Consider the following 57671-nt stretch of genomic DNA (forward strand, 5'->3'; position numbering starts at 1 on the left):
GGTCGCGCTTGATATGGAATTAGAGACAAATCGTTTGGTCATCCTCGATGTAGAGGGCTTTCCGATTATCCGACAATGGCGTCTTTTGCATTTGAAGGAAAAGAACCTTTCAGCGACAGCCAGAGCTTTTAAAGCCTTCATGCTGCAACAGACCGAATTGCCTGAGCAGCTCTTAGCTGATAAACAGGCGCTCGCTCCCGAACTGTGAGGATGGCATCAGGAACACTAGAAGGGGGAAACCCATGCAGGAGAATCCGCTTATGCCGACGGGTCAGATGGTGGTCGCTCGTGATTTTGTGGTACGACGTTCTGAACTGACTGTGCCCGGCCATAGCATGAAGATGATGACAAAGGCAGCGGCATCAAGCGCCGATCAGGTCATGTTTGATCTGGAAGATGCCTGTGCGGTCTCGCAGAAAGTGGAGGCGCGGAAAACGGTTATTGAGGCGCTCAAGACGCTTGATTTCAAGGGGAAGCTCCGCGCCTTTCGCCCGAACAACATTCGTACCCGGTTTTTCTATCGCGATCTGATCGATGTTGTTGAGGCGGCAGGACCTTTCATTGATGTTGTGGTCATTCCGAAATGTGAGGGGCCGGAAGATGTTCTCTTTGTGGATCGCCTGCTATCCCAGATCGAAGAGAACATGGGCTTTGAGATCGGACGCATTAAGCTAGAGGCGCTGATAGAGTCCGCGAATGCAGTACTCCATGCCGAGCAGATTGCCAAAGCAACGCCGCGTCTGGGCGGGCTGATTTTCGGGCTGGTCGATTTTGCAGGAGATATCGGGGCGCAGGAACTGGGAGCAGAGCAGTTCTTCTATTACAACTATGCAAAGGCCAAGTGTATTACCGCTGCACGAGCTGCTGGACTGACGGTGGTTGATGGCGTAACGCTCGCTGTACGCGATCTTGAGGCCTGTCGCCGTGATGCGCGGATGGCGGCCCGGATGGGCTTTGATGGTAAGTGGGCAATTCATCCAGCACAAGTGGATGTGATTCATGAGGCATTTACGCCCACAAAAGAGGAGGTGGTAAAGGCGCTGCATATCATCGAGGCCTATGAAAAAGCGGATGTGCAGGAGGGCCGAGGCGCGATCGTGATTGACGATCAGATGATTGATGCCGCTCAGTTGCGTGTTGAGTGGAAGCGCCTCGCGATTGCCCGTAAGACCGGGTTGCTTGCCGCTATTCGCAAGGAAAGTCAGGAAAAACATGAGTGAACAGTGGTTTAAGAACTATGTCACGCTGGCGTTTCAACTGGATGCCGCTATTCACAAGGTGACCGAGACCTCCTATGTGGACTCGTATTATGGGCCGCCTGAGTGGAAAGAGGAGGCATTGACAAAGTGCGACGTATCAGCAAGTGATATGGTGCGAGCAGCGATGGCACTGGCGAATGCGCTCCCGGTACAACAGTTTGAGCCCAGACACGCGCTGTATCTTCAGAAACAGATTGTATCGATGGAAACCATTGCGCGGCGGCTGAGCGGTGAACAGTTTACGCTGGAAGAAGAGGCCGAGCGCTGCCTGGATATTCACCCGGTCTGGATACCAGAGAGCGAATTTGAGCAGGCGCACGCGATCCTTGAGGAGTTGCTTCCGGGTCACGGCAGTCTCTATGAGCGGCGCCTGGCTTATCGTCATCGATACAATGTGCCACAGGAAAAGATGGAGCTGTTGCCGAGGTTGATGGACATGGTGAAAGCGGAGGTTCGGGCGCGTACCAGCACCTTTGTGGCCTTGCCAGAGGAAGAGAGCGTTGAAATTGAGCTGGTAAAGCAGAAACCGTTTGGAGCTCAATGCTGGTATCTCGGGCAGTATCGCTCGAAGATCGATGTTAACACGGATTTGCCGACCTCGGTCAAGCGCCTCCCCGATCTGTTGTGCCATGAGGTCTACCCCGGACACCATACCGAGGCAGTGCTGAAAGAGAAGATTCTGTATAACGAGCGGGGAGAGCTCGATCAGGCGATTGTGCTGTTGGTCAGTCCGCAGTGCGTGATCAGCGAGGGTATTGCGACAATGGCTGCCGAGATGATATTCGCTCCCGGTGAAATTGAGCAGTGGCTTGCCGAGAAGATCTATCCGTTGCTCGGGATGGAGCCTGATCCGGTCGATGTGCGGCGTCTGGAAGCGGCATATGAGACGCTTGAGGGGGTGCGCGGGAACGTGGCTTTTATGCTGCGTGAGGGATGCTCAAAAGAGGAGATGAAGCGCTATCTGGCTCGCTATGCGCTGTCCTCTGAGGCAAATGCTGAAAAGATGCTGGAATTCCTGAGTCAGCCCTATTTCGAGACCTATATTTTTACGTATTATTATGGTAAGCGGCTCCTCAAGCCACATCTTCAGGGTGCTGATCGTTGGGAAATCTTTCGCCGCGTTCTGGTTGAACAATGTCTGCCCTCGGATTTCATCGACTGAAAAAGAAGACGGCCCACGTGCTCTGTGGGCCGTTCAGCTTTATTCCTCAGGTGTCGCGAAGGCATCGTTCGCAAGCATCGTAATGGTCACGTCATCCATAGGTGGATGATGCAACCCGGCGCGAACGTCGCGATAGTAGCGCTGAAGTGGGAAGCTAAGGGAGAGGCTTGCCCCGCCGACGAGGCGCATCGCCAGATCAACGATCTCAACAGCATGGTTGGTGACCAGATATTTCGCGGCAGCGAACTGGCTTGCTGGCACACTGGTATCGTCGATGGTGAATTGCTCGGCGACGCCAAAGAAAACCGCCTTGCTTTGCAACAGAGCCAGCTCAATTTTCGCCATTTTCTCCTGAATATGAGGGAGGGTGGTGATTGGTTGCTTGAGCGAGTTCGGGCGGCGTTTTTGCGCGAATTTGACCGCCTCATTGCGTGCTGCCTCAGCAATGCCAAGATAGACAGCGGCGGTCGGGAAGGACCAGGCGCTCAGGCGATGTTTGGCGGCAGGGTTGGAAGGAAGCTGGTTCTCCATATAGGCCTCTGGCTCAAGGTGGACCTCTTCAAGAATCAGATCGTGGCTGCCACTTCCACGCATACCGACCGAGTTCCAGGTTTCCTTGATGCTCACGCCTTTCGCGCTGCGAGGAATCAGAAAGCTACCACGTTCGGCGTTGAGCGATGGCAGATCGGTTGTATCTTCGATGGCGCAACTGGTCAGGAAGAAGTAGAGTGCAGGGCTGCCAGTGGTGAAGGTTTTGCGCCCGGTAACGACCCATGAGCCATCGGGCTGACGGACGGCCTTTGTCGTGGGAAGACCTCCCCGGCTTGGGCTGCCAGTCGCAGGCTCGCTGAGGGCTGCATTGAGCAGTGCGCCTTCTTCGATCACGGCCTGACAGACACGGGCAAAGAATGCATTATGTCCGGTTCCGGCTGCGTTTTCTGCCATCTTCGCGATATTGGAGAGGTGCATGCTGGCTGCGAGGGCCGTTGATGCATCTCCCTGAGCAAGGCGCTGCTGCGCCAGTGAGACATCAAGCAAGCTGGCACCCATGCCGCCATACTCTTTCGGTACGGTCATGGTGAGGTAGCCAGAGGCTCGCAAATCGTCATAGTTCTCGTAGGGGAAAATACCGGCCCAATCTTTCTCGGCGGCTCGTTTGGCAAATGTATCGGCGAGTTCTCCTGCTAGAGCGAGTAACTTCTTTTGTTCCTCTGTCTTAGGATACGCGGGAAAGGTCATGTAGAAACTCCTTAACATGGACGAGTTTTTCTGTTGTGGGTGTATTGGCTCGATTGGCTTTATTGGCTTTATTGTATTATATTTTTGAGCAGTTTGCCTTGTTCACGGCAACTTCTACCGGGCAAGGCGTGGCCCTGGGAGGCTGGAGCGGGGAAACAAAAAAGTGGACACTCCATGTGTCCACCCTGTGGATGCTAGCCGATGATTTGCGTGTATAGATCATAAATAGTGGAAGTCGCTTCTTTCTCTCCTACCTGTCTGGCTAGCTGCTCATGATAGAGGTCGACACGCCTCATACGAGCCTGAATAAAGTCATGTTTTGCTGTGCCCCATGAGAAGCCTGACAGTCCAAGTTTCATGGCCTGATATTCGTCTTCAATCTGGCGACGAAGCCGAGCAACTTCACTTTGACCCATAGTTTTCCGTTCCTTGCTTTCTTCTTTTCTAGCTCAGTGGATGCAAATCTGCAAATGAGATCCTTCTTATTGCTTCCTTCCCTCTTGCAACCTCCCTGCCTATCTCAAATTCTTTAAACGAGAATGTACTATATTTTATCGGAGGTTGCATCCAAAAATTGAGCTTTGTTGATAAAAGTGGTGTGAGAGATGTGCAGGAGCATCGCGCCCCTGCCTGTTTAACAGTAGTTCATCTTGCACTTGCCTCTTTCATCTTGTTGTTAAGCATACAAGCTCAACCCTCTCTTCGTCAAGAGGAAAGTGCAGGTGAATACTGAGAAATGTTCTATCTCCCCTGAGAAAAGTTCTGCTTTGTTGAGCTAACGCAGGTGCTGCTTGAGAAATTGGACGGCGCGAGGCCAGGCATCGGCGGCTGCCTGCGCATTATAGGCGTCATGGCTCGGGTTGAGGAAGGCATGTCCTGCGTCATAGACTTTGACTGTCAAATCCTTCCCGGCATCATGGTAGAGCTTCTCGATTTTCTGTATCTGGCTCTGGGGAATGCCTTTATCCTGCTTCCCGTAGATGGCGAGAATCGGGCAGCGTACCCGCGCTACCTCTTCTGGAGTCGGGTCATAGTGTCCGGCATAGAAGGGGACAGCACAGCCCAGGTCAGGATAGCGTTCAGCGGTCAGGAACGTGAGCAGGCCGCCAAGACAAAAGCCAATGATCCCCGGTTTCTTTGGGGTAATGGCCGGCTGCTGTTTGACCATGTCCAGCGTCGCGGCGATTTCGCCGAGGGCGCGATCCAGGTTCTGGCGTACCAGCATCACCATTTTTGTCGCGTCGTCCGGCTCGGTTGCTACACGTCCATGATACAGGTCGGGGACCGCCACAAGAAAACCCTCGCTGGCAAGCTTTTGCCCCAGATCGATGATATGCGCCTCAATGCCCCACCATTCCTGAATCAGCACAATGCCGGGATGCTGCTGATCGTCATCGGGCTGAAAGAGGAATGCATAGGCCCCCTGGTCATTGGTTTCGACTTTCGACATGCGGACAACTGCCATAAGAAAAGCTCCTTTTCTGGAAAGAATAACAGAGGAGAGCCTGGTATAGGCTCTTGCTTCTATACCCGTAGCAATAGATGGGTTGTTTCTATTGTAGCTATACTGTGAAGAGAACGCTGCTTGCGTGCTCTTTGCTTGCTTGACATTTGACGCAGAGAGCGCTAGACTGGTGAGAAAGGAAAAAGGCTCTTGTTTTTGTTCAACTGGAGAAGAAGACCGGTGACATTGAACGTGGTTTCCATGTCTATGATGATGCGCTCTATGGGTCAGATGCCGATGATGATGGCATCTGATGAGGTGTCGCCGTCCTTCTCTATGGGAAGAAGACAGAAACGCTAAGCGTCTATTAGCAAAAGACATGAGGAGTTCGGGCGACACGTCCTGAGCTCCTTTTTTGTTTGCGCATTTGAAAAAGGAGGGGTCATTTTATGGCAGCTCAACAGAAGGACGAGGGCTGTAGTACATACTATATTACGACAGCCATTGATTACTCGAATGGGAAGCCCCATATCGGTCATGCATTAGAGAAACTGGCGGCGGATGTGCTGGCCCGCTATCATCGCTTGCGTGGTGATGATACATTGTTCAGTGGTGGCGTTGACGAGAATAGCCTGCATGTGCTTCGTGCTGCTCAGAAAGCGCAGGTAGAGCCGCATCAGTGGATCGATGAGATTAACCGGGCATTTCGCCTGGCGTGGTCAAAGCTGGACATCTCTTATGACCGCTGGATACGTACTACGGAAGAGGTGCATGTCCATGCATCAGTGGAGATGTTTCGCCGAGCTCGGGCCAATGGAGACATCTACAAGTCCACGTATTCTGGCTGGTATTGCCCGAACTGTAACACCTTCTACACGGCTGAAGAATTGACTGATGGGCACTGTCCGTTGCATCCCTCGATCATGCCTGAATGGCTCGATGAAGAGAACTACTTTTTTGCCCTCTCCAGATACAGCGATGCGTTGCGCGAACATATCGAAACTCATCCCGAGTTTATTGTCCCGGCCTCACGACGAGCTGAAGTGCTTGGGATGCTGAAACAGGGCCTGCGTGATTTCTCTATATCACGGCAGGTGCGTCCCGGCTTTGAGAACTGGGGTATTCCGGTTCCCGATGATCCGGGGCAGGTGCTCTATGTCTGGTTTGATGCGCTGACCAACTATCTGACCGTGATTGGCTTCCCGGACGATCAGCAGCAGTTCACGCACTACTGGCCTGCTAATGCCCACGTTATTGGCAAAGATATCACGCGGTTTCACTGTCTGTACTGGCCCGCAATGCTGCTCTCGGCACAACTGCCCTTGCCGCGTCAGGTGGCTGTGCATGGATTCCTCAATCCCGAGGGGGGTGAGGCGTTCTCAAAGACCGCTGGTAACGTGGTCGATCCGGTTGAACTGGTTGACACAGTAGGTGTTGATGCGGTGCGCTACTACCTGTTGCGGAATCTCTCCTTCGCTTCTGATAGCATCTTCTCGCGTGCCGGGCTGTTGCAGGCATATAATAGCGAGCTGGCGAACGATCTCGGTAACCTGCTCAATCGTGTGGTCTCGATGATTCAGCGCTACCGCAACGGTGCTATTCCCAATCCTGGGATGGAGGGGCCGCTTGAGCAGGAGATACAGGCGCAGGCGCAGGCCGTGCGGCAGAAGGCCGAACAGGAGCTTGAGGTCTGGGAGATCGGGCGTGCGCTTCAGGCCGCCTGGGGTTTTGTGCGGCGCATCAACCAGTATATCGAGCAGAACGAACCGTGGAAGCTGGCGCGTCAAGTCGATCAGACAACGCGGCTCGATACCGTCCTGTTTACCGCTGCCGAGTCTCTGCGATTGCTCTCAGTGTTCCTGAGTCCCTACATTCCTACTGCCTGCCAGCGTATTCGAGAGCAACTGGGACTGCCCGCGCTTGAGCGGGGAGCCTGGGAGACAGAGGGTACATGGAGTGCTCGAAGCCTGACACAGGTCCAGCCGGGAGCGGTCATCTTCCCGCGCCTGGAAGAGGAGAGAGGATAGGAAAGGCTTTCTCCTCTCTCCCTATCGCTTCAGGCTTGAGGCACAATGGGCAGGACAATATAGGAGGGATGGTCGGCGTCGTGTAAAATTGTTTGGTGTGCGACCGCCATTTCGCTATCTGTGCCGATATCGTGGCCCGTATTCAGGTTGCGATCCCAACGCGGAAAGCAACTGCTTGTGATATCCAGGCGGATGCGATGCCCTTTCTTGAAGAGATTACTGGTGGCCCAGAGATCTATATCATACTCATATGCCTTGCCAGGCTCAAGCAGTGAAGGTGTTCCTCCGTGTGTTGCATGGCGATAGCGTGCGCGGATGATGCCATCGGTCAGATTCTGCGCGTAGCCGTCAGGGTGAACGTCGATCAGCCGGGCTATAAAGTCGGTATCGGGAGCGCTGGAAATTGCCCAGAGATGCACGGTAATCGGGCCAGTGACTTCAACATCCTGTTCCAGCACAGGCGTACTGTACACCAGAACATCTTCACGACTCTCGATCGGGCGCTGATCCCACGGCCCCGGACGGAACTCGGGAGGCATCAGGAGTGCGCCGCCGCGAGTGGGCACAGGGTTTGCCGGGTCATAGTCATAGTGATCGGGCTGTTCATCTGCCGGGGTCTCTGTCGTCAGGAGTCCATCACCCTTGAGCGTGTTGGCATGTCCGTCGCTATGCAAATAGTAGCGTGTCTCGACGGCCCGAGCGAGCGGCCATTCCTGTTCGTCGCGCCAGACATTCGCTCCCATCACAAAGAGCTTGACCGGGGCCTCGCTGGCAACGCCGTTATCGATGCCTTTGAGATAGTAGTCAAACCAGCGTTGCTGGATAGTTGCCAGATCATATTGCATATTGATGAGCATGGCTGAAGCGGCTGTGCCGTAATTGATCTCGCCGATAGGGTTGAAGTAGCCGCCATGCGTCCAGGGACCAATCAAGAGCTTGCTCTGCCGGGCCTCGGGAGTGCTGCCCTCGGTATGGAGAATGCGGAAGTTCTCAATTGTATCTTGAAGGAAGATATCATACCAGCCAGCGATATTGAGTGTGGGGACTGTGACCTGCCCATGTTTGCCACGAATCGTCGCTGACTCCGTGAAGGAACGGTCCATATAGTGCTCGTAGAGCTCAAAGAACATGGGGGCGATAGCGTTGCGTTTGAAGGGGGTGAACTCTTTGAGGGGGAGCGACCAGTAGCCCTGTGGTCCAAGCGCGTCGAGATCGGTAATGTATTGATGGAGCGCCGCCGCGAACTTGCGCGGATCGGGTTCATTCTGGTATTGGCGCATCAGTACATCGGTGCCAAGACCCATGTACCAGTAACCGATCAATCCCAGTTCTTGAGCGCCGCCACGAAACATCACGCCATTGAAGGGATCGTTCCATGTCATTTCAGGGATGGCGGCCTTGACGGTGGTTGGCTTCTGGGTCAGGGCAGCCCATTGCGTAAAGCCGAGATAGGAGCCGCCAAAGAGGCCGATCTGTCCGTTGCTATAGTGCAGGTTGGCGGCCCAGGCAATGGTATCATAGCCGTCGGTGTCTTCATGGCGCATAGGTTCCCATTCGCCGCCAGAGGTAAAGCGCCCGCGTGTATCCTGCACAATCACAACATAGCCCCGGCGGGCTGTCTGTAAGGGGTCCAGTGATGTTATGCTGCGAGAGAGATCTTTTCCATATGGCAGGCGGGTAAGCAGAACCGGCCATTTGCCCTCTCCGACCGGGCGATAGACGTTGGCGCGCAGGATTGTGCCATCACGCATCTTTGCGGGAACGTCAAAATCAACAGTGACTTGATGAGCTATCTGTTGGGTCATATGTGCTCCTTTGAGGGTACTGAACGTTTGTGCGTTTTTCCCTGTGATTAACTTTATCTTACAACATCTCAAAATGGTCCGACCAGAAATGAAGGGTTTTTCAGTGATACGGCATGTATTACCTCTTCCATTGTATGTTGTAACTTGGACGGTGAGTATAATGTAATTGGAAGTCCAACAGACCCGGTGTTGTCCCTTTTACCGTTTCTTGCTATTTCAAAGCCTCTCCGACCACTTTGGTGAAACTTGACACTCTTCGATGCAATTCGTTATACTCAATCCACGAGTGCGATATTCTGCTGTTGTCGTCGCAGAATGGCGAAACTAATAGAGATTTGAGTGGGGCGTTATGGATCAGGATAATGCATCGGTTGCCTACCTTGTCATACAGCATGGATCGCTGTCAGGCAAACGCGTTGAGCTCTGGAAAGAGTGCACGACAATCGGGCGAAGTCGAAATTGTGACATCTTCCTTGAGGATTTAACTGTTCATCGAAAGCAAGCAAGCATTCTGCGCACGCCGAATGGAAGCTATATCTTACGTGATGATAATGGAAGTGGCGATAGTCTGGTGAACGGCAATTCAGTTCGGGAGCAGATGCTACAGCATGGTGATCGGCTTTCGTTTGGCAATACCGATATGACTTTTTATACCAATGAGGGGACGCGCCCCTTTAAGCTGCCTATCTCACGGGGTCGAGAGTCTCGTGCAAATAAACAGGCGCTTCAGGTCGCGGCCCGCTTGCAACTGTCAAATGGGCGCGCCAGTGGAGCCTTGAACAGCGTTGAGGTGCTGCCCGAAATGACGATCGGGCGGAGCCGCGAGTGCCACATTTTTCTGGAGGATCTGGCGGTGAGCCGCCATCATGCGACCCTTCATGAATTGCCAGGCGGTGAGTATGAGCTGATCGACAATCAGTCGGCGACCGGCACCTTCGTCAATGGAAGGCCGATTGACCGTCATGTCTTGCGTGATGGCGATGTGGTCCAGATTGGCGGAAGCAACTTTGTGTTCCGCCTGTTTCAGGCCTGAGTAAACCTACAGGCGCTGCTGAAGCTCCCGCTGAAGCAGACGTATCCGTTGAGCATAGGAATCAAGCTCGGTGCCATCGCGTAAGCGCAGTGGAGGGGCATACACCCGGGTAGTGGCGATAAAATGGCGGACCTCCTGGGGCACATGCTGAAGTGCCTCCCTGTCTCCCTGGCGGATCTGCGTTGATGAAATATCGCGATAGCGAGAGCTTAAAGGCAACGCGTGAATGTAACGAGCGAAGGGCTCGTTTTCCGGCTTATGGATGAGTTGCGAAAGATCATTGCTGTTGGCCTCACCACGCGGAGCCACAACCAGTTCTGCGAGCCGAAAGAGATCCCGTAAGGCGGCATCTCGATCATGATAATAGCGCGGGTCGAAGATCTGTACGATTTTGTCAAAGCCCATAAGGAAAAAGAGCCGTCTGACCTTGTGGAAATGTTGGCGTACAGCTTCGGCCTGTTCCACATAAAGCCCCCGGTTAAAGAGCAACATACCTGCATGTGGCAAACGCCGTCGTAACACTGTTCGAAGTAGCATTAAGCGATCCAGCAAGATCGGGCGGTCAACCGTTTCCTTGTCAGTTGTTTGTTTGTTCATGGCTGCATAGATGTGTAGCGGGCGCTTGCTCGATAGCAGCCGGGCCTGCTTCAGCATAGCGATGTGGGCCTGAGTGGGCGGATTAAATGAGCCCGAAAAGATAATGATATCGCCTTCTGGTTCCGGGGAACCGGGAAGCGACACGACGGCGGGCGGTCCTGCCGGGTCAAGGCGATCAATCAGGCGTTGCATGCGTCGGAGCTGCTGAAGCGTGTGCTGTGAAAAATGATGTGTTCTTTTGCTCATGCCTCTATTGTACCATAGCTTTACAGGCCGAGCGATAGAAAAAAAGAACCCGCCAGCGCGACGGGTTCCAGGTTGTACAGCGAGAGCGAGCAGCTACAGAGTAGACTGAATACGTAGCTTGCCATCTATAAAGACACGCTGAACGCGGGGGACGCCATAGGGAGAGTGTCGCACCTGGATGAGGTCGGCAATGTTCCCCTGTTCAAGCGTGCCCAGACGAGTCTGGCCGATAGCTCGGGCCGGGTTGCGTGTTACCATGTTTACGGCCTCGGGAAGCGAGAGTATCTCTTTCTGGGCCAGCGTAAAGACCGAGCCAAGCATTGAAGCGGGATGATAGTCGGCGCACAGGGCATCAACATAGCCTTTCCGGGTTGCCTCGGTCGCGCTGAGATTGCCGCCGCTTGACTTGCCACGCACTACATTTGGTGCTCCCATACAGACCGTCAATCCCAGTTCATGCGCCCGGCGAGCTGCCTCCTCGGTGGTAGGGAACTCGCTGATGCTGACACCGAGGGCAGGCCATGCCTCAACCCGAGTGGCCGTATCGTCATCGTGGGTTGCCAGGCTCACTTTAGCATGACGTGCAAGCGCAGTGATCTGCTCAATGCGTTGCGGAATGAGCTTTGCCTGTTCACGTTTATGGGCGATCAGCTCATCAATCTCCGTGGGTGAGCGATGCGAGGTACGTGCAATATAGAAGCGGAACTCTTCCTCTGTCCGATATTGGCCCTGTCCCGGGCTGTGATCCATCAGCGAGACAAGATCAACAAGTTGATCGTTCAGCATCTGCTCGACAATAGTGCTTGCCTGGGCGCTGCTCAGCTCAATGCGTGCGTGGAGCTTATGGCGAATCAGTGTATGCTCACGGGTCTCTTGCAGGATACGCGCGAAATCTCGGGCAAAGCTGTCAGAGCGCACACCGAATTCCTGATCGTCCAGCGAAATAGCATGAAACTCGGTAGTGATGCCGCTGCACGCAAGGCGGTAGTCTGCCTCATGCAATGCGGTTGGGATATCAAAGAGTACACGTGGGCGTGGCTCCACTAGCTTCTCGATTGCGTCACAATGCAGGTCGATCAGTCCCGGCATGACCAGATCTCCCTGGACGTCGATATACTGATAGCCATTCTGTCCGATAGGGGGCTGTCCTGTCCCCAGATCGGCGATAATGGTATCTTCCAGCAAAAGCCAGCCGTCATGAAGGACCCGATCGGGAAGTACCAGTGTGGCGTTATAAAGGATCGTTTGCTGCATACCTTATGACTCCTGTACGGCAGCCAGAGATGCATGTTCTGGCACGTTGAAAATGGTGTCAGCAAGGGGGCGCAGAGCCGCCATATCGTGCGAGACGGCGACGATAGTCACCCCGGCGGCGCGAGCCTCGCTGATCATATCCAGAACGATGGATTTGGAATAGGCGTCAAGACTGGCGGTTGGCTCGTCGAGCAATAGCAGGCGCGGCGCGGCAATAAAGGCTCGCGCGATATTGATGCGCTGCTGCTCTCCGCCACTGAAGGTGATCGGACTTGCCTGCCAGCGGCTTTCCTCGATACCCAGGCGCTTGAGCCAGCGGCTTGCTTCTGTCAGGGCTTCGGCGCGAGACCAACCGCATTTCAATAGTGGTTCAGCGGTTACATCCAGTGCCGGTACGCGTGGCAACACTTTGAGAAACTGAGAGCAAAAGCCAATTTCGCGTTCACGCAGTTGGAGGATCTCCTCTTCGCTGGCTGTGGCAAGGTCGATGCGCCCGAACTTCTGTGAGTCGTACCAGATCTCGCCAGCAGTGGTTAAATAGGTGCGATAAATACAGCGGAGAATTGTGGTTTTGCCCGCGCCACTTCTGCCTGCAAGCATGCACAGTGAGCCTTCGGGCACCGAGAACGAGAGCCCTGCAAAAGGAGTAATGGTGCGTCCATCGACGAGATGCAGATGAAATTCTTTAGTCAGGTTACGAACCTCAAGTAATGGGTGTGTTGCGTCCATAGCTTCTCTTTCCTGTAGACATTAGAGCGCTGAAGAAACCAGCAACTGGGTGTATGGGTGTTGAGGATCTTCCAGAATTTGATCTGTCAGGCCGCTCTCAACGATGGTGCCGTTCTTCATAACCATTGTTTTACTTGCAAGTTGCTTGATAACCCCTAGATCGTGCGAAACAAGTAACATGGTCATCTTCAGTTCCCACTGAATTTGGCGGATCAAGTCCAGCACGCGGGCCTGCACCGAGAGATCCAAACCGGTCGTCACCTCATCGAGAAGCAGGATTGCGGGGTTGCTGGAGAGCGCTTTTGAGATCTGCACTCGTTGCAGCATACCACCGCTGAACTTGCGTGGCTCGTCATCGATGCGCTCAGGTGGGAGCTCGGTCAGATGCATCAATTCAGTTGTGCGCTCGCGGATCGTCCCGACGTTGCGCCAGCCCGCAAGCAGCAGCTTTTCGGCGACGTTGCCGCCTACCGTGAAGTGCATGTTCAGGCCAAGCTCGGGGCGTTGATGCACGATGCCAAGCCGTTCATTGCGGAAGGTGCGGCGGGCGTGCTTGTCCAGTGTTAGCAGGTTGAGACCTTCACCGATGGGATTCCCTTTGGAGTCCACCTCGCGGTACAGCAGTTCTCCGCTATCGGGGACAAGGCTCAGGTTGACCATCTGGAGCAGCGTGCTTTTGCCGCTTCCACTCTCGCCCACAATGCCCAGAACTTCGCCCTGTTCCAGCACGAAACTGGCATTGGCGCAGGCAACGACTGTGCCGCAGACCGGACAGCGGTTACTCTGGCGCTCTGCTCCTGTCAGATCTTTGCAGAAGGCGCAGCCGGGACCGAAGCGTTTTGTCAGGTTGTTTGCTTTAAAGATCCAGTTTTTCATTTCTCTATGCCTCCCGGGCCTGTACGCGCTTCTGACAGAAGCTGGTATCAGAGCAGTAGTAGAGCCAGCGTCCCTGCTCGGCATCAAATTGGCTGGTCAGAAAGGTATCGTTTGAGCCACAAAGTGCACAGTGCTGTGACGGGTCATGCTCGGTCGTGAAGGGGTAGTCCTCGAACTGAAGTGGGACGACCTTTGTAAAAGGTGGAATCGCATAGACACGCTTCTCACGGCCTGCTCCGAAGAGGTAGAGGGTTTCAGCCATATGCATGCGGGGCACGTCATAGCGCGGAATGGGTGAGGTATCCATGATATAGCGATCCTCGACGAGCACGGGATACTGAGTCGCAATGTTGACATCGCCCTGACGTACTATGCTTTCATACATGTAGACCCACATATGGCCATAGTCGGCTTCTGCATGCATCTCCATTGAGCGCTCAAGCACCGGCTCGACCCAACGCAGAGGGTCGGCCATCGGCACCTGAAGGACAAGGATCTGATCGTCACGAAGCGGCTCTTCGGGCACCCGGTGACGCGTCTGAATAATCGATGCCTGAAGCGTATCAGTGGTAAACTCGATGCCAGTTGTTTTCTGGATCAGGCGGCGCAGATTGACCGCGTTCACGCTATCATCATCGCCCTGATCGATAACCTTGACGGTATCGGTTGGCTTCACCAGTGCGAGCGTGATTTGCAGGCCACCTGTCCCCCAACCCCGAGCGATTGGCAGGTCACGGCTGGCGAATGGGATCAGGTGGCCGGGCGTAGCAACCGCTTTCAGGAGCTTGCGGCGCACCTCACGCTTGGAATCTTCATCAATAAAGCCGAAGTTGTAAAGGGTCTCGCGTTCAGCAGGTCGTGGCATGATGTCGATAGATGTTTGTTGCATTCGTTTGGCCCTGTTTCTATGCTTGTGATTCGTTCTGTGCACGCAACGTCTCGGTCGCTTGCGTTCGTTGTGCCTGTGTCTCGGCATATTTTGCCGCCTGAAAATCCTGTGCCCGCTCAAGCACCTTGAGGTCTGATTGGAAGGTGACGTAGTGCGGAAGCTTGAAGTGCGCGGTAAAGCCGCTGGCCTCGATGCCATCTGAGTGCAGCAGGACAAATTCTTCGTTCGCGGCAGGGGCGAGCTGGCCCTGAGCTTTCTGTTCCTTGCCTACAGTGATTGCGCGGTCAAGCATCGCCATACTCATAGCCTTGACCTCACACTGACCGAAGACAAAGCCATAGCCAAGCCCGAAGTGCGGTTTCCCGGCCTCGATAACGTCGGGCTGCTGCTCATTTTCATCTTCGCTCTCCAGTACGTACGAAACCATTTCACACTCGGTCGCCAGAATCTCACCGATCTCGACCGGTTCGCCTGTGAGCGGGTGCGCGACCTCAACCGGGAGGTAGCCACTGCGCAGTTCGCCCAGCACCGGGTGAATATCGCCATAGCCGCGAACGCTGCTATAAGCCAGAGTCAGCAGGCTTCCCATATCGCTACGGGCCAGGCCTTGCAGGCGTGCGCTTCGCGGGATCGGGAAAATCAGCGATTTGCGGGTGATATCATAGGGCTCGGCGGTAGCCTCGTCCAGTTCGGTCTGTGGTGGCTCGGCCAGAATACCGCGGGCACGCATATCATCAATCACGCGTGGAAAGATTCCCTCATTCTCGGGCAGTTCATCTTCGTTGATCTCAGCCTCAATCTCTTCCAGCAGGCGCCGAATGGACTCGCGGGTTTCGGTGCGCAGGAGTGTATTCAGCAGGCGCAGGTTATAATCGCGAGTGGGGCCGAGAATCTGGCCGCCGGGAATGTCCTTGAACGAGGCCGAAACACGGCGAATAACGCGCATTCGTACCCCTTCTACCGGCAGACTGTAATCAATACGGGGAACGGTTGAGCAGAACGCGCGGAGCAGAAAGCTGGCTTCCAGCGAGTCACCCTCGCTCTGCTTGAGGGCCAGCGCGGCCAGCTCAGGAGCGTAGATAGCGCCTTCTCCCATTGCTCGATCTACGGCCATGCGCAACTGATCCTGAATTTGCTGTGTGGTGATGGGCTCGCTTTCACCGCGACAGCGGAAATATTCCACAAGCTTTTCTGCATTCAGAACGGCTTCGGTTCCGCCTTTAACTGCAACATAACTCATCGTGTGTGCTCCTTCTGCCGGGCGCTCTCTAGCAGACGAAGACGTGTCGTGCGGGGTAGGCCGAGGCAGCGTCCGTTTTCATCAATCAGGTAGATATCGACTCCCAGAGGGTAGCGCTGGCGTGTCGCAACTATGTGCGCGATTTCCAGCCGATCTAAGCCAGTGATAGAGACCGTGTGTGTGGTTTCAATGCCCGGTCCCGAAAGCTCAAGCATAATCGGGCCGGGAATCTCTGTGTCAAGTGCGGTCACGCAATAGATCGCTGTGGCGCTTTCTTCTGGCTCCAGCAGTGTTCCCTCATTCAGTTGGAGAAGCTGACTATCGCTGCTTCCATCGCAAAACAGAACAAAGTGTGCGTCTGAAGGTTCTGCAAGGCTGGCTCCGCTGCGTAGGGCAAGCCATTGGACGATCTCTGTATCGCGGGATTGCCAGACACCGTGCTCAGCCACGGCAAAGCTGACCTCCCGATCGAGGAGCGTCAGCAGCGCGCCCAGAGCATAGAAATTGGCTATTGTACTGCTCGGTGTACGTGGCGGTTCCCCGAGATGATGGGGATAGGGAAGTTGTGTCAGTTTGCCCGGACGGGCCAGGCTATCAAGGATATGGCGGAAGACCGAGGCACTGTAGTGTACATGCTCATCCTGCCGGGTGCCAATCATGCTGTTACATCCTCTCAAAGTTGACTTTTGTCTTTGCCACCAGGGCTTGCAGGCGGCGGCGTTCATGATGCAATTGCTGGTCGAGCTCTGTGATCTGCTGTTTGAGCTGCTCAGCCAGGGCACCACCTTTACGTATAGCGGCATCGATCAGCGCGATACCCATCGCTTTACGAGCGCTCTCACCAAGTACCATCCCGAAGCCGAACTGCTTGTCCAGTTCCAGCCGAACCTCAGTAACAAGCAACTCTCCGGCGTTAAAGCGGCTATTGGCGACGGTTTCGCGCACGCGGAGCATCACCAGCCCCTGACGGGGGCCGCTTAGAAGCTTGATATGGCTCTGCGGATAGGTTTTCAGTACGTGCTCTGCCAGTTGATTGACCTTTTCTTCCGGACTATTTGCCAGAATTGCGTAATAGTTCATATCTTCCTCGTAGGCGAGGGGGGAGCAGGACAATGCTCCCCCCTCTCGGGACTATTTCAGTTTCGAGACGTCGAGATGAAGTTCTTTGGCGATGCTGCGCAGCAGATCGAACTTACTGTCTGTTGCAGTTGTGAAGCCTTTGGTCGCAATCGCATCCAGAGCTTTTGTGTCCTTCACGTTCAGGAAGGCCTGCTGAATGAGCTGCTTGTCGCTCTGACTGAGCTCTTTGCGATAGGCAACAGGGCTTCCGGGAATGGGATCGCTTTTGGCGACAATAACCACCTCATCTTCGGTGAACTTGCCCGCTTTGAGCAGCTTGGCATAGACATCACTGGCAACCGCGCCTGCATCGGCTTTGCCGCCGAGCACCGCGAGCAGCGAGGCATCATGACCGCCTGCGAAGGTGCCTTTGACATCTTTATCGGGATCGAGCCCGTTCTTCTTCATCGTATAGCGCGGTACCAGATTGCCACTGGTCGAGGCGGGATCAACATAGGTGAAGGAATGCCCCTTAAGATCAGCGATTGTCTTGATACCGGTCTTCTTGGTGGTGACAATGTAGCTATAGTAGTGATCGTCGCCGTTGGGCTGAAGCTGCTGTACAAACGCTTCAGCATTGTATTTGTCGGCAGCAAGTGTGTAGCTGAAGGGACCAAACCAGGCCACATCTAGCTGTCCGGCGCTCATTGCCGTAATGGTTGCGGTATAGTTCGGAGCAACGCTGAGCTTGACCGGAACCCCCAGTTGCTTTTCAAGCTCTTTCGCGAACGGGGTGGTGTCCTGAAGCATTTTAGTTGCGTTCTCGGAAGGGATCAGACCCAGGCGAAGCTCTTTCAGGCTGAGCTTCGGTTTGCCCGAATTATCCTGATTGCTTGCGGTTGCCTCGCCTCCGCAGGCTGCGAAAAGCGTGAGCAGCACAAGGAGCAGTGAAAAGAGACCGAGCCGTGAAAGGAGCGGCTTATGCGAGCTATAAGACATATTGCTTACATCTCCTGAAATAGAAGGAATTAAATAATTTTCGAGCGAACAAAATCGCTCAATCTATCAAGCAGCATCACGGTGATTACCAGGACGATGATAATAACCGAGACATTTGCATACTCAAACAGGCTGAGATTTGCCTGTAACAGAAAGCCAAGTCCGCCGCCGCCGACAAAGGCAACAACGGTTGAGTCGCGCCCGTTGGATTCCCAGGCATAGATGGTATAGCTGGCAAGCAGAGGAAAGGCCTGAGGCAACACCCCCCAGCGGAAGCGCTTGAAGCCGTTCGCGCCCACAGAGGTCAACGCCTCAATTGGTTGGGGTTTTACGGCCTCGATTGCCTCTGCATACAGCTTGGTCAGACTGGAAATCGTATGGATGCCCAGGCCCATGATGCCCGCTCCCGGTCCCAATCCCAGGAAGGGGACAAACAGCAGCGCCATCACAAGCGATGGAATGGCACGGGTGGCGTTCATCAGCAGACGAATGGTGTTGTAAATAATCGGGTGCGGACTGGTATTGCGGGCCGCCAGAATGCTGAGTGGAAGCGCCCCAATCACACCCAGGATGGTCGCGACAATGGCGGTCTGTATGGTGATAGCCAGCGCATCAAGGATATTACCGAAATAGGTCCAGTCGGGTGGGAGCAGCTCTTTGACCAGTTTCGCACCGGCTGAGCTACTGAAGAGCCCCTGAAGCGCGTTCAGCCAGTCAAAGTCCTTAATGTTGAAGCCCCACCAGATAAAGAGCCCGAAGAGAATGCCGCTGGCGAATTTGCTCCCACGGAAGGCCAGAAACACCAGACCACAGGCCAGGAGGAGACTCACAAGGAAATTGCTATCCAGCGTTTGGAGTGTGTAGGTGAAGGTGCCAACATTCAGAACTCGTGCGAAGAAGAAGCCCGCCAGCGCAAGCAACACCACAAGGGAGATAATCGATTGTGTGCTGCGGAGCTCCTTCAGGTTGTGGCGCGCCTTGAGGGCCATACTGACTGCGCCAGTAACCAGAATCAGAATCGCGACGGCGCTGTTCAGATCGAACGCGATGGTCCAGTTCACCGTATATGTTCCCAGAGAGATGAGATGTTGCGCCAGCAGAACGATTCCCAGGGCGCAGAGAAGCGCCGGAAGTGTCAGGGACCACTTCGGTATCTGTAAGGGATGAATCAGGGTCCGATCCGGGCTGTGCTGGAACCGCTGGAAAAAATCGTATCGCTTTTGCAGGCGTGGATCGGTTGCCTGCCCACTCTTGAGATTGCGTTCTATTGCCACTGTTTCTTATCCTCCGAGCACCCCGGATGTTGCGGGAAGGAGTGACTCGCTGTTTGTTGTTGTGTAGCGGACGGGCGCGCTATCGCTCTGGTAGATCTCCTGTAAGATGCCTGAAGTCAGACCGGTGGGAGCGCCATCATACACAATACGCCCGCGTGCGATACCGATGATGCGATCGGCGCATTGTTTAGCTGTTTCGAGATCATGGATATTCACCAGAATGGGCACGTTCTCTTCTCGGGCGACGGCACGAAGGTCTTCCATAATGCCCCAGGTCAACTCAATATCCAGGTTTGCCACCGGCTCATCTGCCAGCAGGATCAGGGGCTCCTGAGCCAGGGCCCGGGCGATTGCGACACGTTGTTTCTCTCCACCTGAGAGCCGATCCGCGCGGTATCTGGCCCGCTGAACCATATTAACGCGTTGCAGACACCAGAGCGCCTTTTCACGATGGGAGCGGTTGAAATAGCCGATCGCCGCGCAGAAATCATTGATGTAGCCAAGTCGTCCTGTCAAAACGTTGTGCAGAACGCTGACGCGTTCGATCAGGTTGAATTCCTGGAAAATAAAGCCGATCCGACGGCGTAAGAGCAGCTTTTCGTTCTCGTTTAACGCGGAAATATCGGTTCCGTCTATACGGATACTTCCGCCAGAAATTGGGATGAGCCCGTTAATACAGCGTAGCAGCGTCGATTTGCCTGCTCCACTGCGCCCGATAATGCAAATAAACTCGCCTCCTCGAACGGAGAAGCTGATGTCGTTGAGAGCCTCATACCCGTTTGGATAGACTTTTGAGAGGCCTTTCACTTCAAGAAGCGCACTTGTTCTCAAGGTAAAACCGCCTGTTTTTCACTATAGCTCTGATGCTTCAATCGTTTTCTGTTCTGTATCATACTACTGTAGTATTAAAGGAAAGTAGACATAGCTTTAAGGATCGTTTAAATTTTTCCTGTAGTCTAATGGGATAGGAGAGGGTAGGGAAGGACAGGAAATAGAGGCCTTTCTGCTTTCAGTAAAGAAATAGAGTCACTGTGTCAGAGGGATAGGAGAAGTGCGGGTAATTGGTACTGTAGAAAAGGTAAAACCGGACTGTTAACCTATCTTTAACAGATGGTCAGCCAATCCGGTTTCACTGCCTGTTTGTTATCAGGATGTTAAGTGACTATGCCTCCTGCATCAGGCGGCGCAGAACAGTAAGCAGGATGCCACCATTCTTATAGTACGTCACATCGATTGGGCTATCGAGGCGTGCGATAGTTGTGAACTCGAAGGACGTGCCATCCTCGCGGGTTGCTCTGACGGTCACCTCCTGGCGAGGCTTCAGTCCCTCCTCGATGCCCATAATGTCGAAAGTTTCGTGTCCGGTCAGGCCGAGCGATTCTTTGCTGTCACCCGGGCGGAATTGAAGGGGAAGGATGCCCATACCGACCAGATTGCTGCGGTGAATGCGCTCAAAGCTCTCTGCGATCACGGCATGAATACCGAGCAGCAAGGGACCTTTCGCGGCCCAGTCACGGGAGCTACCGGAACCGTATTCCTTGCCTGCCACAACGATCAGCGGCGTACCCTCTTGCTGATAGCGCATCGAGGCGTCGTAGATCGTGGTCTCTTCGCCAGACGGCAGATGGACGGTGTAGTAGCCCTCTTTGCCCGGGACCAGACGGTTGCGCAGACGAATATTGCCGAAGGTGCCGCGCACCATCACTTCATGGTTACCACGGCGTGCACCGTAGGTGTTGAAGTCGCGGCGCTGGACGCCATGCTCGATCAGATATTGACCAGCCGGGCTGTTGGCAGCAAAGCTACCCGCAGGTGAGATATGGTCGGTCGTGATCGAATCGTCGAGCATCGCCAGAACACGAGCCCCCCTGATATTTTTGACCGGAGCGGGCTCGTTTGCCATCCCCTGGAAGAAAGGCGGTTCGCGCACATAGGTGGATTCGGGGTCCCACTCGAAGAGCGTGCCGGTTGAATTACTGAGCGCCTGCCAGTGTTCGTCACCCTCAAAGACGTGTGCATAGTTCTCTGCAAAGACTTCCGGTGTCACCGTTTTTGTGACGATACTCTGAATCTCCTGCTGTGTTGGCCAGATATCGCGCAGGTAGACCTCTTCGCCTTTGTCGTTGACTCCCAGTGGCTCTTTTGTCAGGTCGATATCGACAGTTCCAGCCAGGGCATAGGCAACGACCAGGGGGGGCGATGCAAGGAAGCTGGCTCGGACCTGCGGATGAATGCGGCCCTCAAAGTTGCGGTTCCCGCTGAGCACCGAGGCGACGACGAGGTCATTGTCCTGAATGGCCTGTGCAACGGGCTCAGGCAGTGGGCCACTATTACCGATACAGGTTGTGCAGCCATAGCCCACAAGATTAAAGCGGAGCTGTTCCAGATAGGGCAGCAGGTTTGCATTCTTCAGGTAGTCAATCACGGCGCGAGAGCCCGGTGCGAGGCTGGTCTTGACCGCGGGATTGACTTTGAGCCCTTTTTCCACTGCCTTTTTTGCCACCAGGCCCGCGGCAACCATGACAGAGGGGTTCGAGGTGTTGGTACAGCTTGTAATGGCCGCAATAGCCACGGAGCCATGTTGCAGGGTGACTTTCTGACCGTCTACCTCAATCTCAACGCTTTCGGGCCTGTTCTCTTCCTTTACCAGAACGGCGGCTCCCTTCTGCGCGGTTGCCGTTGCGGTCTGGCCTTGTGCTGTCTCAGTAGATGGGGTGGAACCCGAGAAGCGATCGGCATAGGCGGTACGGAAGGTCTTACCCAGTTCGCTCATCAGCACGCGATCCTGCGGACGCCGCGGACCAGCCAGACTGGGGACAATCGTGCTGAGATCGAGTTCAAGCAGATCATCAAACTCTGGCTCGACCATATCGTCGGTGCGGAAGAGACCCTGTTCCTTTGTGTAGCGCTCGATCAGCTCTACCAGTTCGGGGGAGCGACCAGTTGCACGCAGATAGCGCAGGGTTTCGGCATCGACCGGGAAGAGGGTTGCGGTTGCACCAAACTCTGGCGACATATTGGAGATGGTTGCACGGTCTGCAAGGGCTAGCTGGCTGAGGCCCGGGCCTGTGAACTCCACGAATTTACCGACCACACCGCGCTTGCGAAGCATCTGGGTAACGGTCAGCACAAGGTCGGTCGCGGTCGTGCCTTCGGGCAAGGAGCCGGTGAGGCGCATACCGATAACCTCAGGGGTGAGGAGATAGAGCGGCTGACCAAGCAGAACCGCCTCGGCCTCGATGCCACCAACGCCCCAACCAAGAACACCCAGACCATTGACCATCGTCGTGTGCGAGTCAGTTCCAACCAGCGTATCAGGGAAGGCGACTTTCTCTCCGTTCTCTTCTTTGGTCATGACAACAGAGGCCAGATATTCCAGGTTGACCTGATGGACGATACCGGTTCCAGGAGGGACGACACGGAAATTGCTGAACGCCTGCTGAGCCCAGCGAAGCAGTGCATAGCGCTCTTTGTTACGCTCGTATTCGCGTTCAACGTTAAATTGAAATGCATTGGTAGTTCCAAAGACATCGACTTGCACTGAATGGTCAATGACCAGATCTGCGGGAACCAGCGGGTTGATCTTTTTGGGATCTCCTCCCATGCGAGCAACAGCAGAACGCATGGCGGCCAGATCGGCTACTGCCGGGACGCCGGTAAAGTCCTGCATCAGAACACGTCCGGGCAGGAAGGGATATTCTGCATTGCTGCTTGCGGCTTGCCCCGGTCGCCAGCGGGCAAGGGAGAGGATATCATCTTCGCGGATCAGCTCGCCATCTGCATTGCGAAGCAGATTTTCCAGTATGATGCGCACAGTAAAGGGGAGTCGTTCAAGTGTATCGACACCCCGTTTTAAAACGCTATCCAGCCGGTAGTAATGCACAGTTCCGAATGCACCATCCAACCGGGTGCGTGCGCCAAATACGTCATTGTATGCAGTCATAAGACCTATCCTTTGATGGAGTGTATTTGGGGAAGGGTGACCGTCTATGGCTCAATGCAATAAGACGTGGTTTCATAAAAGTCAACCCTTATACTCATTGTCGTTTCTCAGGTTTATTATACTACAGCGCCGGGAAATGAAGACAACCGTAGTAGCGTTCGTTTTACTATCTGACTGTCCTGCCATTTACTGCACTTTAGTTTCGGGAGGGAAAAACAGCACGATCGAGAGCCGCTGATGTCGCCTGACGTGGGTGGTCATGAAGATGGGAGCGTCCCGGTTTTCTGTTTGATGAGCATGATAATTTCATCCACAGAAAACGGTTTTTCGAGCAGGGAGACGTTCAGGTTCTGTAGCTCTTCGGTATCGGTGAATGTTGCCGCTGTTGTCAAAATAATCGGGAGGGATTGCAGGTGTGGACAGCTTCTGATCCGGCGGATCACTTCGATACCAGACATAGACCCATTCAAGCGCCAGTCAATGATCATAACATCCACAGGAGAGACTTGCGGCTGTGGCGTGGTGACACCCAACGCCTCCAGACATTGCTCAGCCTCGGCGAAAACGGTGACAGTGTAACCTTCGTCCTGCAAAACAAGCATGACCATCTCTTGTATTGCAAGATCATCCTCCAGCAACCCTACGTGCATAGCGCTCCCCTTCTTTTGCTCTTTTTTCTTGTGTTGTTTGTTCTGTTGAAGCAGTTCCGGCTGTAAAGGAAAGGAATCTTTCCTGTAATCCGTTTTGCTCCTTACCGAAATAGGTGGATATCAATGCTAGAAAATATGCTCTGTCGACACTATAACAAACTGTGCCTTATTTCGCAAGTAGTTGAGGATGGCAGGTCGTTTTGTCTTGCCGTCGGGGCGATTGGAAGCTGTAGGGTGACGTTAGTTCCCTTCCCTTCGACACTCTGAAGCACAAGTTGTCCCTGCATGGCTTCGGCAAGCTTGCGTGAGAGGTAGAGCCCGAGGCCAAGCCCGCTCACCTGGCTGGTCGCGGGATGGTGGAGCCGGGAGAAGGGTTGAAAGAGCGTTCGTTGCTGGCGAGGCGTAATGCCGATCCCATGATCGCGCACAGTGATATTGATGCGCGGTGGCTGCTTTGGGATTGCCTGCTGTTGAAGCAACATCTCAATGAGCCCACCTTGTGGCGAATATTTAATCGCGTTATCCAGAATATTGGCGAGAATCTGGCGCACGCGATGCGGGTCAGCCCAGATGGGCGGTAGAGGCGTCTCGACATGCAGACGGAGTGTATAGCAGCCGGGACGTGCCTCCTCGATTCTCTCCTGCTCCTGCTCAATCAGTTCGGTGCATAGGGATACAAGATCGATCCATTGGCAGTGCAGTGTGAACCGCCCACTTGTGAGACAGGAGATATCGAACAGATCATTCATGGCGGCTTCGAGATGCTGAATCGCGGTGAGAATAGCCTGAAGGTAGCGCTGACGCCGGGCGCTTTCGATCGCTTCATCACAGCTCTGTAACAGTCCTGTATAGCCCTTGATCGTAGTCAATGGGCGTCGCAACTCATGGCAGACAAGCGAAAGAAACTCATACTGATCCTGTATCGAGGATTGTTCAGATAGGAAAAGCGACGAGCTGAGTTCCTCAAGGCTTCGTTCCACATCTTGACTGAACCGGGGAAGCGTCTGCTGTAGCAGCCGAAAATCTCCGGGTGTGAAAGGCTCTTTTCGAGAGCAGAGCAGGACTCCGAGGAGCCCTTGTGGGCGCTCAAGCGGAGCGGCAAGCATTGCGTCTCTCTGAGTGTGCCTGTAGTACCAGATATGCCCAGTCTGTAGGGCAATATCGCATAGAGACTGAATACGGCTATCATGCAGCAGGTATTCGGTATGCGTTACACTGAAAAAAGAGAGCTCCTGATGGAGATAGAAAGGAAGCCGTTGTAAGAGAGGATGACGCAGCGTGGCATCGTGACATGCCAGTATCAAGCTGGTATCTGAGCAATTCAGCAAAGCCTGCACCGAATAGACGATGCCCGCGAAACGACGATGATTGAGCATCGTTCAACACCTCCTGACTGCCACAGATAGAAACTTCCATACCAGTCAGTATAGGAAGAAGTCCAACAAGCGGGCGGTATTGTTCGGCTGGGCTGCGTCCCCCGATTGAAGCTTTAGTTGAATGAAACCTGAATGCGGGTACCTCTCTTACTTCACGTCTTCGCGCTCTTCTCCTCTCTTAGTTGAATGAGGCAGAGCGAGGAGATGGGTATGCCTGATTCCAGCTTGTTGAAGGAGGGAACGGATCAGCTCGCTTCGCAGCCGGCTTCAATCCTGAAACAGTATGGGCTTGCCCTGCCCGTTGCTCGCCGTTTTCCTGTGTAGCCGCATATGGGCATCAATTAAATATCTCAATGTCTCAAACATCGATTCATCTATTCTATATATATGGTGTTGTAAATTTTTGCGTTATATGTAGCACCTTTTTCTCAGTTTTTCGAGATCATCTTAAGGCGAATGTATACTGTGTGTAGAAAAAGTTCTGAAGAGAGTATGCAGAACATGCTCTTCTATTTTTGTCTTGAGGGAAGTTGCGGATGAATATGCTGGTGGGGAAAAATCTTGGCGGATACCGGTTGATACGTCTCGTCGAGAGTGGCGGTATGGGAGATATCTATCTGGCGCAACATGCACGGATTGGTAGGAAAGTCGCGATCAAGGTTGTGTGTGGAGACCTACGCGCGGTTCCCAATACTCCCGAAGGAAAACAGGCGGCTGTGCGCTTTGAGCGTGAAGCCCGCGCCGTTGCCGAGCTTGATCATGAGAATATTTTACCCCTCTATCATTTCGGGGATGAAGTGCTTGAGCCGGACGGCCCGACTATTACCTATCTGGTGATGCCGTATCTATCGGATGGCTCACTGTGGAGCTGGCTCCAGCGGCGCACGCAGCAGTATGGCTTTAGCTGGCCTATCTCGGCTGAAGAGGCGGGATATTATCTGGTGCAGGCGGCTACGGCCCTTCAATATGCTCATGATCACGGGATTATTCATCGCGATATCAAGCCCACAAATTTTCTGATTCGTGTCGAAAAGAATGTGCCCAAAAATGACGAATATGCCCATCTGGCACATATCTTTCCGCATGGCAGACCAAAACTGCTATTAGCGGATTTTGGCCTTGCGGCATTCTATCGACACGGGCGGTCGATGCATCGTTCGGTGGGGACACCGCTGTATATGGCTCCGGAGCAGTTTGATGATCCATCACTGGCAACCTCGGTGCATGTGGGCCCATCGGCGGATCAGTATGCGCTGGCAGTTATGATCTATCAGTTGATGACAGGGAGGGCGGTATTTGAGGGGACGGCCTCTCAGCTTCTGCATCACCATCATCATACGCCGCCGACACCCCCAAGTGTTTACAATCCTTCACTCCCCCAGGAACTCGATGCAGTCTTTCTGCGGGCACTGGCGAAAAAGCCTGAGCAACGTTACCCTAACATTATGGCATTTGCACAAGCCTATGACGAGGTATTACGGGAAAATCGCAAGAAAAAAAACGCGGAGAAAAAAGAGTTTCGTGGTCAGGCGAAGTCGCGCGAAGGGGGGAAGCGTTTCCTCCAGCGGGAGGATACCACATTGCCGGTATCACCGATAGAAAAGGTAGTGGGAACTGCAAAGCAAGGTGGCTCCCTGCCTTCCCTTGCGGCGGCAACGGTCCATCCTGCCCTGGAAGAACCGAGCGAGGAGAAGACGCAGCCGCGCAAAAAGATCCAGATGCAAAGTCGCACCTCGTTCTCGACGCTGGTGGCTGCGAGTATGCAGTTTAAAACGATTCCTCTTTATCTGCTACAGCAATCAACGATTTTTGGCGCGATCGTGATCGGTCTGGTTTTCTTGCTCCTCCTGACGATTGGTATGTTGCTGACGATGCTTCTGCTCGGGCATGCCCGCTAGAGGGAGAGAGGCCGAAGAAGAAATCCACGCTTTATGGTAAAGGCACAGTTGAAAGGGCGCTTCTGGTCTCTCTCCCCTTTGGCTACTTATGGGTTAAGAGCACCTCTTCAAATTCTGCTACTGTCTGGAAACCGAGTCGCTGATAACAGCGGATTGCGCTTGCGTTATTGGCTTTGACATTGAGGCCAATATGCCGGATATGTTGCTGTAGCGAACGGCAGAGCCGCGCACAGGTTCGGGTTGCCAGACCTTTTCCTCTCCATTCCGGGTGCGTCACAACATTGCCAAGCGAGGCCACCTGATAGTATTCCGAATAGACATGGACGCTTGCCGCGCAGATCAGTTTTCCCGGGTGGGTCGGATGGTAGATCCCGTAGCACTGCCCGGTTTCGAGGATGCGCGGATCAAAGGCGTTATCGGGATAGCCCTGAGTATACAGCGCCTCCAGTGCGGGGAGATCGCTTTGTGAGAGATGGGCGACATCTGTGGTATCGATCGTGTTGCAGGCTGAAGGATTGGTCCAGGCCATCTTATAGTGTGTACCGTAGGATGTTGCAGTATAGGTCTCTTCCAGGGTTTCGCGCAGACCGAGGCTCAGATGAGCGAAAATCTGGTTCGGTAACTGAGATGAGCGAAGCAATGCCTGCATACCGGTGATATCATCGGTCAGGGCCAGCATAACAGGGGGATCAAAGGCTGTATAGAGCATGATAACCTGCTTAATCGTCTGGTCTTCTTCCAGGGTATACCAGCGGGTATAGGGCCAGAAAAAATCATCCATGTCGCCGAGTTCGTAGAGATGAAGATAAATGTTTTTGCGCAAAAAAGCCTCGATTTGCTCTTTGTCGGGTAGAGAAAGGGTCACCATTTGAGCGTATGTTCCTTTTAGAAAGAATAAAATGGGCAGCAGGAATCGCAGCCATAAGTGGGCGATCAAGCAAAATGGATCTTTTGTTGAGCGTTTATGGCTTGAGATTCCAGGGACGTGCCCGTTTGCGGGATTTCTGGGCCTCGTGCACATTACCCAGGGCTTCATATACGTTGGCTTTGAGCTCCCAGGCGCGAGTATAGCCCTTGTCCATTTCGGTTGCCTCGTTGAGGGCATCCAGTGCCGCTTTATTATGGCCGAGCCTGAGCAGCGCTTCTGCTTTGTTACACCAGGCAACAGCGCTGCGAGAGTTAATCAGAAGCGCCTGTGTATATGCATCGACAGCTCCACTGTAATCAAACAGACAGGCACGGGCATTTCCCAGCCCGTTCCAGGCCTGAAAACTGCGAGCATCACAGTGCAGCGCCTGCTCATAGGATGCAACAGCTTCTTCAGGCATATTCATATCAAGCTGTGCATCCGCTTTGCCGTTCCAGGCTGCCACATAGCAGGGATCAATTGCCAGAGCGCGTTCAAAGTGAACCAGCGCCTGTTGATAGCGCTGTAATCGCAGGAGTGCCAGACCCGCGCTGACCCAGACGACCACATTATCAGGTTCGATTTCGGTGGCCTGAAGGTAAGCGTCAAGCGCTTTGCGGTAGTTTCCCTGATTATAATGGGCGGTACCTTTGCCGTTCCATGCGTGAAAGTTGCGGGGGTCCATTTCCAGAGCTTCCTCATAGGCATGGAGCGCCTGCGAATACTGGTGCTGCTTCAGATAATGATCACCCTCGCGACACTTATCACGTGCAGCTCCGGTGCTCCTGATTTTGACCCGCGATGTTTGGACATCCTGCACAATGCCCTGCTTGCCGGTGGAGGAAGACACCGAAGGGAGAGACGGGTTTGTCGAGTTTGTGCTTCTGGGCATGATTGGATACGAGTCCGAGGAGAGCGGTGGTGTGGTCACGGGCGTATGATTGCCAGGCTGACATGCCTGGTCGAAAGCCTGAATAAATTCGACCATATCGGCATAGCGGTGCTCGGGATTCGTCGCCAATGCACGCATAATGACGTGATCCAAAGCTGACGGGAGCTCTGGATTGAGCGAAGAAGCAGGAGGCACAGAGCCGCTGACTGGATCGAGCGGGTGATAGCCTGTCAACATCTCATAAAGCACGATGGCGCATCCATATTGATCGCTGCGTGGGTCGACCACGCCGCTTGTTTGTTCGGGTGCCATATAGCCAACCGTGCCTCGTACGGTAACGGTTTTGCCGAAGCGGGCTCCTGGTTCCAGCAGGCGAGCGATCCCGAAATCGGTGATAACCAGGCGATGATCATCCTGATGGACCAGGATATTCTCAGGCTTGATATCGCGATGGATGACGGGACGTGGCCGTGTATGTGCGTAATGTAAAGCGCTGGCAAGCTGATGAAAGTTGCTCACCGCTTCCTGAAATGGCAGGGGGCCATTGGCCTGAGCCAGCCGGGTACGCAGGGAGCCAGCCGTATAGAGTGGCATAACCAGAAAAACACTGGGACCATCGCGGCCATAATCAAGGACAGGAGCAATATTCGGGTGATCCAGAGTCGCAGCGATACGTGCTTCACGCAAAAAATGCTCGTGCTCGGTATGCGTTGTCTTGCTGGGTAGCAGAACCTTAATTCCGATGTAGCGGGAGAGGTGGCGATCTACACCACGAAAGACCGCCGCGTAACCGCCTTTGCTGATTAAGGCATCCACGCGGTAGCGTCCCGCCAGCATCGTATGAATTAAAGGCAGTGCGCAGGCACGACAAAATAAGTCGCTGTCCCGATTATCATAACCGCAGTCTACCTGATCTGCGCAGCGTCGCATTCCCTCCTCCAGGTGAAAAAATACACGGGGGGAACTCACGAAGCCTCGCTGCCACGGGATCGCGCCTCAATGGTGCGAGCCCATTCCTGGCAGGAAAGGGCCTCTTGCGTTCTTCCCAGTTTTTGTAATACAACAGCCTTGTTATACCAGGCGTCAGGCTCTTCTGGCGCAAACGAGGTCGCTTGATCCAGTGCTGCTAGCGCTTCCTCCAATCGTCCCAGGGCAAAGAGCGAAAGCCCCTTATTGTTCCAGGCTGCGATATAGTGGACATCGCCTGCTAGAGCTCGATCAAACGCAGCAAGAGCCTCATCGTAGCGCTGCAATTCATGAAGCAGGCTTCCTTTATTGTACCAAGCAGAAGTTAATCCGTCATCGTACTGAAGTGCCCGGTCATAGGAAGCAAGTGCCTCTTCGTACAGATGTAGTGCAGCAAGCACGTTGCCTCGATTATACCATGCTCCTGCCAGTGATGGATCAAGGGAAAGAGCGTGATCGTATGCAACAAGGGCTTCATCGAAGCGTTTGAGGTCGCGCAGATCGTTCCCTTTATCAAACCAGAGAGTCGCACTCTGGGGATCGAGGGTCAGCGCCTGCTCGTGTGCCTGAAGCGCCTCTTCTGGCTCACCCTTACGACGCAGGATATTGCCCTTGATATCCCAGGTTGAAGCCTGACTGTTATCAATCGAAAGCGCCCGCTCAATCGCGATGAGCGCTTCCTTATAGCGACGCAGGTTGTAGAGTGTATTGCTCATTGCCTGCCAGACAACGCGCTGTTCGGGTTTAAGGACCAGCGCCTTATCAAAAGCCATAATCGCCTCTTCCGGGCGATTTAGCTCCGCAAGGGCCATGCCTTTGGCGCTCCACGCATAGGCATAGTTCTCATCATAGCTGAGTGCCTGTTCATAGCTGTAAAGCTCTTCGTCCAGACGGCGAAGCTCGCGGAGAACGGTACCGCGCGCGGTCCAGAGGTCTGGATCTTCTGGACGCATGGTCAGTGCATAGTCATAGGTCTGTAGGGCCTCTTCAAGCCGTCCCAGACATAGCAGGGTCGCGGCCTTACCACTCCATGCATCGACCTGGGTCGCGTTCTGCGCGATTGCCTTGTCATAGGCGCTTAATGCAAGCTCGTAATTTCCCTGTTCATAGGCAACATTCGCCTCGGTCAGAGGATCTGCGGCTCGTGGTTTCTTGAACGGAACCTCGATACGCAGCAGCGTTTCCTCATCTATATCACATTCCGGTTCCACCGTCTGTCGCACCTGCCGTGCGTTTCGCGGGGACTGTGCGGAATTGCTGAACTCTCCCGTGGCTATCTCGGATTTAACTAAAAAGGTAACCGGACCATCCTGACCATAGTCAATTACACGGATACTTCCCGGATCGTGAACACGGGCAGAAAGTGAGGCTGCATACTCGGCTTCCTGAAGAAATTCTTCGCGTTCACGGCTCTTTGCCTGACGGGGATGGAGTGCACGAACAGTAAGCCGTTCTCCATTGCGTCGATCAATGGCCCGAAACGTGACCGTTTTGCGCTCTTTGCCCGTAAGGCTGACGATCTCATAGCGCCCTTTCAGGGATGTACCGCGTAGTGGGATACCACAACGAGAACAGAAACGCGCTTTCTCTCTATTTTCAAAACCACAGCCCTCTAAATCCAAACACATCCCCATGGACAAGTCGTCCCTCCCTAGCCTGCACAGAAGTTCTTTACCAGACAGAAAACCAGTGTCTCTACTGTATCGAAAGTGTGACTCTTTTGTCAATACAGCATATAAAACCTTGTGCAGAGTGTAATCAATTACAGCATTTCAACATCAGTTTTTATTAAAATAGCGATATTTGCAAGCATTACTGACTTGCTGAATGCAGCGCATATAGCGCGATGCATCTCGATCTGAAGGTCAGTAGAGAAGCGGCTGGCGGTGCTTATGTTGCTGATTGCTCATCATTGCGTCCCCTCTGGATAATAAACGGTACGACGGCTATTGTTTTGGTGCCGCATGTTCGCTTTTCTCTGCGGGGAGCCGTCAAGAAGAGCAACTCTCTGACATTCATTCTATTCCTCACCCTTAACACTGAAACGGATAGTATGCGCTCAGGGATACAGCTTTTCTCTGGAAATAGGAGAATCACCTTGTCGCCGCCTCCGTGAGGGAAAACTGTATGCATAGGAAGAAGTTTTTCGGGAGCAAGTCGTTTGAAAATGCACTATTTCTCGGACAAAAGATCTATTTTTGATATGGCGTCGCTTCGATCCCGGCGCTAGAGAAGTCGGGCAGCATCCGGAGCATAGGACTTTTGTGCCGTGCCAAGCTGATAGTTTCCTTAGAAAAATCTATGTGAAAGAGTGTTTGCATTACAGAAAGAAACGCGTAGAAGATGTAATAAGAGTTGAGCTTTGTTCTATAAACCGAACTATTGCTTAGAAATGGATGAGTCTACCTTAGAGAATGCTGAAACTTTTCTGGCATATCTTGTCCATCTCTGATCTATGCTGTTATTCTGTTAGAAGAGTGAGCACACTCTTTTATCCAGATGATGGATTCTGTACTTGAAAAAGAAAAGCATGTTTGTTTGCTAGCAGGGCTGGAAGATGGCAATACTTCTTGCGTATCTGCTATCAGGTATATCTTGAACCTGAGTCTTGCTTTGCACTCCTACAGCATTTTTTTCGAGAAGAAATGAAATGCAGGGGTGAATGGATAAACAGTATGAGATTGTAGGGAAGCATCTCTACTGTATCCGATTTTGAATATAGGCCGTGATACCTATATACGAGATACACAACCGTTTGTCTCTTCCCCCTATCTTGATATGCAGGAAGAGATCATCTGGAGAAGGGTCGGAGTGGAATATACTTTTCGACTCTAACAACTGAAGTGCTCTCGTTAGGTCAGAAGTCGCTAGAATCGAAGAGGAGAAGGATCAATGCAGACACCTCAGAAAGGTCGCGGTCGCGGTTTTGCTTCAATGAGTCCTGAAAAGAAACGCGAGATTGCCAGCAAGGGCGGCAGGGCAGCCCATGCACTGGGAACTGCTCATAAATGGACGAGTGAAGAGGCACAGGCGGCAGGGCGTAAGGGTGGATCAATCAGTCGTCGCCGCTCAAAGTATAGTAACACTCAGGCACAAGCATAAGCGTAACAACATGCAAAAAACGAGAAGAGGTCGTGCCAGTACGCGCGGCCTCTTCTCTTGTTGTCAGAACTGACTGATGTAGGGTAAAGGATCCTGCCAGGTATTGTTGAGCACCACCATAAAATGCAGATGGGGCCCGGTCGAATCTCCGGTACTTCCCTCATAACCGATCACCTCTCCTTGCTGCACGTTCTGTCCTGCCTGGACAATCACCCGCTCCATATGACCATAGACAGTTGCAACATAATTACCGTGATCTATTTTGACGGCCCAACCAAGCCCCGACCAATCCCAGCCACTCCAAAGCACCTGACCACTATCAGCCGCCAGCACGGGTGTATGCGGGGGGGCTGCGAGGTCAAGGCCTGTGTGGGGGCTGATACAGTAACACCAATGCTGGAATTCCGGGAGCCCATAGAGCTGCGTGATCCGGGAACCCGGGAGCGGGTTGATAAGGGTACCGGTGCCCTTCACGCCTCCAGCCGGAACTTGTGTCGCACAGACACCCCATAGACCAAGTACAGGCATATTGCAGGCTCCCTGTTTTGTGACCATAGCAGGCGTGATCGTGGGTTTTAGATAGACGGTTGCGGGATGCTGCGTGGTATGGGAAATATTGATAGATGTTGATGGAGCAACTGAGGTCCCGTTCTGCTCTGATGCGAGCTGGAACGGAAAGACCAGCGACAGGAGCAGAATGAACAGGAGACAGAAAAGTGGAAGCAGTCTCATAGAACGCTGGCTGGTGCTTCTCTGCGGATGTGTTTGCTCCGGGGGGATCGTGATCTGCTGCTCTCTCCGCTGGAGCCTGAGATACCGGAAGGGTAGAGGTACCGATTTCGCTGGCAGGGCGATTCGCGGGCTGAATGGGTGTGACTCTATCCTTCGTGAGAAATCATCATCTGAAGATGAGAGCATACGAATGCCTCCACACTACCATAATTTCCACTCTTTCCTTTCAGTATACGAAAAATGTCAGTCTTTCTCGGTTCAATAGCTCGAATAAGGAATTTTGGGTGAGGGAGTGGCGGAAAAGAAGGACCGCCCGGGATGGGAGAAAATGAGGATGGCAAATGAGTCAGATTGATTGACAGTGCCTTTTCGATATACTAAACTGATACAACATAACCACAGCAATTGAATAGTTGGATGGATTGTACATAAATCGCAAGAGAGTTGAAGGGGTGTGAGTGGAGTGTCTTGCAATCTGTATCGCCCTTGCTCTCTTTACAATACGGCTGTCTGTGCTGATTCTATGACTGGAAAAATGTTCTTCTTCTCTAAAAAACAGGCTTCTGAAAATTTTCAAATGCTGAAGTAGGCGTATTTGTTTCTCTTACCTGAGGAGATCATGACTATCAAGCATACGCAATCATCAAAGGAAGTTGAATGCCAGGATGGAAGCGCGAACGCTCAACCTGCTCCTTCTCCTGATCAACCTGAACGCAAGGTGTGGCAGCCGAAGATCTGGGGTGGTCGTATCTTCCGCTTTAATCTACATAAATTTCGGTTTTCTGAAGGATTTTCTATTCGGCGTTTCAGTATTCTTGAAGCCTCTGTGCTGCTGATCCTCGCTATCATTGCCTCAAAAGGGTTAGGGGTGGTGCGCCAGAGCATTTTTAATGCCTTTTTCGGCACAGGACCCGAGGCCAATGCATTTTATGCCGCCAACCGTTTGCCTGAAACACTGTTCAACCTGATTTCCGGGGGAGCGTTAGTGCATGCTTTTATTCCGGTCTTTCTGGCATATGATCGGGAGAAAGGCGCACAGGAGGCCTGGAGACTCTCCAGTCTGGTCTTTAATGTGATGCTGGTTGCCCTCACAGTAGTTGTGATTGTGGCAGAGTTTCTGACACCCGCGTTTGTTGATCATATCTTAATTCCGGGATATGCCGCGTCGGAGCGTGAACTGACAACCTCATTGACGCGCATTATGCTGTTTCAGCCGTTAATTCTGGCACTGGGCACTATTGTGACCGCCGTCTTAAATAGCAAGAGGCAATTCCTTTTGCCCGCGCTCTCTATTGCTATCTATAACATAGGTATTATTGGTGGATTGCTAGCTACAAAGGTGGTGCCGGAGCTGGGTATTTATGGGCCGACCTATGGCGTTCTGGTGGCCTCGGCACTTCAGGTAATTGTCCAGATTCCCGCGCTGCTCAAGCAGGGAGGACGCTATACCTTTGCCTGGAATCTGCGTCACCCGGGGCTCTGGCAGGTCATTCGATTGCTTGGGCCCAATTCGCTCTCAATCGGTGTCGTCTATATCGCTCTGATTGTCGAGACACGTTTTACATCGCTCTATTTGCCAGATGCCGCCAGTCTCTCGGCAATTCACAATGCTGATATGTTGCAAGCGGTGCCTTTTGCCCTGATCTCGCAGACAATCGGGCAGGCGTTGTTGCCCCATCTGACGGTTCATGCGACGGCAGGCCGCTTTGTCCGGATGCGGCAGATGGCGGCGAAGGTCATGGGGATCTCAATTCTGCTGACAGTTCCGGCTGCGATTGGGCTTGGCGTGATCGGGCTTCCATTGATTCGGCTTCTCTTTCAGCATGGTGAATTTACGGTGCACTCAAGCCACCTGACTTATCTCGCTTTGCTTGGCTATCTGGTTGGTATTCCAGGGACGACGGCGGGTGATATGCTTTCGCGTGGTTTTTTTGCCTTGAAGGATGCACACACGCCGCTGTTGACAAACACCATTAACCTGATTGCACGTATTTCTATGATGATTCTACTATTGCGTTTCCTGCCAGAAGAGTATGTTATTATATCAATACCGCTTGCCTACGCGCTTTCGTCGACTATTGAAGCAATTGTGCTGTTCTTGCTCCTCTGGTTCCGTTTGAAGCGCTATGTCAAACAAGATAAAGGGATGGTGCGTCTGTTGCGGCGGCGAGCCTCTCTGGCGGGAAAAGTATGAGCGGTAGAGGTAGAGTAGGCTCAGGACCTTTGGCCCTGGACTTCCCGGTAGCAAATCAGGGACAATTTGCACTGTAAGTGGTATGACTCTGCTCGTATACTGTTTAAAAGATCAGGGGTATCAGAGAACAACGTATATGGATGCGAAGGGGAAAGCAGTTGACTTGTGAGATCTGGGAGTACTGGAAGTGGATATGATTGAGGTGCTACCCCTGATCGCTTTTGCCAGTAAGGGTTAGCTCTCATCTTAAATAGAAAGGAACTGACAGGTTTGTGCTGGTATCACCTGTCAGAAGAAAAGCAAGACGTATGGAACCGAACGTACTGCGCAACCAACAGGAGAATCAGCCTGAAAGAGGCTATTCGACGTCGAGGAGGAAAGAGCCGTTCAGCTCGAAAGGTGAGCGAATTGCAGCCGTTGAGATGCGTTTGCGTACGCAAAGGGATGAGCAGCAGCGTCTGGAACGTGTAGCTGAGATAAAGGCGCAGGTTGAAGCGGGAACCTATCAAATAGATAGCCGTGCTATAGCACTTTCCATCTTTCGTTCTTCCACTGATTGGAAGCTGCTCGGATTGGACAAAGCCGTTGCGCTAGAGTGAGAGAGATGAGAGTGTGACTCCTCCCATAGAGGGATGAGCGGGGTATGCGCCGGGGAAGAGCTGAGACATGTTCTTCCCCGGTTTTTTTGTGGCGTTGAAAAAGCACCGCCTGTTTGTTGTGAGCCTGCCTGCTATCCCGCCTCTTCCCTTGCTTTCTTTTTGGAGATAGGCTATACTGAAAATATAGGAGCAAACGCGAGAAGTTTCGCTTAAAGAAACGGTGTGTTATGCGCAAGAAAGATTTTTCCTCTAAACGAAAAGGTCGCTACATAGCAAAATTCCACGATTTCTGCGGCTTCCATCTGTCCACCTGTTATCCCTGACCTCTTTGTGGGTTTCCGTGCTCACGGAATGCCTCTTCTCTTTATCGTTTCTATGCATCCTGAAGAACGGGAAGGCGCCTGTACGCTGTTTCCGCCATCTTCAAATATCATCTTTTTAGATGCATGGGCGACTATTTCGGCAGTAGAATCTGTTGATCTCTATGCCGAACATCATGCCATATCCACAAGTGGCCTTTTTTTGAACATGGGTGCATCCAGCACGATGTGATGCCATGTGCGGTCATTGTACCGGTGGTGCGGGACGGGGTGGAATGGCTTGCGGATACTCGCACGAACAGAAAGGATTTTTATGCGTGGTGATGGTTTACCACAGGCCCTTCACGATTCGCAGCGGTACCTGGATGTTGTCTTAAAACCGCAATTGAGCCCGACTGAGGCCCAATGGCTGATTGAAAAGACGGTTGATAACTTTACGAACTACTTTAACAGTGGCTTTATCGACTATCGTAAATCGGTAACTGAGGCGGGCGATTATGCTGCTGTGGAGTGGACCGGACGCGGTGCTACTTTTAAAGACGCGCTCGGACGTACCTTTATCGATTGTCTTGGTGGCTATGGGCTCTTCAATCTGGGTTGGGCTCATCCTGAAGTCGTAAGGGCCGTTCAAACACAGGCGGCGAAGAGTCCGCTCCCCTCGCAGGAATTGCTCGACCCACTTCGCGGCATGCTGGCCCATTTGCTGGCCGAGATTACCCCGGGGGATATTCAGTATAGCTTCTTTGTAAGCAGTGGGACGGAGGCTGTGGAGGGCGCAATGAAGCTTGCCAAGCTCTATACTGGAAAGAGCGGCTTTATTGCGGCAGTTCGGGGCTTTCATGGGAAAACAACTGGTTCACTGGCGCTGACTGGAAAGGCGTTATATCGCCGACCGCCGCTTCCGCTTCATCCTGACATCTATCATGTGCCGTATGGAGATGCCGAGGCTGTTGAGATGCAATTGCGCATTGCCCGGGAAGTTGGGAATGACATTGCGGCGGTAGTGATGGAGCCGATTCAAGGCGAGGCGGGCGCGATTGTGCCACCGGATGACTTCTGGCCCCGCTTGCGTCAGATCTGTGATGCCTATCAGGTCTTGCTGATCGCTGATGAGGTACAGACCGGCATGGGGCGTACCGGGAAGATGTGGGGGGTAGAACACTGGAACGTGGTTCCTGATATCATGACCTCTGCGAAGGCTCTGGGTGGCGGTGTCATGCCTGTAGGTGCCTTTATGGCAAAGCCGGAAATCTGGCAGGTGCTCAACGAGAATCCGTTTATTCATACCACTACAACCGGAGGAAATCCGCTGGCCTGTGCGGCCGCTATTGCCGCTATCCATGTTTCGCTGCGAGAACGGGTTGCGGAACAGGCTGCGACAAAAGGCGAATACCTGCTCGCACAGCTCCGTAAGCTCGCCACACAATACAGTGATTTCTTTGAAGATATTACTGGCAAGGGGCTGCTTCTGGGCATGCATTTTAAGGATGATGAGATTGGCTACGCCATTTCAGCGGGCCTCTTTAAGCGTGGCGTCCTCATTTCCGGCACGATGAATAACGCGCGGGTAATTCGTGTTGAGCCTCCGCTGGTGATTACCCGTGATGAGATTGATACGGTGCTTGATAGGCTTGATGATACCCTGCGTTCATTGCGTGTAGCACGCGCCGGTGAGCGAAACACTGATGCGCTTGTCGCGGTAAAAGATGTGGCTGTGGCGGGCTAAACAATTTGATCGTATACCAGAAAAAAAGTGGCACCGGAATATCTGCTTCCGGTGCCTGCTTGCTTTTGTGGTCGCAGTGGATCAATGCTGAAGGGAATCAACCTGGGAGCGTGCGAATTGTAGCCAGCGCTCTGGCGTGTCATCGGGAACAGAGCATCCGTTTGCAAGGATCAGGCGTCGCCCTTTGGTTTGAGTGATCGCGGCCATGATCTCGTTTGTGATCTCAGTTTCGCCTCCTTGCGTGATCGGTCCGCGCTCAAAGAGCCCACCCATCAGACATTTATCGGTCAGTGTCAGCGCCTCGCTCAGGCTTGGTCCGGTTAGACGATCGCTCCAACTCAGGGCCTGTACTGGATAGCGGTCAAAGAACTCAAAGTAGATTTGATCGCTGCTTTGTTGGGGATCGGCGTGTATATGGGCAATGTTCAGCCAGCCTTTCTCTGCTCCTCGCAGAGCTTGCAGGTCATAGCGCCAGCCGAGCTCTTTATACTCGTCGAGTGTAAAGTCAGCAGTGGTTGCGCCCATGCAGGAATAGAAAATGCCATCTGCCCCCGCATCAATAGCGGCCTCCATCAGCTTACGGAGATTTGCCGCCAGCGTGCCAAGACCTTCCTCAAAGACCTGTGGATCACTGCGTGCAATGTTGATCGTACGGGCATGGGGTGGGCCGAAGAAGAACATCAGATAGGTAAGCGGACTGAAAAGGGTCAGGATGATGGGGGAGTCCGGGCCGACCTCGGCCCGGATCTTCCGGATGCAGAGAAGCTGCTGCTGAAACTCGGGTGTTGTGTCGACGTCGAGCCGCGGCAAGAAGCGTATTTGCCGCGCTTCTAGAAATGGCTGCTCCGGTCCTGGATAGGGAATATCGGGCATAATTTTGATGATATCCAGGTGAAAGGTGTCGCGAAAGAAATGCAGTGTCTGCTCGGCGAGCCGTTCGCCCGACCCTTCAGGGTTGAAATGATGCCAGAAGCAGAGAGGCACCCGATCGACAGGTTCTCCCTTCAACGCTGCACTGACCCGTTCACGAGGTGTCATGTGTTCTCCCATGACGGTTCCCTCCCTGTTGTTATTGTGATTGATCGTTTTCAGTTGGTTGGGTGGGCTCCAGTGGGGCAAGCCCGAGTTCATAGCTTTGAGGTTGATACTCAACGCTCTTTTCAACCTGGGTGGTCAGAAAATGATCGAACCAGCGGGCAAGAAATGCCCCCAGTGCGGCACTTCCCAGTAATGCCGCAACTTTGAGCGCCGCTGTTGCTGAGTTACTCATGAAGAGATCCTTTCTATAGAGCGCAATGAGAGCGCTAATCCCTTTCGGGTGTCTTCTGCTGTTGCCTCCCTCTTTTACCGGTGAGGAGAAATGTTATCCTCCCTCTCTATCAATAATACGTAAAGGCGAAGGGCTCGGTTGGGTTTTCGTGCTGGTAAAAGGGAAGATCCGGCGTGTAAGCTGAAGCAGGATATTTTCTGTTTCAGGAGAGTGCAGAGGATTTATGCGTTTCCGTGCGTAAAGCGCTTTCTGTCAAGGTTGATTTGCCAGGGGTACCAAGAAGGGTGATTATATTGATGAGAATTATATATACTCTGACATATGTGCTACAATCTGCTAAAAGCTTTCATCATAGGAAATCTGGTGTAATTATGAGAGGGAGAGAATGAGGAGCGCGATGGATGATATGTTAGGGCGACGCATTCGGATCGCACGGGGTGAGCTTCCCGCGGACGTTGTCTTGCGCAATGCAAATGTGGTAAACGTGTGTAGCGGGGAGATATACCTTGCCGATGTAGCGCTTGCTGATGGGTATGTTGTAGGGGTAGGCCAGCCGGGCTCCGGTTATCAGGGAAATGTGGTGCGGGATCTTGAGGGACGCTGGTTAGTTCCCGGGCTCATGGACGGGCATATGCATATTGAAAGTACCATGCTGACCCTGCCGGAGTTTGCACGGATAGTGGTCCCGCGTGGGGTGACAACGGTCATGCTTGATCCACACGAATACGCGAACGTGCTTGGTATTGAGGGGATTCGCTATGTCCTGACTTCCGGGCGTGATCTGCCTCTGAGCTGCTATGTGCTGCTTTCATCGTGTGTTCCTGCATCTGCTTTTGAGAGTCCTTATCATCCGTTATCTGCGCAGGACTTGCAGCCCCTAGTGCAGGAGAAGAATGTGCTTGGTCTGGCTGAGATGATGAATATGCCGGGGGTGTTGCAGTGCGATGAGCAGGTCTTAGAGAAGATCGCTATGATATGTGAGAAGGGTTTGGTGGTGGATGGACATGCTCCGGGATTGCGGGGGCGTGATCTCTGTGCTTATGCGACGGCTGGTGTGATGTCAGATCATGAGTGTACAACTGTTGAAGAGGCCCGTGAGCGTATTCGTCTGGGAATGTGGTTGATGATTCGCGAGGGCTCGGCTGCCCGGAACCTTGATGCCCTCCTGCCGCTGGTCAAGGAACTGCATCCTCCTCGTGTCTTTTTTGTGACGGATGATCGTGACCCGCTGGATTTGATGACGCGGGGACATATCGATTCTATGGTGCGTCGAGCCATTGAGCTCGGGCTCGAGCCGGTGGAAGCGATTCGTCTGGCAACGTATAATACTGCGCAGTACTTCCGGTTGTACGATCGGGGTGCGATTGCTCCGGGATTTATTGCTGATCTGGTGGTACTGGATAATCTACAGCGCTTCGAGGTAGAATCTGTCTATAAAGCCGGTGAGCTTGTTGCGCAACAGGGCCGTCTGGTTCAGGAACTGACGCCGCTTGATACGCCTCTCGATGAGGTGAACACGATCAGGATTGGAGCGCTGGCGGAGTCCTCGTTCCAGCTTCCCGGAAAGCCGGGAGAGGTTGCGGTGATTGGTATTGAGCCAGATCAGATTGTGACACAGCATATAAAGCTGGATGCGCCGCTGCGGGATGGGCTGATTGTGGCTGATCCAGAGCGCGATCTACTCAAACTCGCGGTGATCGAGCGTCATCATGCGACGGGGCGCGTGGGTCTGGGGCTGGTACAAGGCTTCGGGTTGAAACAGGGTGCGCTTGGTTCCAGTGTGGCCCACGATGCTCATAATCTGGTGATTGCTGGCACCAATGATCGTGATATGTTCGCGGCGGCGAAGGCACTTGAAGCGATGGGAGGTGGCTTTGTTTTCGTAGTGGATGGAGAGATTCGTGCTGCTGTGCCGCTACCGCTCGGTGGGCTGGTTTCTCCGCTGCCTGCAAGTAAGCTTGTGGCACAACTGCGAGCGCTGGATGAAGTGGCGGCGGCGTATGGCTGTGTGCCGGAACATCCCTGTATGACACTGAGCTTCCTTTCTCTCTCGGTCATCCCCTCACTCAAGCTGACGGATCAAGGCTTGATCGATGTTGAAACTTTTTCGGTGCTCCCGCTACAAAGGTAACGTCCATGCTATTGAGGCTAGTTGAATATCATTGGGCAGAGCATCTCGATGACGCGCTTTTGCTTCTCGGGCGGTTGGATGTGAAAACAGTGCCTCTGGCCGGAGGTACCTATTTACTGAATCAGGATGATGATAGTATTCAAGCTGTTGTCGATTTGCGCGATTTGGGTCTGTCCTATATCCAGGAAAAAGAGCGTACGGTGCATCTGGGCGCAATGACTACTCTACAGGCGCTGTTAGAGTCTCCTGTCATGAAACAGCGTGGTATGGAAGTGCTTGCTGCGGCGGCCCAGGCTTCCGCACCCTCCCACTTGATTCGCAACAGTGCGACGGTCGGGGGAACGCTCGGAGCTGGTCTGGCAGCTCAGGCTGATTTGCTCCCTGTCCTGGTTGCCTTCGATGCCGAGGCTGTGGTGCGCTCGGGCTCAAAAACGGAGTTAAATCTGACCGGTGGCTCGTTTCAGCGTTCCGGGCTTCCGCTTTCAGGCGTGGTTTTCAAGGGAAAGCAGGAGCGGCGGCTTGCGGCTGCTACCTTTGAGTTAGAACGACGTCCCAACGAATTGATTATTGAAGTGGTGATGCCGCGTCCCGTGATAGGGTGTGGTACTTCTTTTCAGCGTATCAGCAGTACGCCTACAGATGTTGCCCTGTTAAATGCTTCTGCCCTGGTTGAGATTGAGGAGGGACGCTATAAGCGCGTGCGGTTGGTGTTTGGGGGCGTGAATATGGAGCCGGTGCGCATTCGCGCGCTGGAGCAGATGTTTGAAGGCCAGGTTGCTGCCCAACCGCCGGATAGTGAGCGTATACAGGCTGTTGTACGGCATTGTCTCTCATTCTTCCGGCCTCCTTCCGATTTTCGGGCCAGCAATGGATATCGCCGTGTTGTCGCGATGAGCTTGGGTCAACGCGCCCTTGAAGAGGCTTTTAATGTCGCCCATTGGCGAAGCATTGTTGCATCCGGTACCGATAAATAAGGGATTGTAAGCGAAGATGGAACTTGAACTACGTATCAATGGGGTTGTCATCAGTGTCGATGTGGCGACCAATGAAACGCTGCTGGACATGTTGCGTCGTGAGGGCTATTATAGCGTGCGGCGTGGTTGCGAGACCGGTGCGTGTGGAGCCTGCACTGTCCTGATTGATGGGGTACCACGTCCTGCCTGTACGATGCTGGCTGCCCAGGCGGGCGGGTGTACAATCTCGACCATTGAGGAGTTATCTGCCCCGACTCCTGCCAGCACTGGCCTGCATCCTTTGCAGCAGGCTTTCCTTGATGTTGGTGCGATCCGTTGTGGTTTCTGTACCTCTGGAATGTTGCTCTCAGCGTCTGCGCTCTTACAGAAGAACCCCTCACCTGAAGAAGCAGACGTCCGTGAGGCGCTTTCGGGTAATTTGTGCCGTTGCGTCAGTTATGATAAGATCGTGCAGGCGGTGTTGCGCGCGGCCGCTCTTTTGCGCGGGGATGATGTGCCCGATGCGTTACAGCATGGAGTGGTCCAGGGTATCGAGACCGGCAATACCACCAAGATGCCGGTTTTAACTGCCTCGGCTATGCGAGAGAAGCCGCCCGAGATCGTCGGAAAATCCATGCCCACACGGACCGCAACCCGCTTCGTTGCCGGGAAAGCCGCTTTTGTAGCGGATACTCATATTCCGGGGATGCTCTATGCGCGTGTTTTGACCAGTCCGCATGCTCATGCCCGCATCAGAGCAATTGATACTTCCGAGGCAAGAGCGCTCTCCGGTGTGTACGCGGTTTTGACCTATAAGGATGTGCCCCGTGTCCCCTACTCGGTGGCTGAGCGCCCGCTGCTTGATCCGGGGCCGCTGGATCAATTTTTGCTTGATGAGGTGGTACGCTATGTCGGTGACAAGGTGGCTGTCGTGGTGGCCGAGACGCCAGAACTTGCAGAACAGGCGCTCAAGCTGATAGAGGTGGACTATGAGGTGCTGCCCGCGATCCTCGATACCCGGCAGGCACTTCAGGAAAATGCTCCCCGTATTCACGCCGAGTCCGATGCAAAGGGAATTGCAGATGCCTCTCGCAATGTGGCGGCACAGGTTCGTGCCGATGCTGGCAATGTCGAGCAGGGATTTGCAGAAGCCGATCTGATCGTTGAGGGCGAATATGTCGTGCCTCTGGTACACACGGCCCCGCTGGATATGCTGCACTCGCTGGCTTATCTTGATGAAGATGGCATGCTGGTTGTGCGTTCTAATACCGAATCTCCTCATCATGTGCGGCGAATGCTTTCCCGTACATTGGGCCTGCCCGTACGCCGTATTCGCGTGATCGGTCAGTCGGTCGGTGGGGGGTATGGTGTCAGACAGGCGCTCGGCCTGGAGGGATTGAGCGGTCTGCTGGCGTTGGCAACGCAGCGGCCTGTGATGCTTTCATATCCTCGTGCGAGCGCGTTCCAGAGCTCTTCTGTGCGGCAACAGTATATTGTGCGCCTGAAGTCGGGTGTTAAGCAGGATGGCACTTTGCTTGCCAATCAGATGATCTTATTAACCTCGACCGGGGCCTATGCCTCTCATCCGCTGGCCGCTCAACAGAATGTGCCTTCTGAGACGCTGGCGCTTTATCCCTGCCCCAATATGCGGTATGTCGCGCAGGTGTTATACACCAATTTGCCGCCTGCTGCCCCGTTGCAGGGCTATGGCGTCCCTCAGGAAATCTTTGCTCTTGAATGCCATATGGATGAGATTGCCCGCCGTTTGCGCCTTGATCCTGTTGAATTGCGGCGGCGAAACTGGATACAGGCGGGTGAAGAGTATCCGCTTGCTCGAACCTCGGTGCGAGGCAAAGATCCGCTTACGTTCCAGGTGGAAGGAGAGGCGTTGCCTGAATGCGTGCAACTGGTTCTGGAGAAGCTGCAATGGCACACAAAGCGCGGCGTCTTCAGCAATGGGCGCACACGTCGGGGAGTTGGCATCGCGCTTTCCATGCTCGGGGCGTCGCACCTGTTGCCTGGCGCTGCTGGAGCGATGGTCAAATTGAACGAAGATGGCTCCTTTGATGTCTTTGTGGGCATCGGTAGCGGTGATGTTCATACCGAAACGGCCCTGATGCAGGTCATTGCTGAAACGATTGGCGTGCCAGTGGATCATGTATTGATTCACACGGCGGATACTGCAACCACACCCGCTTCTCTGGGAGAAAGTGCGGCCTCGGCCTTCTATCTGGGTGGTGGTGCGGTCAAGCGGGCCGCAGAGCAGATGCGGCGGCAGATTCTGACAATGGCGGGCCGGATGCTTGGTGTTATGCCGGAGTCGCTCAAATTGGCCTCCGGTGTCATCTCGGCTCCCACCGGACGGACTCTGACGGTTGAACAGATCGCGGGTTACGCTCTCTATGTGGAGAACCGCCAGCTCATGACCAGCGCCTCATGGAAAATGGGACAGATTCCGGTCTCCTTCGTGGCTCAAGGGGTTGAGCTGGAAGTGGATACAGAAACAGGCGCTGTTCGTTTGCTTCAGGCCGTTTCGGCGGTTGATATCGGACGAGTTATCAATCCGTTGCTCGCTGAGGCCCAGATTCAGGGCGATGCGCTCCAGGCGATTCACTGGACCCTGTCAGAGGAACTGTCTTACGATCAGAAGGGGCAGCCTCGCCTGACCCAATCTGGACAGTATCACTTGCCAACCGCGCTGGATGTCTTTCCGCTGGAGGTGCATCTTGTGGAGTCCTATGCAACAAATGGATTGTCGGGAGCCAAAAATATCAATGGCATTGGTTTTCATGGAATGGCTCCGGCCATTGCAAACGCGCTCGCGGATGCAATGGGCACCCCATTGGTACAACTTCCGCTAACGCCAGAACGGGTGTTGCGTGCTTTCCATGCTGCTGGACAGGCGCAAGAGGTTAAGCAGACGACTTAGGAAAAAAGGGTATCAGTTCGAGAGGAGATCAAGGTCTCCTCTCGCTTTTTTTGTGTCTGCGTCGGACTGGCTATCGAATTGGCTCACTGGCTTGCTCTTCGGATTTACTGGCGGTTGTTACAATAATACTAGTTCTGGCACGCTACTGTTAACAAACTTTTTGCAAATTGATTACCCAGAGTTAACGTGCTATCATTATCATGGTCTTTGGTTATTTGATTGTGTCTATGGAGAGCTTAATGGACGGCGAGCTTACCGTTTCTGTTTCCGGTCAGGAGCAGAAACCCCTTCCCTGGAAGTCTCGACTGAAACGGTGGATCACAAGTGGTCAAGCATATCTCTATTTACTGCCCGCTTTTGTGATCCTCGGAGTGTTCTCGTATACTCCTACTATCTTCGTATTTGTAATTAGCCTCTTCAAATGGAACTTCCTGCGTCATACTGCACAGCCCTTTGCCGGATTAGGAAATTATGAAGTGCTTTTTCGCGATCCTAATTTCTGGCAATCCTTACAGGTGACGGTTCTGTATGTTGTATTTTCGGTGCCGATCCAGCTTTTTCTCTCGCTTTTCCTGGCTATTATGCTGATGTCAGGAATTCGGGCAAAAGCCTTCTGGCGGCTGGCAATCTTCGCGCCGTATATTATGCCAATGGTTGCCACAACGACTATCTGGCTCTGGATGTTTGATAATTATCACGGCCTCTTCAACGGAGTCTTGAAATGGTTCCACCTGCAACCAATCGACTGGTTAGGCGATCCTCATTGGATTTTGCCCTCGATTATTTTGTATACCACCTGGAAATCACTGGGCTTTAATGTCGTACTTTTCATGGCCGGGTTAACGAATGTGTCCGCCGAACTTTCAGAGGCAGCAAAAGTGGACGGGGCAAACATCTGGCAGGTTTTTCGCCATATCACCTGGCCGATGTTGAAGCCTGTAACAGTGGTTGTCCTGCTTCTGAGTACGATAGAGGCGTTTAAGATGTTTCAGCCCGTGTTCCTGCTCGTTGGCCCAAATGGTGGGGCTGGCAATGCCGGGCGCACGCTTGGCCTGTATCTCTTCTCGAAAGCCTTTGGTACAACAGCTCAGGCTGGTATGGGCTCTGCGATCTCTGTGGTGATTTTCTTGTTGGTCTTTACTATTTCGGTGGCCCAGTTCGCGCTGAATCGCCGGGATGCCGTGGATTAATTCAGGAGTCCGTGATGTCTGCCTCTCTTACCCGAGCCAAGCCAGAAAGGCGCATAAAAGCTTCTACAATACGTTTGATATTGTCTTATGCTGTTGTGCTGATCGCTGCGCTTTGCTCTGTCTTTCCGCTGTACTATATTTTTGTCACATCGCTTTTGACGAACCGCAGCGCTTTTGATGTTGTGCCGCATATCTTGCCCGACTGGGAATGGATGAACTATGTGCGTGCCTGGACGCAAGCACCGTGGGGACGATACTTTTTAAACAGTATCATTGTCGTCATTTGCAGTATTTTGCTGACCTTAACGACGACCTTGCTGGCAGGATATGCCTTCGGGACCATGAAGTTTAAGGGGCGAAAAGTTCTCTTTATGCTGATTCTGGCCCTGATCATGATTCCGAGCGAGGCTATGCTGATTCCGAACTATCTGATTGTTTCCGCTTTGAACTGGATGGATACTTATCAGGCGCAGTTTGTTCCCTTTGGCGTCAGCATTTCAGGAATCTTTCTGTTACGTCAGTTCTTTTTATCTTTACCGCCTTCACTCTGGGAGGCTGCCCAGATTGATGGCTGTACGCGCTTCGGCTTCCTCTGGCGGGTCGCGGCTCCTCTGGCACGCCCGGCACTGGTCGTCATCGCGCTTCAGGTTTTTATTGCGAGCTGGAATTCGTTTCTGTGGCCGTATCTGGTCACGAACTCGGATCTGTTCCGGCCTGTAGAAGTCGGTTTGCGCTCGTTTATCACGGCTGAGGGAACCGATCCTACTGGTCTTGCTGCCGCTGCCTCTTTTACGACTCTGCCTATTCTGGTTATTTTCCTGATTGCGCAGAAGCAGTTTATTGAGGGGATCTCTGCCGGTAGTGTGAAAGGGTGAGTAACCCGTCACTCCTCGGAGTGGCCGGTGAAAATAGACATTTTTATTTTCTTTCTTTGGGAAAGGACACGCGTGACAATGCGTCGTAACTGGTTACGGATTACCGTTTTTGCGTTGCTCTCATTGCTTATTTTAAGCGCTTGTGGTGGTGGCTCCTCCACTGCTGATAACAGTGCGGGCGACACCCCTGGCGTTCTTGATAAGGATAAGAAGTACACTGTTGAGTTCTGGGAAGCTTTCGCTACCAGCACAAACAAGACTGCTCTTGAGACGCTGACAAAGCAGTATATGGAGAAGAATCCGAACGTCACCATCAAACTTCAGGCCTTTGACTCGTATGATACCTTGCGCACCAAGCTGAATGGCGCGATTTCTGATGGCAAGCCTCCTGCTATGGCGCAGGTCTACGAGAGCTGGGCGATGAAATATAAGCAGTCCGATGCTCTGGCATCTTTGAAGCCCTACATCGAAGGAAAGAACGGCTTTTCAAAGGACGAATTGAACGACTTCTATCCTGTGCTGCTCAAGGATGGCGAACTTGAGGGTGAACAGTACATGCTGCCCTTCAACAAGAGCGTGATTGTACTGTACTACAACGAAGATATGCTCAAGAAAGAGGGTATCGCTGTTCCTCAGACGTTTGACGAACTGAATGCTGCGATCCAGAAGCTGACGAAGTCCGATGGCTCCCGCTGGGGTCTTTCGCTGACACCGAGCGTTGACGATTGGAGCATTCTGTATAAGGCGTTTGGTGGCGGTGACTTCACCTCGTCTGATGGCACAAAAGCGGTGTTCGGTGATGAGCCCAACGCGAAGGCCTCTTTGCAGGCGCTGAAAAACTTTGCTCCGCTCGTCAAGAGTGGCGCCGTTCATGTAACCAAGCAGTACAACTGGCAGAACGACTTCGCTTCCGGGAAAGCGGCCTTTGCGATTAGTACTGTCGCAAGCTATCCGTTTGTGAAGAAGGCCGTGGATGGAAAGTTCAAAGTGAATCAGGCTGTGATGCCTTCCGGACCTTCTGGACACTTTACCTCGCTGTTCGGTACCAATCTGGCAATGTTCTCCGGAGTGGATAACGACACTAGAAATGCCGCCTGGGATTATATGAAATTCCTGGTCAGCTCTGCTTCAAACTCCTACTTTGTCCAGCAGACCGGCTATATGCCTGTGCGCAAGTCGGCTGCCGAAAGCCCGGAGCTGAAGAAATACTTCGAGCAGAACCCTGATCGCAAAGCTGGCCCCGATTCAATGGCGTATGGCTTTGTGCCTTCGGTCATGCCTGCCTGGGATGACTGTCGTACCGAAATCACGACCAACTACACCAGCGCTCTGACCGGTCAAGCTTCACCGGAAGACGCGTTGAAGAAGATGTCACAGGCGTGTTCTTCGGCCCTCTCTCAAGGCTAAAAACACGATGATTTCGGGGTATGTGCTGCTTCTGGTACATACCCCTTTTTTGTTACTTTCTGCCTGTCCTGGACGTCTTGTAATGCAAGAGTTTATCCGGAAAACGAAAGGTGTGGTCATGAAAATAAAGTATCCCGATCGAACAGACTGGAAGCGCGTGGTAAAGAGATGCTATGCCGAGACCGAACTGCATACACCCGTTTTTCATGGAACGGTTACGTTGTTTCGGATCGATGAAGTGGTAGAGCCGCTCTACTTCGTGATGGATGGTGAACGCGTCTGTCGTGCCGATAATGGCTATTACTGGATGCAACATTTCCCTCACGGCTCCCGTTATGTGATAACCACCTTCTTTAATTCCTCGCGTGAAGTGCTTGGCTGGTATATTGATATCTGTGCGCGTCATTATCGCAATGAGCAGGGCCGCCTCTGCTATGAGGATCTCTATCTTGATCTGGATATTCTGCCCTCAGGAAAGATAACATTGCTGGATGTTGATGAGTTGGATGAGGCGCTTTATAGTGGTAAGATCACCTCGACGGAGTACGAGCTTGCCTGGCGTGAGGCTCATAGCCTGATGCTGGCGATAGAGCATGATCGTTTCCCTCTGCTCTGGGAATGCGAGTACGATATAGAGAAGCTTCTTCCCCTGCTTCAGGAGCCCTCCTGATCCGCCCTCTGCCTTCTGAATATCTCTTTCAAGCAAGCGATCATTCTTTTGCTAAAGTGTGAAGGATTACCGCTCTAGCACATTGAGTGGAAGCCGTTCTTCATGATATAGTTGGTTTTACAGATGAGCATGCTTTACTGACTGCCTTCTGTTATCACGGTCCTTTTTCTTATCGAAATGTATGAATACTATGCTCGAATAACGAAGAGAGACTGAATTGCTTGACTCCTGGCATGAATTGGAGAGATTGTATGGCAGATCTGGAGGGAATGACGCTTGACCGTTACGAGTTACGGCGTGTGATTGGAAAAGGGGGGATGGCTGAAGTCTATGAGGGCTATGATCCGCGCTTTGAGCGGAAGGTTGCCATTAAGATCTTTATACGCAATGATGAAGAGATGCTTAACCGCTTTATTCGGGAAGCACGCGTCATGGCGGCGCTGCGTCATCCTCATCTTATTCCCATTTATGATGCTGGTAAAACAACCCTCAATGGTGCTCTTCGTCACTATATCGTGATGCCTTTGATGCAGGGCGGAACGCTGCGTACCCGGCTACGCAAAGGTCCATTATCACCGATGGAGGTGCGCCAGTATTTGCGCTCAATTGCTTCCGCGCTTGATTATATGCATCAGCAGGGAATTATCCATCGGGATATCAAGGCCTCGAATGTGCTGCTTGATGAGCAGGGCCACTGCTATCTGGCAGACTTTGGCATTGCGCGCCGTGCCACTGATGCGACTCAGTTAACCTCAACTGGCTTTGTTCTGGGGACGGCGGATTATATCGCTCCAGAGCTGTTTGATGACGGGCGTAAAGCCGATGCCCTGAGCGATCTCTATTCCCTTGCGGTCTTGCTCTTTGAGATGGTAACTGGACGTCTTCCCTTTGAGTCCGAGAATCAGCTTGTGCTGGTGACAATGCACATGTCGAAGGAACCTCCTTCTCCGCGAACGTACGTGCCTGACCTCCCGCCACAAACCGAACAGGTCATACTGAAAGGGCTGGAAAAGAAGCCGGAACATCGTTATCCCTCGGCTCAAGCACTGGTGGAAGCGTTTGAACAATCACTACAGCCTCGCCCTGCTATGGTGGCCGCTTCAGGTATTCAGGAAATAAACGGGCAGCGGCTTGTCTTGCCTGCTCCTCCGCCTGTCGCTTCTTCAGCAGTTCAGCCCATGCACGTTGGGGCCCCGCTGCGTGCCACCTCATCTCACAGACGTCTGTATATTCTGCTTGCCTCCTTTCTGTCTGTGCTCCTGATACTTGGCCTGTTGATTGCAGTGGTGCTGACCAGTATGCAGCAATCTCCAACTACAGGCACGCAGTCACCGCCGCCTACTACTGGCCGTCCGCCAACGGATGCAGACAAGCTCAAGGAAATCACAAGCGGGAAGCCCGCCTTCTCGGATAAACTGAATGATTCGGATACAGAGTGGCAATGGGATCATAATAATAATTGTACGTTCAAGCATGACGGCTACCATGTGACAACGGGCAGAGAGCTGGTAAATCTGTCCTTTAAGGGCTGTATGGAGAACGCATACCAGTTTCATGATGCGACAATTATGGTTGATATGACGATTGCTCAGGGAGAGAAGGGGGGCATCTTTGTGCGCGCCCAGAAGGATGGTTTCGGGAACTTCGCTGGCTACCTTTTTCTGGTCGATGTGCAGGGAGCTTATCAACTGCTGTATTCTGAGAATTTTTCAATGAAATCGCAGGTCTTGAGCAAGGGATCTATCACGCAGGATTTTAAGCAGGGGGGAAAGAATACCCTGCAAATTATCGCTGAGCAGAATAAACTGTCATTATATGTCAATGATATCTTTCTAGAAACGATTCAACATGATGCATTGTCAGAGGGTACGATTGCATTGTATGCTCGTTCGGATCAAGTAGGTGTGGATGCAGACGTGATTTATCGCAACTTGCGCGTCTATACCGAGCGGGGCAGGTAGTGTGTGGGCGGTGATGAGAGAGACAGCAAGCGGTGGTGCAAGGCTTCTTGTCTCTCATCGCCGTCCTGCAACTATATCTAGCGTTTGGGTGAGTGCGCTATCAGCAGACCGGTGGGTTTCTGAATCCGAAGCGCCCCTTTTTGTGCGATTTCCTTTGCAATGATCTGTTGAAGCTTTGTTTTCTGCTCGGGTGTCAGCGTTTCTCCTGTTGCGCCCGAGAGGATGTAGTTGAGCAATGGTTCTGTCTCTGTCACAACCAGTTGATCGCGATAGCCGTCACCGGTGACCTCGTGGAAGTAGTGTGCTAACTCCTTGTAGCCAGATTCCAGCGTGAAGCCGTCACCGCTCTCATTGCCAAACAGGTCTGTATCAGTGGCCCCGACCAGCTGAAGCAACTGTCTGATTTCCAGCAGGTATCCTTTACCACTTGTCGCTGCATAGAGCGTGCCGTTTGGTTTGAGGACACGGCAAATCTCATGCAGGGCGCGGGCTCGATTGGGCACATGGTAGAGCATATGGTTTGCAATGACGACGTCCAGGCTTTGATCTGCAAACGGAATTGATTGTGCGTCGATGATACGGAACGTGAAGAGCCGTTCTTTGCCCTGAAGGTTTTGCTGTGTTTCCTGGAGCATGCCTACGGAGAAGTCCGAGAGAGTGATGTGCCAGCTCGGATTGAGCCGATCGAGGTTATTTGTCCAGAGTTGCCCGGTACCACAGCCCAGTTCGAGAATAGCGCTTTCCGGCTCAAGCTTGAGGTGGTCAAAGATCCAGCGATGGAAATTGTATTTGTTCTGACTGAAGCGGGTGTGTAGCTGAATACGGGCGTTGAGCTTGCTTCCATTACAATACTGCTTGGTGAGCAGGTACTTTTGATCCGCAATTGCTGTCATCGCTTCTTGCGTTGCGACCCTTCGTATCGATGGGGAAAGGGTCGCGCCTCCTTTCATCCAGCCCCACTGGCAATTTTGTATATTTCTTTAGAGAAAGCTTACCATCTTCTGGAAAGAAGCTCAACAAACTCGCCTGTCAAGTAGGAAAAATTTATTCTTTTCCTGATAAAACAGTTTAATTCATGTAATCCCGTGGCTGAATCAGGTTATGTTCTACTGCATAGGCGGCAGCCTCGCTGCGGCGCGAGAGCCCGAGCTTCTCTAGAATATGGCTGACATGGTTACGAGCCGTTTTTTCGCTGACGGAAAGCTGCTCGGCGATCTGCTTGTTGGTGAGGCCACGCGCAACAAGCGTCAGTACCTCGCGCTCTCGTTCGGTCAATTCGTTGCCGGGAGCCTGCTTGATAATTTGTTGCGCTTTCCGTGGATCGAGCAAGCTTTGTCCGGCAGCGATGGCACGGATAGCCTTGAGTAGCTCATTGCGGCTAACATTCTTCAAAAGATAGCCGCTCGCGCCCGCCATAACGGAGGCCAGCACCGCTTTATCATCGGTATACGAGGTAATCATCAGGATACGGATATGCGGGAACTGGCTTTTGATCTCGCGGCAGGCCTTGATGCCGTCCATCTTCTCCATCCGAACATCAAGCAGGATGACATCCGGGGAGAGCAGACCTGCTTTCGCGACTGCTTCAGCACCATTGCTGGCTTCACCTACGATGGTAATATCGGTTTCCAGCTCAAAGGCGGCACGCATGCCCAGGCGAACGACTTCATGATCATCGACGAGCATCAGGCGGATCTTAGGATGTGACATGGATGTTCTCCTCTGGTTGTATTGTGAGGTTGGTGCTAAGACGCCTCTCGGGTGAAACGGGTAAGCAGAGCCATATCTGGACGCCTCCATTTGGGCTGGAACGCATGGTCAGGGTGCCGCCGACTTCTTCGGCGCGTTCACGCATACTGTTCAATCCATGACCGGAATAGATCGGTGTCCCGTTCCTGTCAGCGCTATCGTCATCTGGCTTCATGCCCTTCCCGTTATCGCTGATAGTGACCTCAATCGTGTCCGGATCGTAACACAGCGAGACAGAAATTGTCGAGGCCTCAGCATGTTTATAGGCGTTGGTCAGTGCCTCTTGAACGATACGGAACGTCGCGGTACTGGTCTGTTCCCAGGCATGCCTGTCTCGCTCTCGCAGGTGTGCCTCCTGTTCCTCGTTTTCAATTGTGAGCTGTGTCCGGAGCCCGCTGATGGTCTCAAACTCGCTGAGCTGGTTGGAAATCATCTGTGTCAGGGTCGTTGTGCCACTGAGCAGTGGTTTGAGCGAGAACATATAGGTTCGCGTTTCCCAGAGGGCCTGTTTTGAGATGGTGACAAGGTGCTTCAGACGTGCCACAAGTGGAGAGAGCATTTCCGCCTGACTTGCCGAGGTCTCCATAATGTTCTGGGCCTGAGCGACACAGGTTTCAGCATGGATACTGAGAATATAGATATGCTGTGCTACACCATCGTGAATCTCGCGAGCAATCCTGCGTCGCTCGGCGATGGCGGCAAGCTGCACCGTCTGTTCTGTCAGGCGGATATTTTCCAGGGCGGTGAGAAGCTGGTTGCCAGTAATTTTGAGATAATCGATGTAGCGATAGGCAAGCGGTGTTCGTCGTCGGCTCTCGGCACCCAGAATAAGCTGTAATGAACCTTCTTTCGTGATAGGGATATACAGACGCGAGATTTTGTAGCTGCCATTGAGCGCTGACGTCTGTGTGGTGAACGTATTCAGGATGCGTTTGTGCCGCAAGACATGTTCAAGAAGCTCCTCATTGACCGGAGGAAGGTGGTGTGTGCCATCAGAGTTCTCATAGACCTCGGCGATGGCTTGAGCAGATCCCTGCTCGGGTGTGTGGATCAGCGCAATCAGTACGCGGTGGAAGTGCCCGCCCAGGCGAATAAGCTGTATGCTTTGCTGAATCAGGCGTTTTTTATCGTGAGCCTCTTGCAGAAGAATCTCGCCAATCCGGAGCTGGGCCCGCTGGATACGGAAGCTGGCCTGAAGGTTACGCAGGTTCTGTGTGTAGCTTGAGAGCAGTGACACAACAAAGGCTGCCAGCGTCGCTGCAACAGGAGCATCGATTAAAGATCCGGTGATATCGATAACATTGGCATGATAGGTGTTGTCGTATGGCGGGAAGAAGATGCCAAGTATGATAAAGAGATCATAGCCGAGCGCGGTTGCAATGCCTCCACGATAGCGATAGGAGAGAGCCGCTGCAAACGCGGTTGAGATGCCATAGCGATAGAAGGGCGAGGCCGTACCAAAGTTGGGAGCCGGGGAGAAGGGCCCACTTAAATACGTTGCCATGCCACAGATGACAAGGTCCAGAACGTGAACACCAACACGCCAGGTGGGGCTATCAAAGTTTCCGAGTGGCGTAAAGATGTTTTCGTCCTCGTCCTCATCAACAAGCTTACGTCCTTGCAGGAAGCGCGGCAGGCGTAGCGCTGGCAGGAGGGGCTGAATAATAGGGGCGTACAGGGTCACGATCAACGTTTGAATGAAGGTGACGCCTAGCAAGACCAGGCTGACTTTATAGCCGGTTCTCTGGGTGTAGACAGGGTTGGCGTGAGAGCCAACAAGCAGGATGAGCGCGTAGAGCCACATGCTCCAACGCCAGACAAGGAAGAAATAGCCTGGAGTGGTGCGCAGACGACGCCCGGTGCTTCCAGGAAAGGCTTTCAGCAGTTTGCGAAAGGTTTTCATAAAACTCATATGTTCTCTTTTTGCATGCAAAGTCTATACATATGCTGTTGTATAAAGTAGTGCTATGAGAAGTATGCAACTTTTCAAAGGCCGTGTCAACAGACGGCTTTTTTGCTACAATAGAAGGGACGTTGTACGGGAGCTGTCTATTCTTTGCTGGCTGCTGTTGGCAGAGTGTAGGGTGTATGTGATATGGTAATGATACACATAGCTGATTCCGTTTTGTCAGGACAAAGAAAGAACAGATAACAAAGGTCTCCTCTTTCAACTGATCTGGCAACCCAAGCGGAACGAAGCCTTTGCAATGTTGTTTGACTAGAACGGAAGGGACGGTTTATCATCGTGGAAAAAGCCAAACGCAAACGTACCTCGTTGATGGCTATACTTGGCGATCTCAACCGACCTTTGCGCGTACGCCCGGTTCGTTATATGGGCCGTGAATGGTGGGCTATCGATCCAGAGGACATATGGCCTGGTATGGTCATGGATCTGCGTCGCTTGGGTTTCGAGGCTATGGCTATGGGAGATGAAGTTCTGGTACGTGAAAGCATGCCAGCTCTTGAAGCTCCTGTGGATGGCTCGATGTATCCTGGTGGACTAAAGCCTTTCCCGTCGGTTCATCCAACAATCCGTATTCGGAAAGATGCGTATTCCACTCGCTATTCTGGATTATCCTATCTGGATGAGGAAGAAGATGAGCTGGAACCGACGGATTTAAGCTATGATGATCTTTTGCCCGACGAGGAAGAGGATATAGAGCTCTCAGAGCAAGAATACAGGGCCTGATTGCCCGATATCCTCTCACAATAGATACCATATTCCCCCTTTGCAGGTGTTCTCGAGCGCGAGAATGGCTTGTAGAGGGGACAATATGTCCTCTCTTCTCCGACTTTCCCTCTGCTTCAACCCCCTATCGGTGTGTACCTCCACAGGTGTTGGTTCGTGTCTTAATCATGGCTGATACCGTTTGAAGGAGGAATCAACAAGATGAAGAATCAGGAACGAGAACCATATAAACAGTATGATACCGAGCGAGAAGATCAGGAAGAGTATGAGCAGGAACGGAAGAAGATGAACCGTCTGGATGAGGTGACACCGCAGAATGACCCTCATCTGTTTGGGGCGAGTGAAGATGCCGCTGATTATAGTTTCCGTGGACCGCATGGCGAGTACGCTGAAGAGAAAGCACCGGACCAGTATGGTCCACAAGATCAGTTTGGTGATGTAGACAACCAGGACCCATACTCAAACCTCGATCAAGAAGATACGCTTGCGGAGGAGGAGGAGCCTTCAACCGATCCCCGCGGCGAAGATCCCACACGTACGCCGACCGGTGAAGAGCCCTATGGCCTTGATGAGCCTCTTGCAAAACCCGGTCAGCGCAGTAATGTTGGGCGTGACCGCGATAAGTATGGAACGAAAGGATTTCAGGATCAATATGACGGCTCGTTCTAAGCGGGCGCCCGTGCGGGTTGACGGTAGAGCTTTGCTCTGCCGCCTGTAGCCTGCATGTCTGCTCCCTGGCTCTCTTTTCATGGTGGTATGCTATAATGAAATAGAGTCGCCGTTTAGAGCAATTATAGTCAAGGAGTGATACATGCAGAAGGACTCGCAGCAGGAAAAGCAGTATGACTCATACTCTTCTGAAGACAATGCAGCCTTGCAATCTGGCCTCTTTGGAGGCTCCCTTGTCATCTCAGAGTCCCCGGATGCGGAGGAGACAGCTTCTCCCTCTCCACACCATTCAAGCCAGCTAACAGATCAAACGAGCCTGGCCGCATGTGCCCTTCCTTATCGTCAGGAGTTACTAGTGCGGGGAAAGTCGCATTATACTGTGACATGCTTCCTTTCCGACTTGAAGATGTTCAGTGAACATATGGGCCCGGATACTCCTGTAGGACGGATTGTGAAGGAAGATTTGACGGATTGGCTGATGAAGCTCAAGTTCGGTTCTCCCGGTCATGTCCCAGCCCCGAAGACAATGGCACGGCGCGTTACCTTTCTCAAGAATTTTTTCTCCTGGTTAGCACGTGAAGGAGTGCTGAAAGAAGATCCTTCGGCGAGTCTGGTTTTAGAGCGTCCCCTTCCTCCTTTGCCGGAGTTGCTCTATGCCGACGAATTGAGACGTTTACTTCAGGCTGCTTCAGAAGATGCCCGGTGTCACTGCCTGGTGTACCTGACGCTCTACGCCGGGCT

General features: G+C 52.9%; 48 protein-coding genes (2 of these 48 running past the window's edge). 21 read left to right on the forward strand and 27 right to left on the reverse strand.

Going from position 1 to position 57671, the window contains the following annotated elements; translation table 11 throughout:
• The 3 genes in view from EI42_RS07230 to EI42_RS07240 are tightly spaced (at most 52 nt apart) and all read left to right on the forward strand, a layout consistent with a single transcriptional unit that may run on beyond the window.
• On the forward strand, positions 1–208 hold the 3' portion of the coding sequence (locus EI42_RS07230) for a LysR substrate-binding domain-containing protein (RefSeq protein WP_111320363.1). The gene continues 734 nt to the left of window position 1, outside the view; the window shows 208 of its 942 coding nt (coding positions 735–942); its start codon lies beyond the left edge, outside the window; the stop codon is at positions 206–208.
• 52 nt (positions 209–260) lie between these two features.
• Positions 261–1220 carry an HpcH/HpaI aldolase/citrate lyase family protein gene (locus EI42_RS07235; protein ID WP_170142426.1) on the forward strand — a complete coding sequence of 320 codons (960 nt, stop codon included), beginning with the start codon at positions 261–263 and terminating at the stop codon, positions 1218–1220.
• On the forward strand, positions 1213–2421 hold the full coding sequence (locus EI42_RS07240) for a hypothetical protein (RefSeq protein ID WP_111320367.1): 1209 nt from the start codon (positions 1213–1215) through the stop codon (positions 2419–2421). The genes EI42_RS07235 and EI42_RS07240 overlap by 8 nt, the downstream gene beginning before the upstream one ends.
• Positions 2422–2460: 39 nt before the next feature.
• On the opposite strand, the gene EI42_RS07245 is transcribed toward EI42_RS07240, so the two are convergent.
• The 3 genes from EI42_RS07245 to EI42_RS32375 form a co-directional block, all read right to left on the reverse strand.
• The gene (locus tag EI42_RS07245) at positions 2461–3660 is read right to left on the reverse strand and encodes an acyl-CoA dehydrogenase family protein (RefSeq protein WP_170142427.1); all 1200 of its coding nucleotides are present in this window, start codon (positions 3658–3660) and stop codon (positions 2461–2463) included.
• Positions 3661–3854: 194 nt separating this feature from the next.
• Complete coding sequence (locus EI42_RS07250) at positions 3855–4076, reverse strand: hypothetical protein (protein WP_111320371.1); 222 nt, start codon at positions 4074–4076, stop codon at positions 3855–3857.
• Positions 4077–4435: 359 nt separating this feature from the next.
• On the reverse strand, positions 4436–5125 hold the full coding sequence (locus EI42_RS32375; RefSeq protein WP_170142428.1) for a dienelactone hydrolase family protein: 690 nt from the start codon (positions 5123–5125) through the stop codon (positions 4436–4438).
• 428 nt (positions 5126–5553) lie between these two features.
• On the opposite strand from EI42_RS32375, the gene metG reads away from it, so the two are divergent.
• Complete coding sequence (metG, locus tag EI42_RS07260; RefSeq protein ID WP_111320375.1) at positions 5554–7131, forward strand: methionine--tRNA ligase; 1578 nt, start codon at positions 5554–5556, stop codon at positions 7129–7131.
• Positions 7132–7160: 29 nt separating this feature from the next.
• Here metG and EI42_RS07265 read toward each other — a convergent pair whose 3' ends face one another.
• Positions 7161–8936, reverse strand: a complete 1776-nt coding sequence (locus EI42_RS07265) for a CocE/NonD family hydrolase (RefSeq protein WP_111320377.1) — start codon at positions 8934–8936, stop codon at positions 7161–7163.
• 349 nt (positions 8937–9285) lie between these two features.
• Here EI42_RS07265 and EI42_RS07270 point away from each other — a divergent pair, with 349 nt between their 5' ends.
• Positions 9286–9969 (forward strand): FHA domain-containing protein, encoded by a 684-nt coding sequence (locus tag EI42_RS07270; RefSeq protein WP_111320379.1) that lies wholly within the window; start codon positions 9286–9288, stop codon positions 9967–9969.
• A 6-nt stretch (positions 9970–9975) separates the two neighbouring features.
• On the opposite strand, the gene EI42_RS07275 is transcribed toward EI42_RS07270, so the two are convergent.
• The 14 genes from EI42_RS07275 to EI42_RS07340 form a co-directional block, all read right to left on the reverse strand.
• The gene (locus EI42_RS07275) at positions 9976–10812 is read right to left on the reverse strand and encodes a nucleotidyl transferase family protein (RefSeq protein WP_111320381.1); all 837 of its coding nucleotides are present in this window, start codon (positions 10810–10812) and stop codon (positions 9976–9978) included.
• Positions 10813–10905: 93 nt separating this feature from the next.
• Positions 10906–12066 carry a phosphonate metabolism protein PhnM gene (phnM, locus tag EI42_RS07280; protein WP_111320383.1) on the reverse strand — a complete coding sequence of 387 codons (1161 nt, stop codon included), beginning with the start codon at positions 12064–12066 and terminating at the stop codon, positions 10906–10908.
• 3 nt (positions 12067–12069) lie between these two features.
• Positions 12070–12795 carry a phosphonate C-P lyase system protein PhnL gene (locus EI42_RS07285; RefSeq protein WP_111320385.1) on the reverse strand — a complete coding sequence of 242 codons (726 nt, stop codon included), beginning with the start codon at positions 12793–12795 and terminating at the stop codon, positions 12070–12072.
• A gap of 21 nt (positions 12796–12816) precedes the next feature.
• Positions 12817–13671 (reverse strand): ATP-binding cassette domain-containing protein, encoded by an 855-nt coding sequence (locus EI42_RS07290; RefSeq protein ID WP_111320387.1) that lies wholly within the window; start codon positions 13669–13671, stop codon positions 12817–12819.
• A gap of 4 nt (positions 13672–13675) precedes the next feature.
• Positions 13676–14560 (reverse strand): alpha-D-ribose 1-methylphosphonate 5-phosphate C-P-lyase PhnJ, encoded by an 885-nt coding sequence (locus tag EI42_RS07295; RefSeq protein WP_111320389.1) that lies wholly within the window; start codon positions 14558–14560, stop codon positions 13676–13678.
• Positions 14561–14576: 16 nt separating this feature from the next.
• Entirely contained in the window at positions 14577–15800 is a 1224-nt protein-coding gene (locus EI42_RS07300; RefSeq protein WP_111320391.1) for a carbon-phosphorus lyase complex subunit PhnI, read from the reverse strand.
• On the reverse strand, positions 15797–16459 hold the full coding sequence (gene phnH, locus EI42_RS07305; RefSeq protein ID WP_170142429.1) for a phosphonate C-P lyase system protein PhnH: 663 nt from the start codon (positions 16457–16459) through the stop codon (positions 15797–15799). Before phnH ends, EI42_RS07300 begins: the two co-directional genes overlap by 4 nt.
• Before the next feature lie 4 nt (positions 16460–16463).
• On the reverse strand, positions 16464–16880 hold the full coding sequence (phnG, locus tag EI42_RS07310; protein ID WP_111320395.1) for a phosphonate C-P lyase system protein PhnG: 417 nt from the start codon (positions 16878–16880) through the stop codon (positions 16464–16466).
• Between the two features lie 51 nt (positions 16881–16931).
• Positions 16932–17858: a phosphate/phosphite/phosphonate ABC transporter substrate-binding protein gene (locus tag EI42_RS07315; protein ID WP_111320397.1), complete on the reverse strand. Its 927-nt coding sequence runs from the start codon at positions 17856–17858 to the stop codon at positions 16932–16934.
• A gap of 29 nt (positions 17859–17887) precedes the next feature.
• Entirely contained in the window at positions 17888–19132 is a 1245-nt protein-coding gene (phnE, locus tag EI42_RS07320) for a phosphonate ABC transporter, permease protein PhnE (RefSeq protein WP_111320399.1), read from the reverse strand.
• 6 nt (positions 19133–19138) lie between these two features.
• Positions 19139–19963: a phosphonate ABC transporter ATP-binding protein gene (gene phnC / locus EI42_RS07325; RefSeq protein ID WP_111320401.1), complete on the reverse strand. Its 825-nt coding sequence runs from the start codon at positions 19961–19963 to the stop codon at positions 19139–19141.
• 331 nt (positions 19964–20294) lie between these two features.
• Positions 20295–23075, reverse strand: a complete 2781-nt coding sequence (gene acnA, locus EI42_RS07330) for an aconitate hydratase AcnA (RefSeq protein ID WP_111320403.1) — start codon at positions 23073–23075, stop codon at positions 20295–20297.
• Between the two features lie 257 nt (positions 23076–23332).
• Positions 23333–23725 carry a response regulator gene (locus EI42_RS07335; protein WP_111320405.1) on the reverse strand — a complete coding sequence of 131 codons (393 nt, stop codon included), beginning with the start codon at positions 23723–23725 and terminating at the stop codon, positions 23333–23335.
• A gap of 149 nt (positions 23726–23874) precedes the next feature.
• Positions 23875–25101, reverse strand: coding sequence for a GAF domain-containing sensor histidine kinase (locus EI42_RS07340; RefSeq protein WP_111320407.1), 1227 nt, complete (start codon positions 25099–25101; stop codon positions 23875–23877).
• A gap of 536 nt (positions 25102–25637) precedes the next feature.
• On the opposite strand from EI42_RS07340, the gene EI42_RS07345 reads away from it, so the two are divergent.
• Positions 25638–26999 carry a serine/threonine protein kinase gene (locus tag EI42_RS07345; RefSeq protein WP_111320409.1) on the forward strand — a complete coding sequence of 454 codons (1362 nt, stop codon included), beginning with the start codon at positions 25638–25640 and terminating at the stop codon, positions 26997–26999.
• An 82-nt stretch (positions 27000–27081) separates the two neighbouring features.
• Here the strand turns inward: EI42_RS07345 and EI42_RS07350 are convergent, their stop codons facing one another.
• The 3 genes from EI42_RS07350 to EI42_RS07360 form a co-directional block, all read right to left on the reverse strand.
• Entirely contained in the window at positions 27082–27867 is a 786-nt protein-coding gene (locus EI42_RS07350; protein ID WP_111320411.1) for a GNAT family N-acetyltransferase, read from the reverse strand.
• Between the two features lie 94 nt (positions 27868–27961).
• Entirely contained in the window at positions 27962–29728 is a 1767-nt protein-coding gene (locus tag EI42_RS07355) for a protein kinase domain-containing protein (RefSeq protein ID WP_111320413.1), read from the reverse strand.
• Positions 29729–29763: 35 nt separating this feature from the next.
• Positions 29764–31398: a tetratricopeptide repeat protein gene (locus EI42_RS07360; RefSeq protein ID WP_111320415.1), complete on the reverse strand. Its 1635-nt coding sequence runs from the start codon at positions 31396–31398 to the stop codon at positions 29764–29766.
• A gap of 1258 nt (positions 31399–32656) precedes the next feature.
• On the opposite strand from EI42_RS07360, the gene EI42_RS07365 reads away from it, so the two are divergent.
• Positions 32657–32866: a KGG domain-containing protein gene (locus tag EI42_RS07365; RefSeq protein WP_111320417.1), complete on the forward strand. Its 210-nt coding sequence runs from the start codon at positions 32657–32659 to the stop codon at positions 32864–32866.
• Positions 32867–32929: 63 nt separating this feature from the next.
• Here the strand turns inward: EI42_RS07365 and EI42_RS07370 are convergent, their stop codons facing one another.
• Positions 32930–33598 (reverse strand): M23 family metallopeptidase, encoded by a 669-nt coding sequence (locus EI42_RS07370; protein ID WP_211326068.1) that lies wholly within the window; start codon positions 33596–33598, stop codon positions 32930–32932.
• A 619-nt stretch (positions 33599–34217) separates the two neighbouring features.
• Between EI42_RS07370 and murJ the strand changes: the two genes are divergently transcribed.
• The 3 genes from murJ (at position 34218) to EI42_RS07385 (ending at position 38437) form a co-directional block, all read left to right on the forward strand.
• On the forward strand, positions 34218–35792 hold the full coding sequence (gene murJ / locus EI42_RS07375) for a murein biosynthesis integral membrane protein MurJ (protein ID WP_111320421.1): 1575 nt from the start codon (positions 34218–34220) through the stop codon (positions 35790–35792).
• Positions 35793–36100: 308 nt separating this feature from the next.
• Positions 36101–36391, forward strand: a complete 291-nt coding sequence (locus EI42_RS07380) for a flagellar biosynthesis anti-sigma factor FlgM (RefSeq protein ID WP_111320423.1) — start codon at positions 36101–36103, stop codon at positions 36389–36391.
• 633 nt (positions 36392–37024) lie between these two features.
• Positions 37025–38437 (forward strand): putrescine aminotransferase, encoded by a 1413-nt coding sequence (locus tag EI42_RS07385; RefSeq protein WP_111320425.1) that lies wholly within the window; start codon positions 37025–37027, stop codon positions 38435–38437.
• 81 nt (positions 38438–38518) lie between these two features.
• Here the strand turns inward: EI42_RS07385 and EI42_RS07390 are convergent, their stop codons facing one another.
• Both EI42_RS07390 and EI42_RS07395 read right to left on the reverse strand, forming a co-directional pair.
• Positions 38519–39487, reverse strand: a complete 969-nt coding sequence (locus EI42_RS07390) for a uroporphyrinogen decarboxylase family protein (protein WP_111320427.1) — start codon at positions 39485–39487, stop codon at positions 38519–38521.
• 19 nt (positions 39488–39506) lie between these two features.
• Entirely contained in the window at positions 39507–39707 is a 201-nt protein-coding gene (locus tag EI42_RS07395) for a hypothetical protein (protein ID WP_111320429.1), read from the reverse strand.
• Positions 39708–40104: 397 nt separating this feature from the next.
• Between EI42_RS07395 and ade the strand changes: the two genes are divergently transcribed.
• The 8 genes from ade (at position 40105) to EI42_RS07435 (ending at position 51823) form a co-directional block, all read left to right on the forward strand.
• On the forward strand, positions 40105–41838 hold the full coding sequence (gene ade / locus EI42_RS07400) for an adenine deaminase (RefSeq protein WP_211326069.1): 1734 nt from the start codon (positions 40105–40107) through the stop codon (positions 41836–41838).
• A gap of 5 nt (positions 41839–41843) precedes the next feature.
• Positions 41844–42812 (forward strand): FAD binding domain-containing protein, encoded by a 969-nt coding sequence (locus EI42_RS07405; RefSeq protein ID WP_111320433.1) that lies wholly within the window; start codon positions 41844–41846, stop codon positions 42810–42812.
• Positions 42813–42828: 16 nt separating this feature from the next.
• Complete coding sequence (locus EI42_RS07410) at positions 42829–45720, forward strand: molybdopterin-dependent oxidoreductase (RefSeq protein ID WP_111320435.1); 2892 nt, start codon at positions 42829–42831, stop codon at positions 45718–45720.
• Between the two features lie 239 nt (positions 45721–45959).
• Complete coding sequence (locus EI42_RS07415; protein WP_170142430.1) at positions 45960–46910, forward strand: carbohydrate ABC transporter permease; 951 nt, start codon at positions 45960–45962, stop codon at positions 46908–46910.
• 74 nt (positions 46911–46984) lie between these two features.
• Complete coding sequence (locus EI42_RS07420; RefSeq protein ID WP_246046357.1) at positions 46985–47785, forward strand: carbohydrate ABC transporter permease; 801 nt, start codon at positions 46985–46987, stop codon at positions 47783–47785.
• Between the two features lie 78 nt (positions 47786–47863).
• Entirely contained in the window at positions 47864–49192 is a 1329-nt protein-coding gene (locus tag EI42_RS07425) for an ABC transporter substrate-binding protein (RefSeq protein WP_111320441.1), read from the forward strand.
• A 118-nt stretch (positions 49193–49310) separates the two neighbouring features.
• A complete protein-coding gene (locus EI42_RS07430; RefSeq protein WP_170142431.1) occupies positions 49311–49862 on the forward strand; it encodes a ribonuclease FAU-1 family protein in 552 nt (183 codons plus the stop codon).
• Positions 49863–50113: 251 nt separating this feature from the next.
• Positions 50114–51823 carry a serine/threonine protein kinase gene (locus EI42_RS07435; protein WP_170142432.1) on the forward strand — a complete coding sequence of 570 codons (1710 nt, stop codon included), beginning with the start codon at positions 50114–50116 and terminating at the stop codon, positions 51821–51823.
• A 77-nt stretch (positions 51824–51900) separates the two neighbouring features.
• Here EI42_RS07435 and EI42_RS07440 read toward each other — a convergent pair whose 3' ends face one another.
• From EI42_RS07440 to EI42_RS07450, 3 genes are all read right to left on the reverse strand, one after another.
• Entirely contained in the window at positions 51901–52716 is an 816-nt protein-coding gene (locus EI42_RS07440) for a class I SAM-dependent methyltransferase (protein ID WP_170142433.1), read from the reverse strand.
• A gap of 175 nt (positions 52717–52891) precedes the next feature.
• The gene (locus EI42_RS07445; protein WP_111320449.1) at positions 52892–53533 is read right to left on the reverse strand and encodes a response regulator; all 642 of its coding nucleotides are present in this window, start codon (positions 53531–53533) and stop codon (positions 52892–52894) included.
• Positions 53520–55484: a GAF domain-containing sensor histidine kinase gene (locus EI42_RS07450; RefSeq protein WP_111320451.1), complete on the reverse strand. Its 1965-nt coding sequence runs from the start codon at positions 55482–55484 to the stop codon at positions 53520–53522. Before EI42_RS07450 ends, EI42_RS07445 begins: the two co-directional genes overlap by 14 nt.
• Positions 55485–55817: 333 nt before the next feature.
• Between EI42_RS07450 and EI42_RS07455 the strand changes: the two genes are divergently transcribed.
• The 3 genes from EI42_RS07455 to EI42_RS07465 all read left to right on the forward strand — a co-directional run.
• On the forward strand, positions 55818–56261 hold the full coding sequence (locus EI42_RS07455; protein WP_111320453.1) for a hypothetical protein: 444 nt from the start codon (positions 55818–55820) through the stop codon (positions 56259–56261).
• Between the two features lie 201 nt (positions 56262–56462).
• On the forward strand, positions 56463–56930 hold the full coding sequence (locus EI42_RS07460; RefSeq protein WP_111320455.1) for a hypothetical protein: 468 nt from the start codon (positions 56463–56465) through the stop codon (positions 56928–56930).
• Between the two features lie 142 nt (positions 56931–57072).
• On the forward strand, positions 57073–57671 hold the 5' portion of the coding sequence (locus EI42_RS07465; RefSeq protein ID WP_111320457.1) for a tyrosine-type recombinase/integrase. Its footprint extends 412 nt past the window's final position; the window shows 599 of its 1011 coding nt (coding positions 1–599); it begins with the start codon at positions 57073–57075; the stop codon falls past the right edge of the window.

Origin of the sequence: Thermosporothrix hazakensis (genome assembly GCF_003253565.1) — a bacterium.
In the GTDB taxonomy this organism is placed as follows: domain Bacteria; phylum Chloroflexota; class Ktedonobacteria; order Ktedonobacterales; family Ktedonobacteraceae; genus Thermosporothrix; species Thermosporothrix hazakensis.

What these genes read in the sequence shown, in the direction of transcription:
- EI42_RS07415 (WP_170142430.1), top strand. Translation starts at nt 45,960, where the DNA reads ATGGACGGCGAGCTTACCGTTTCTGTTTCCGGTCAGGAGCAGAAACCC.
- EI42_RS07435 (WP_170142432.1), top strand. Translation starts at nt 50,114, where the DNA reads ATGGCAGATCTGGAGGGAATGACGCTTGACCGTTACGAGTTACGGCGT.
- EI42_RS07250 (WP_111320371.1), bottom strand. Translation starts at nt 4,076, where the DNA reads ATGGGTCAAAGTGAAGTTGCTCGGCTTCGTCGCCAGATTGAAGACGAA.
- EI42_RS07265 (WP_111320377.1), bottom strand. Translation starts at nt 8,936, where the DNA reads ATGACCCAACAGATAGCTCATCAAGTCACTGTTGATTTTGACGTTCCC.
- acnA (WP_111320403.1), bottom strand. Translation starts at nt 23,075, where the DNA reads ATGACTGCATACAATGACGTATTTGGCGCACGCACCCGGTTGGATGGT.
- EI42_RS07450 (WP_111320451.1), bottom strand. Translation starts at nt 55,484, where the DNA reads ATGAGTTTTATGAAAACCTTTCGCAAACTGCTGAAAGCCTTTCCTGGA.
- EI42_RS07350 (WP_111320411.1), bottom strand. Translation starts at nt 27,867, where the DNA reads ATGGTGACCCTTTCTCTACCCGACAAAGAGCAAATCGAGGCTTTTTTG.
- ade (WP_211326069.1), top strand. Translation starts at nt 40,105, where the DNA reads ATGGATGATATGTTAGGGCGACGCATTCGGATCGCACGGGGTGAGCTT.
- EI42_RS07295 (WP_111320389.1), bottom strand. Translation starts at nt 14,560, where the DNA reads ATGCAACAAACATCTATCGACATCATGCCACGACCTGCTGAACGCGAG.
- EI42_RS07290 (WP_111320387.1), bottom strand. Translation starts at nt 13,671, where the DNA reads ATGAAAAACTGGATCTTTAAAGCAAACAACCTGACAAAACGCTTCGGT.
- EI42_RS07245 (WP_170142427.1), bottom strand. Translation starts at nt 3,660, where the DNA reads ATGACCTTTCCCGCGTATCCTAAGACAGAGGAACAAAAGAAGTTACTC.
- EI42_RS07390 (WP_111320427.1), bottom strand. Translation starts at nt 39,487, where the DNA reads ATGGGAGAACACATGACACCTCGTGAACGGGTCAGTGCAGCGTTGAAG.
- EI42_RS07430 (WP_170142431.1), top strand. Translation starts at nt 49,311, where the DNA reads ATGAAAATAAAGTATCCCGATCGAACAGACTGGAAGCGCGTGGTAAAG.
- metG (WP_111320375.1), top strand. Translation starts at nt 5,554, where the DNA reads ATGGCAGCTCAACAGAAGGACGAGGGCTGTAGTACATACTATATTACG.
- EI42_RS07370 (WP_211326068.1), bottom strand. Translation starts at nt 33,598, where the DNA reads ATGAGACTGCTTCCACTTTTCTGTCTCCTGTTCATTCTGCTCCTGTCG.
- EI42_RS07460 (WP_111320455.1), top strand. Translation starts at nt 56,463, where the DNA reads ATGAAGAATCAGGAACGAGAACCATATAAACAGTATGATACCGAGCGA.
- EI42_RS07300 (WP_111320391.1), bottom strand. Translation starts at nt 15,800, where the DNA reads ATGAGTTATGTTGCAGTTAAAGGCGGAACCGAAGCCGTTCTGAATGCA.
- EI42_RS07385 (WP_111320425.1), top strand. Translation starts at nt 37,025, where the DNA reads ATGCGTGGTGATGGTTTACCACAGGCCCTTCACGATTCGCAGCGGTAC.
- EI42_RS07270 (WP_111320379.1), top strand. Translation starts at nt 9,286, where the DNA reads ATGGATCAGGATAATGCATCGGTTGCCTACCTTGTCATACAGCATGGA.
- phnG (WP_111320395.1), bottom strand. Translation starts at nt 16,880, where the DNA reads ATGAACTATTACGCAATTCTGGCAAATAGTCCGGAAGAAAAGGTCAAT.
- EI42_RS07360 (WP_111320415.1), bottom strand. Translation starts at nt 31,398, where the DNA reads ATGGGGATGTGTTTGGATTTAGAGGGCTGTGGTTTTGAAAATAGAGAG.
- EI42_RS07340 (WP_111320407.1), bottom strand. Translation starts at nt 25,101, where the DNA reads ATGCTCAATCATCGTCGTTTCGCGGGCATCGTCTATTCGGTGCAGGCT.
- EI42_RS07285 (WP_111320385.1), bottom strand. Translation starts at nt 12,795, where the DNA reads ATGGACGCAACACACCCATTACTTGAGGTTCGTAACCTGACTAAAGAA.
- EI42_RS07425 (WP_111320441.1), top strand. Translation starts at nt 47,864, where the DNA reads ATGCGTCGTAACTGGTTACGGATTACCGTTTTTGCGTTGCTCTCATTG.
- EI42_RS07405 (WP_111320433.1), top strand. Translation starts at nt 41,844, where the DNA reads ATGCTATTGAGGCTAGTTGAATATCATTGGGCAGAGCATCTCGATGAC.
- EI42_RS07235 (WP_170142426.1), top strand. Translation starts at nt 261, where the DNA reads ATGCCGACGGGTCAGATGGTGGTCGCTCGTGATTTTGTGGTACGACGT.
- EI42_RS07275 (WP_111320381.1), bottom strand. Translation starts at nt 10,812, where the DNA reads ATGAGCAAAAGAACACATCATTTTTCACAGCACACGCTTCAGCAGCTC.
- EI42_RS07365 (WP_111320417.1), top strand. Translation starts at nt 32,657, where the DNA reads ATGCAGACACCTCAGAAAGGTCGCGGTCGCGGTTTTGCTTCAATGAGT.
- EI42_RS07240 (WP_111320367.1), top strand. Translation starts at nt 1,213, where the DNA reads ATGAGTGAACAGTGGTTTAAGAACTATGTCACGCTGGCGTTTCAACTG.
- murJ (WP_111320421.1), top strand. Translation starts at nt 34,218, where the DNA reads ATGACTATCAAGCATACGCAATCATCAAAGGAAGTTGAATGCCAGGAT.
- EI42_RS07355 (WP_111320413.1), bottom strand. Translation starts at nt 29,728, where the DNA reads ATGCGACGCTGCGCAGATCAGGTAGACTGCGGTTATGATAATCGGGAC.
- EI42_RS07335 (WP_111320405.1), bottom strand. Translation starts at nt 23,725, where the DNA reads ATGCACGTAGGGTTGCTGGAGGATGATCTTGCAATACAAGAGATGGTC.
- phnM (WP_111320383.1), bottom strand. Translation starts at nt 12,066, where the DNA reads ATGCAGCAAACGATCCTTTATAACGCCACACTGGTACTTCCCGATCGG.
- EI42_RS07315 (WP_111320397.1), bottom strand. Translation starts at nt 17,858, where the DNA reads ATGTCTTATAGCTCGCATAAGCCGCTCCTTTCACGGCTCGGTCTCTTT.
- EI42_RS32375 (WP_170142428.1), bottom strand. Translation starts at nt 5,125, where the DNA reads ATGGCAGTTGTCCGCATGTCGAAAGTCGAAACCAATGACCAGGGGGCC.
- EI42_RS07410 (WP_111320435.1), top strand. Translation starts at nt 42,829, where the DNA reads ATGGAACTTGAACTACGTATCAATGGGGTTGTCATCAGTGTCGATGTG.
- phnH (WP_170142429.1), bottom strand. Translation starts at nt 16,459, where the DNA reads ATGATTGGCACCCGGCAGGATGAGCATGTACACTACAGTGCCTCGGTC.
- EI42_RS07445 (WP_111320449.1), bottom strand. Translation starts at nt 53,533, where the DNA reads ATGTCACATCCTAAGATCCGCCTGATGCTCGTCGATGATCATGAAGTC.
- EI42_RS07380 (WP_111320423.1), top strand. Translation starts at nt 36,101, where the DNA reads ATGGAACCGAACGTACTGCGCAACCAACAGGAGAATCAGCCTGAAAGA.
- EI42_RS07395 (WP_111320429.1), bottom strand. Translation starts at nt 39,707, where the DNA reads ATGAGTAACTCAGCAACAGCGGCGCTCAAAGTTGCGGCATTACTGGGA.
- EI42_RS07440 (WP_170142433.1), bottom strand. Translation starts at nt 52,716, where the DNA reads ATGACAGCAATTGCGGATCAAAAGTACCTGCTCACCAAGCAGTATTGT.
- EI42_RS07345 (WP_111320409.1), top strand. Translation starts at nt 25,638, where the DNA reads ATGAATATGCTGGTGGGGAAAAATCTTGGCGGATACCGGTTGATACGT.